53 protein-coding genes, 1 tRNA gene and 1 pseudogene (2 of these 55 only partly in view) are annotated in these 56,369 nt (G+C 72.9%); 26 read left to right on the top strand and 29 right to left on the bottom strand.

Annotation, left to right across the window (positions count from 1 at the left end; translation table 11 throughout):
- Positions 1-3,615, bottom strand: the 5' portion of a protein-coding gene (mobF, locus tag ACIQOW_RS01290) for a MobF family relaxase (protein ID WP_401078333.1). It extends 1,413 nt beyond the left edge of the window; only the first 3,615 of its 5,028 coding nucleotides appear in the window; it begins with the start codon at positions 3,613-3,615; its stop codon lies beyond the left edge, outside the window.
- A gap of 315 nt (positions 3,616-3,930) precedes the next feature.
- Between mobF and ACIQOW_RS01285 the strand changes: the two genes are divergently transcribed.
- The 3 genes from ACIQOW_RS01285 to ACIQOW_RS01275 all read left to right on the top strand — a co-directional run bounded on the left by ACIQOW_RS01285 (position 3,931) and on the right by ACIQOW_RS01275 (position 5,394).
- On the top strand, positions 3,931-4,392 hold the full coding sequence (locus ACIQOW_RS01285; protein ID WP_401078330.1) for a hypothetical protein: 462 nt from the start codon (positions 3,931-3,933) through the stop codon (positions 4,390-4,392).
- A 92-nt stretch (positions 4,393-4,484) separates the two neighbouring features.
- Positions 4,485-4,748, top strand: coding sequence for a hypothetical protein (locus ACIQOW_RS01280; RefSeq protein WP_401078327.1), 264 nt, complete (start codon positions 4,485-4,487; stop codon positions 4,746-4,748).
- Positions 4,749-4,809: 61 nt separating this feature from the next.
- A complete protein-coding gene (locus ACIQOW_RS01275) occupies positions 4,810-5,394 on the top strand; it encodes a hypothetical protein (RefSeq protein ID WP_401078324.1) in 585 nt (194 codons plus the stop codon).
- Between the two features lie 102 nt (positions 5,395-5,496).
- On the opposite strand, the gene ACIQOW_RS01270 is transcribed toward ACIQOW_RS01275, so the two are convergent.
- The 11 genes from ACIQOW_RS01270 to ACIQOW_RS01220 all read right to left on the bottom strand — a co-directional run bounded on the left by ACIQOW_RS01270 (position 5,497) and on the right by ACIQOW_RS01220 (position 14,446).
- Positions 5,497-7,887 (bottom strand): hypothetical protein, encoded by a 2,391-nt coding sequence (locus ACIQOW_RS01270; protein WP_401078321.1) that lies wholly within the window; start codon positions 7,885-7,887, stop codon positions 5,497-5,499.
- A complete protein-coding gene (locus ACIQOW_RS01265) occupies positions 7,884-8,732 on the bottom strand; it encodes a phosphoadenosine phosphosulfate reductase family protein (protein WP_401078318.1) in 849 nt (282 codons plus the stop codon). Before ACIQOW_RS01265 ends, ACIQOW_RS01270 begins: the two co-directional genes overlap by 4 nt.
- Positions 8,695-9,618, bottom strand: a complete 924-nt coding sequence (locus tag ACIQOW_RS01260; RefSeq protein WP_401078316.1) for a DUF2637 domain-containing protein — start codon at positions 9,616-9,618, stop codon at positions 8,695-8,697. Before ACIQOW_RS01260 ends, ACIQOW_RS01265 begins: the two co-directional genes overlap by 38 nt.
- An 87-nt stretch (positions 9,619-9,705) precedes the next feature.
- On the bottom strand, positions 9,706-10,185 hold the full coding sequence (locus ACIQOW_RS01255; protein ID WP_401078313.1) for a hypothetical protein: 480 nt from the start codon (positions 10,183-10,185) through the stop codon (positions 9,706-9,708).
- Positions 10,186-10,277: 92 nt separating this feature from the next.
- Positions 10,278-10,769, bottom strand: coding sequence for a hypothetical protein (locus ACIQOW_RS01250; protein ID WP_401078310.1), 492 nt, complete (start codon positions 10,767-10,769; stop codon positions 10,278-10,280).
- Between the two features lie 34 nt (positions 10,770-10,803).
- Complete coding sequence (locus ACIQOW_RS01245) at positions 10,804-11,319, bottom strand: hypothetical protein (RefSeq protein WP_401078307.1); 516 nt, start codon at positions 11,317-11,319, stop codon at positions 10,804-10,806.
- Positions 11,320-11,593: 274 nt separating this feature from the next.
- Positions 11,594-11,866: a hypothetical protein gene (locus ACIQOW_RS01240; protein ID WP_401078304.1), complete on the bottom strand. Its 273-nt coding sequence runs from the start codon at positions 11,864-11,866 to the stop codon at positions 11,594-11,596.
- 83 nt (positions 11,867-11,949) lie between these two features.
- On the bottom strand, positions 11,950-13,098 hold the full coding sequence (locus tag ACIQOW_RS01235; protein WP_401078301.1) for a DUF932 domain-containing protein: 1,149 nt from the start codon (positions 13,096-13,098) through the stop codon (positions 11,950-11,952).
- Positions 13,099-13,120: 22 nt separating this feature from the next.
- Entirely contained in the window at positions 13,121-13,645 is a 525-nt protein-coding gene (locus ACIQOW_RS01230) for a hypothetical protein (RefSeq protein ID WP_401078298.1), read from the bottom strand.
- A gap of 67 nt (positions 13,646-13,712) precedes the next feature.
- Positions 13,713-14,141 carry a hypothetical protein gene (locus ACIQOW_RS01225; RefSeq protein ID WP_401078295.1) on the bottom strand — a complete coding sequence of 143 codons (429 nt, stop codon included), beginning with the start codon at positions 14,139-14,141 and terminating at the stop codon, positions 13,713-13,715.
- A 74-nt stretch (positions 14,142-14,215) separates the two neighbouring features.
- Complete coding sequence (locus tag ACIQOW_RS01220; RefSeq protein ID WP_401078293.1) at positions 14,216-14,446, bottom strand: hypothetical protein; 231 nt, start codon at positions 14,444-14,446, stop codon at positions 14,216-14,218.
- Here ACIQOW_RS01220 and ACIQOW_RS01215 point away from each other — a divergent pair.
- Positions 14,408-14,491: pseudogene (locus tag ACIQOW_RS01215) on the top strand (hypothetical protein); the annotation flags it as partial. The gene ACIQOW_RS01220 and the pseudogene ACIQOW_RS01215 sit on opposite strands and share 39 nt — an antisense overlap.
- A 9-nt stretch (positions 14,492-14,500) precedes the next feature.
- The gene (locus tag ACIQOW_RS01210) at positions 14,501-14,713 is read left to right on the top strand and encodes a hypothetical protein (protein ID WP_401078290.1); all 213 of its coding nucleotides are present in this window, start codon (positions 14,501-14,503) and stop codon (positions 14,711-14,713) included.
- Positions 14,714-14,792: 79 nt separating this feature from the next.
- Here ACIQOW_RS01210 and ACIQOW_RS01205 read toward each other — a convergent pair.
- Positions 14,793-14,864 (bottom strand) — tRNA-Val (locus ACIQOW_RS01205).
- A gap of 259 nt (positions 14,865-15,123) precedes the next feature.
- Between ACIQOW_RS01205 and ACIQOW_RS01200 the strand changes: the two genes are divergently transcribed.
- Together ACIQOW_RS01200 and ACIQOW_RS01195 are read left to right on the top strand one after the other, a co-directional pair.
- On the top strand, positions 15,124-16,419 hold the full coding sequence (locus tag ACIQOW_RS01200; protein WP_401078287.1) for a hypothetical protein: 1,296 nt from the start codon (positions 15,124-15,126) through the stop codon (positions 16,417-16,419).
- 89 nt (positions 16,420-16,508) lie between these two features.
- Positions 16,509-16,724 carry a zinc ribbon domain-containing protein gene (locus tag ACIQOW_RS01195; protein WP_401078285.1) on the top strand — a complete coding sequence of 72 codons (216 nt, stop codon included), beginning with the start codon at positions 16,509-16,511 and terminating at the stop codon, positions 16,722-16,724.
- A gap of 15 nt (positions 16,725-16,739) precedes the next feature.
- Here the strand turns inward: ACIQOW_RS01195 and ACIQOW_RS01190 are convergent, their stop codons facing one another.
- From ACIQOW_RS01190 to ACIQOW_RS01180, 3 genes are all read right to left on the bottom strand, one after another.
- On the bottom strand, positions 16,740-17,573 hold the full coding sequence (locus ACIQOW_RS01190) for an HAD family hydrolase (RefSeq protein ID WP_401078282.1): 834 nt from the start codon (positions 17,571-17,573) through the stop codon (positions 16,740-16,742).
- On the bottom strand, positions 17,573-20,149 hold the full coding sequence (locus ACIQOW_RS01185) for a phosphoribosyltransferase (RefSeq protein ID WP_401078279.1): 2,577 nt from the start codon (positions 20,147-20,149) through the stop codon (positions 17,573-17,575). Before ACIQOW_RS01185 ends, ACIQOW_RS01190 begins: the two co-directional genes overlap by 1 nt.
- 217 nt (positions 20,150-20,366) lie before the next feature.
- Positions 20,367-21,575, bottom strand: coding sequence for an HpcH/HpaI aldolase/citrate lyase family protein (locus ACIQOW_RS01180; protein ID WP_401078276.1), 1,209 nt, complete (start codon positions 21,573-21,575; stop codon positions 20,367-20,369).
- Positions 21,576-21,933: 358 nt separating this feature from the next.
- On the opposite strand from ACIQOW_RS01180, the gene ACIQOW_RS01175 reads away from it, so the two are divergent.
- The gene (locus tag ACIQOW_RS01175) at positions 21,934-23,088 is read left to right on the top strand and encodes a TerD family protein (protein ID WP_401078273.1); all 1,155 of its coding nucleotides are present in this window, start codon (positions 21,934-21,936) and stop codon (positions 23,086-23,088) included.
- 99 nt (positions 23,089-23,187) lie between these two features.
- Here the strand turns inward: ACIQOW_RS01175 and ACIQOW_RS01170 are convergent, their stop codons facing one another.
- Positions 23,188-23,925: a Tellurium resistance gene (locus ACIQOW_RS01170; RefSeq protein ID WP_401078270.1), complete on the bottom strand. Its 738-nt coding sequence runs from the start codon at positions 23,923-23,925 to the stop codon at positions 23,188-23,190.
- A gap of 338 nt (positions 23,926-24,263) precedes the next feature.
- Between ACIQOW_RS01170 and ACIQOW_RS01165 the strand changes: the two genes are divergently transcribed.
- Positions 24,264-25,418 (top strand): DUF2637 domain-containing protein, encoded by a 1,155-nt coding sequence (locus tag ACIQOW_RS01165; protein WP_401078267.1) that lies wholly within the window; start codon positions 24,264-24,266, stop codon positions 25,416-25,418.
- A gap of 189 nt (positions 25,419-25,607) precedes the next feature.
- On the opposite strand, the gene ACIQOW_RS01160 is transcribed toward ACIQOW_RS01165, so the two are convergent.
- The 5 genes from ACIQOW_RS01160 to ACIQOW_RS01140 form a co-directional block, all read right to left on the bottom strand.
- A complete protein-coding gene (locus ACIQOW_RS01160; protein WP_401078264.1) occupies positions 25,608-26,705 on the bottom strand; it encodes a DUF475 domain-containing protein in 1,098 nt (365 codons plus the stop codon).
- Between the two features lie 147 nt (positions 26,706-26,852).
- On the bottom strand, positions 26,853-27,431 hold the full coding sequence (locus ACIQOW_RS01155) for a TerD family protein (RefSeq protein ID WP_401078261.1): 579 nt from the start codon (positions 27,429-27,431) through the stop codon (positions 26,853-26,855).
- A gap of 285 nt (positions 27,432-27,716) precedes the next feature.
- Positions 27,717-28,292, bottom strand: a complete 576-nt coding sequence (locus tag ACIQOW_RS01150; protein WP_188296500.1) for a TerD family protein — start codon at positions 28,290-28,292, stop codon at positions 27,717-27,719.
- 222 nt (positions 28,293-28,514) lie between these two features.
- Positions 28,515-28,973 carry a peroxiredoxin gene (locus tag ACIQOW_RS01145; RefSeq protein WP_401078257.1) on the bottom strand — a complete coding sequence of 153 codons (459 nt, stop codon included), beginning with the start codon at positions 28,971-28,973 and terminating at the stop codon, positions 28,515-28,517.
- A gap of 299 nt (positions 28,974-29,272) precedes the next feature.
- Positions 29,273-29,716, bottom strand: coding sequence for a DUF3052 domain-containing protein (locus ACIQOW_RS01140; RefSeq protein WP_401078255.1), 444 nt, complete (start codon positions 29,714-29,716; stop codon positions 29,273-29,275).
- 516 nt (positions 29,717-30,232) lie between these two features.
- Between ACIQOW_RS01140 and aceE the strand changes: the two genes are divergently transcribed.
- Entirely contained in the window at positions 30,233-32,983 is a 2,751-nt protein-coding gene (gene aceE / locus ACIQOW_RS01135; RefSeq protein WP_401078252.1) for a pyruvate dehydrogenase (acetyl-transferring), homodimeric type, read from the top strand.
- Between the two features lie 229 nt (positions 32,984-33,212).
- Here aceE and ACIQOW_RS01130 read toward each other — a convergent pair whose 3' ends face one another.
- Positions 33,213-34,817 carry an MFS transporter gene (locus tag ACIQOW_RS01130; protein WP_401078249.1) on the bottom strand — a complete coding sequence of 535 codons (1,605 nt, stop codon included), beginning with the start codon at positions 34,815-34,817 and terminating at the stop codon, positions 33,213-33,215.
- A gap of 218 nt (positions 34,818-35,035) precedes the next feature.
- On the opposite strand from ACIQOW_RS01130, the gene ACIQOW_RS01125 reads away from it, so the two are divergent.
- The 7 genes from ACIQOW_RS01125 to ACIQOW_RS01095 all read left to right on the top strand — a co-directional run bounded on the left by ACIQOW_RS01125 (position 35,036) and on the right by ACIQOW_RS01095 (position 42,206).
- Complete coding sequence (locus tag ACIQOW_RS01125) at positions 35,036-35,722, top strand: TetR/AcrR family transcriptional regulator (RefSeq protein WP_188296495.1); 687 nt, start codon at positions 35,036-35,038, stop codon at positions 35,720-35,722.
- Between the two features lie 115 nt (positions 35,723-35,837).
- Complete coding sequence (locus ACIQOW_RS01120; protein WP_401078246.1) at positions 35,838-37,151, top strand: sensor histidine kinase; 1,314 nt, start codon at positions 35,838-35,840, stop codon at positions 37,149-37,151.
- Complete coding sequence (locus ACIQOW_RS01115; protein WP_188296493.1) at positions 37,148-37,822, top strand: response regulator transcription factor; 675 nt, start codon at positions 37,148-37,150, stop codon at positions 37,820-37,822. Before ACIQOW_RS01120 ends, ACIQOW_RS01115 begins: the two co-directional genes overlap by 4 nt.
- 143 nt (positions 37,823-37,965) lie before the next feature.
- Positions 37,966-39,093 carry an alpha/beta hydrolase gene (locus ACIQOW_RS01110; protein WP_401078242.1) on the top strand — a complete coding sequence of 376 codons (1,128 nt, stop codon included), beginning with the start codon at positions 37,966-37,968 and terminating at the stop codon, positions 39,091-39,093.
- Positions 39,094-39,119: 26 nt separating this feature from the next.
- Positions 39,120-40,349 carry an acyltransferase gene (locus ACIQOW_RS01105; protein WP_401078240.1) on the top strand — a complete coding sequence of 410 codons (1,230 nt, stop codon included), beginning with the start codon at positions 39,120-39,122 and terminating at the stop codon, positions 40,347-40,349.
- A 109-nt stretch (positions 40,350-40,458) separates the two neighbouring features.
- Positions 40,459-40,806, top strand: coding sequence for an MmcQ/YjbR family DNA-binding protein (locus tag ACIQOW_RS01100; protein ID WP_188296490.1), 348 nt, complete (start codon positions 40,459-40,461; stop codon positions 40,804-40,806).
- 185 nt (positions 40,807-40,991) lie between these two features.
- Positions 40,992-42,206, top strand: a complete 1,215-nt coding sequence (locus tag ACIQOW_RS01095) for an alpha/beta hydrolase (RefSeq protein ID WP_317620048.1) — start codon at positions 40,992-40,994, stop codon at positions 42,204-42,206.
- A 38-nt stretch (positions 42,207-42,244) separates the two neighbouring features.
- Here the strand turns inward: ACIQOW_RS01095 and ACIQOW_RS01090 are convergent, their stop codons facing one another.
- Positions 42,245-43,231, bottom strand: a complete 987-nt coding sequence (locus ACIQOW_RS01090; RefSeq protein ID WP_401078235.1) for a helix-turn-helix transcriptional regulator — start codon at positions 43,229-43,231, stop codon at positions 42,245-42,247.
- 101 nt (positions 43,232-43,332) lie between these two features.
- Here ACIQOW_RS01090 and ACIQOW_RS01085 point away from each other — a divergent pair, with 101 nt between their 5' ends.
- Positions 43,333-43,911, top strand: a complete 579-nt coding sequence (locus ACIQOW_RS01085) for a TIGR03086 family metal-binding protein (protein WP_401078232.1) — start codon at positions 43,333-43,335, stop codon at positions 43,909-43,911.
- Positions 43,912-43,965: 54 nt separating this feature from the next.
- Here ACIQOW_RS01085 and ACIQOW_RS01080 read toward each other — a convergent pair whose 3' ends face one another.
- Positions 43,966-44,979 (bottom strand): aldo/keto reductase, encoded by a 1,014-nt coding sequence (locus tag ACIQOW_RS01080; protein WP_401078230.1) that lies wholly within the window; start codon positions 44,977-44,979, stop codon positions 43,966-43,968.
- Positions 44,976-45,491 carry a MerR family transcriptional regulator gene (locus ACIQOW_RS01075; protein ID WP_401078227.1) on the bottom strand — a complete coding sequence of 172 codons (516 nt, stop codon included), beginning with the start codon at positions 45,489-45,491 and terminating at the stop codon, positions 44,976-44,978. The genes ACIQOW_RS01080 and ACIQOW_RS01075 overlap by 4 nt, the downstream gene beginning before the upstream one ends.
- A gap of 191 nt (positions 45,492-45,682) precedes the next feature.
- Between ACIQOW_RS01075 and ACIQOW_RS01070 the strand changes: the two genes are divergently transcribed.
- Positions 45,683-46,513: a serine hydrolase domain-containing protein gene (locus ACIQOW_RS01070; protein ID WP_401078225.1), complete on the top strand. Its 831-nt coding sequence runs from the start codon at positions 45,683-45,685 to the stop codon at positions 46,511-46,513.
- Positions 46,514-46,526: 13 nt separating this feature from the next.
- Here ACIQOW_RS01070 and ACIQOW_RS01065 read toward each other — a convergent pair whose 3' ends face one another.
- Entirely contained in the window at positions 46,527-47,303 is a 777-nt protein-coding gene (locus tag ACIQOW_RS01065; protein ID WP_401078222.1) for a pirin family protein, read from the bottom strand.
- 217 nt (positions 47,304-47,520) lie between these two features.
- Here ACIQOW_RS01065 and ACIQOW_RS01060 point away from each other — a divergent pair, with 217 nt between their 5' ends.
- From ACIQOW_RS01060 to fabF, 5 genes are all read left to right on the top strand, one after another.
- The gene (locus tag ACIQOW_RS01060) at positions 47,521-48,717 is read left to right on the top strand and encodes a CdaR family transcriptional regulator (RefSeq protein WP_188296505.1); all 1,197 of its coding nucleotides are present in this window, start codon (positions 47,521-47,523) and stop codon (positions 48,715-48,717) included.
- 91 nt (positions 48,718-48,808) lie between these two features.
- Positions 48,809-49,759, top strand: a complete 951-nt coding sequence (locus ACIQOW_RS01055) for an ACP S-malonyltransferase (protein WP_188296482.1) — start codon at positions 48,809-48,811, stop codon at positions 49,757-49,759.
- Entirely contained in the window at positions 49,756-50,787 is a 1,032-nt protein-coding gene (locus ACIQOW_RS01050; protein WP_188296481.1) for a beta-ketoacyl-ACP synthase III, read from the top strand. The genes ACIQOW_RS01055 and ACIQOW_RS01050 overlap by 4 nt, the downstream gene beginning before the upstream one ends.
- A gap of 77 nt (positions 50,788-50,864) precedes the next feature.
- On the top strand, positions 50,865-51,107 hold the full coding sequence (locus ACIQOW_RS01045; protein ID WP_401078217.1) for an acyl carrier protein: 243 nt from the start codon (positions 50,865-50,867) through the stop codon (positions 51,105-51,107).
- A gap of 186 nt (positions 51,108-51,293) precedes the next feature.
- Complete coding sequence (fabF, locus tag ACIQOW_RS01040; protein ID WP_188296479.1) at positions 51,294-52,559, top strand: beta-ketoacyl-ACP synthase II; 1,266 nt, start codon at positions 51,294-51,296, stop codon at positions 52,557-52,559.
- A gap of 78 nt (positions 52,560-52,637) precedes the next feature.
- Here the strand turns inward: fabF and ACIQOW_RS01035 are convergent, their stop codons facing one another.
- Entirely contained in the window at positions 52,638-53,132 is a 495-nt protein-coding gene (locus ACIQOW_RS01035; protein WP_188296478.1) for a DUF3145 domain-containing protein, read from the bottom strand.
- A gap of 376 nt (positions 53,133-53,508) precedes the next feature.
- On the bottom strand, positions 53,509-54,534 hold the full coding sequence (locus ACIQOW_RS01030) for an NADP-dependent oxidoreductase (RefSeq protein ID WP_401078213.1): 1,026 nt from the start codon (positions 54,532-54,534) through the stop codon (positions 53,509-53,511).
- A 143-nt stretch (positions 54,535-54,677) separates the two neighbouring features.
- On the opposite strand from ACIQOW_RS01030, the gene ACIQOW_RS01025 reads away from it, so the two are divergent.
- Together ACIQOW_RS01025 and ACIQOW_RS01020 are read left to right on the top strand one after the other, a co-directional pair.
- Positions 54,678-55,142 carry a MarR family winged helix-turn-helix transcriptional regulator gene (locus ACIQOW_RS01025; protein ID WP_188296476.1) on the top strand — a complete coding sequence of 155 codons (465 nt, stop codon included), beginning with the start codon at positions 54,678-54,680 and terminating at the stop codon, positions 55,140-55,142.
- A gap of 118 nt (positions 55,143-55,260) precedes the next feature.
- On the top strand, positions 55,261-56,369 hold the 5' portion of the coding sequence (locus ACIQOW_RS01020; protein ID WP_401078210.1) for an LCP family protein. 421 nt of this gene lie beyond the right edge of the window; 1,109 of the gene's 1,530 nt are visible here — the first part of the coding sequence; it begins with the start codon at positions 55,261-55,263; its stop codon lies beyond the right edge, outside the window.

Here is a 56,369-nt window from a genome sequence, read left to right as displayed (position 1 = left end):
CGTGCCGGTGGTGTGGGTGGCGGCGGTGGTGAGCAGGGTGGTGGTGTCGCGGCCGGTGCGTTCGGCGGCAGCGAGGGCTCCGGCGAGGTGGGGCCACTGCGGGTGGGTGGTGACCTTGTCGGTGGCCGTGTTGAGCGCGGTTGCGGCGGTGGCGGCGTAGCGGTTGAGGGTGTCGGCGGAGACGTGCGGGTGCGCGTCGGCGGCCTGGGTGGCGGCGGGCGCGATGCTCAGGGCGGCCGGTTCGGTGGTCGCGGCCTCGGGGTCGAAGCGGTGGACGGGCAGGCCGGTGTGCGCCGCCAACAGGGCGGCGTAGCGGGTGGTGTCGGCGGTGGTGGGTGCGTTGAGGTGGGCGGGGGCGGGGCGGTCGTCGGTGATGGTGTTCAGGCGCCAGGCGAGGGCCTGGGCCGGGGAGTCGGCGGTGGTCAGGTCACCACGCCAGGTGGCGGCGGCGAGCAGGCGCTCGGGTTGCCAGCCGCCGGCTTCGGCGTTGCGCAGGGCGCGGGTGACGGCGGTCATCGCGTCGTCGGTGGTGATCTGTTCGGCGAGGGCGGGGCCGAGGAGTCGGTGGATCAGCTGGTGGTAGTAGGGGGTGGTCAGGGTCTCGACGGCGTGCTGGTGGCGGGGCGCGAGCGTGGCCAGGGAGACGGCGTCCTCCTGGGCGTTGCGGATCGTCTCGGTGGCGGAGAGCTGGGCGCCCTCACGGCTCAGGACGCGCTCCAGGACTTCGCGGGCGGCGAAGGAGTCGGGGTCGTTCTTCGGCTGGTCGAGCTGCTCGTCGGTGTCGAAGGGGAGGAGTTCGTGGGTGGCGGTGTAGAGGGTGGTCGTGTGGCGGGCGCGGGTGAGCTGGACGTACAGCTCCTCGCGGGTGGTGTCGTCGGTGACCAGGGGGTGGGCGGTGTCGACGGTGCCGCCCTGGGAGCGGGTGATGGTGGAGGCGTAGAGCAGCTGGACGTTGGCGGCGACGTACTCGGCGGGCAGGGTGAGGCGTCCGCGGTGCTCCATGTGGCGGACCTTGAGGGAGCCGTCCTGGTGGCGCTGGAGGATCTCCCAGGCGTCGCCGTTCTTGAGGAAGTCGCGGCCCCGGTTGGTGGTGAGCTTGCGGTCGTTCTTGCGGGTGACGATCCAGTCGCCGCGTCCCGCGCGGTTGCCGTCGCGCAGCAGGACGCCGTCGGCCTCGACCTGGCCGGCGGCCACGCGGTCGTCGCGGGCGCGGGCGGACAGGGCGGTGACGTCGGTGCCGGTACGGGCGCTGATCAGGGTGGTGCGGCCCGCGAGCATGTCGGTCTTCCAGCCTTCGTAGGCGGCTTCGACCATCGCGGTGCGCGAGCCGCTGACCACCCGCTGGTTGTTGAAGTAGAAGTCCAGCGCGGCGGTGTCGCCGGTGCGGATCTTGAGGGTGGCGGCGGCTTCGGCCTTGTCGCTGAACCGGTGGAGCGTGGTGAGCTCGACGGCGCCGGCCTCGGCGGCGATGAGCCGCAGCGCGCCGCCCGCTTCGACGCTGCTGAGCTGGCGGTAGTCACCGAGCAGGCGCACGGTCGCGCCGCGCTGGGCGGCGATCTTGACGAGGTTGTCCAGGTTGAGGGTGCCCGCCATCCCGGCTTCGTCCACCAGGACGACGTCGCCCGGGTTCAGGACGAAGCCGGCCCGGCTCTTGGGCACCTTCTGGCCGCTGAGCAGCTCGCCCATGTACTTGCCGCCGGTGTACTCCCAGAGGAACTTGTGGAGGTTCTCGGCGGGCTGCTTGAGGTCCTTGGCGAGGACGGCGGCGGAGGCGGCGGAGGTGGCGAGCGGGACGACGCGCTGGCCGGCCTGGTTGGCGACGTGGACGTACGCCTGCATCGCGGTGGTCTTGCCGGAGCCGGCCGGGCCGAGGCCGAGGGAGACCAACCGGGGGTCCGTGACGAACGCGGTGACGAGGGCGCGCTGGCCCTCGTCGAGTGCACGGTTTCGGGCCTCGAAGCCGTCCAGGGCGGCGCCGACGAAGGCCGGGTTCGGGCCCTCGGTGACAGGGGTGAGGGCGGCGGTGACCAGGCGGCGCTCGGCGTCCAGGATGGCGGTGCTGGTGTAGCGGGTGGAAGCGTGCTGGACGAACACGGAGTCGCCGTTGGCGCGGCGCAGTTCCTCGGGCTCGGTAAGCAGCGCGGGGGCGTCGATGCGGACGCTGTGCGCCGGGGAGATGGCCTCGGTGACGATCGCCTCGACCAGCTGCCGGTGCTCGGTGGTGCTGGTGGTGGGGTGCTCGGAGCGGGCCAGGCGCTCGGCGTGGGCGCGCAGGTTCCACACCGTCCACACCGCGCGCTCCTCACCGACAGCGGAGATCACGGCGGCGGCGAGAGTGGGGATCTCGACCGGCTTCGGCTCCTCCTGCTGGGTGGTGGCCGGGGTGCTTTCAGGCGCGGGGACGGCCGCCATCACGCGGTGGACGATGTCCTGGCCGTGGGCGGTGGTGACGGTGTGGGTCCAGTCGGCGCGCATCTCTTCGAGGGAGCGGGCGGCCTTCTTGCCCTCGCGGGTGTCCAGGTTCGCCTGGCGGGCGAGCTGGTGGGTCATGCCGCGGGAGGGGTCGTGCCCGTGCTCGCGCCGGTACTCTCGAAGGAGTTGCTCGTAGCGAGCTTCGATCTCGGTCCGGCGGGAGGAGAAGTGGGTGATCGCCTCGACGGGGACGCCGACGATCTCGCGCACCGGCTGGCGCTTGGTGGCGGAGTCCTCGCGGGCCTCGAAGGTGACGCCGAGACGGGCGGTCAGCTCGGTCTCGAACCGCGAGTTGTAGAACTCGGAGGTGGCCACGGTCATCGCCAGCAGGCCGCGGGCGTCGAGCGAACGCCACTTCCCGTCGACGCCCTGGATCTTGTTGGCGACGACAAGGTGCGTGTGCAGGTTGGGGTCGCCGGCCCGGCTGTCGTAGTGGTCGAAGGCGACGGCGACCAGGCCCTTGGTGTCGATCTGGGCCTGGCCGGTGCTGCCGGTGCGGGTGTACGCGGCGTGCTCCTCCAGCAGCTCCAGCGCGGCGTCGCGGGCGGCCTCGTGGGCCTCGCGGACGGCGGCGCGGACCTCGGGGCGCTCGTCCAGTGCCCACAGGACCGCGGCGGACTTGACCGGGGCGAAGACCAGGTCGAACCCGGCGACGGCGGCGCGCTGACGACGGGACTCCTCGTGCTGGACCTTCTTGATCTCGGCACTCGTGGGCGCCCGCCGGGCTTCCTTCTCGATGACGGCCAGGCGCCTGTCGACGCGCTCGGCGAACGGGTCCAGCGGCTCGTACTCGGGGTACTTGCGGCCGAGGGTCGCGGCCTTGATCGCTGCGGCGCGAACGGCCTGGAGCTGGTCGTCGTCCATGTCGGCGCGCACGTTGGCGGCCAGGTGCTCGTCGATGATGCCCTGGGCGTCGGGGTGCTGGCCGAGGCCGAACAGGTGCTTCATCTGCTGCTCGGTGACGGTGGTCCCGTCGAGTTCGAGCAGGGGGGCGCCGCGGCCGAGCCAGACGCCCGCCGGGTTGCCCTTCTGGGTGTAGTACTCCTCGGCGGACTGACCCCGCTGACGCTGTACGTCGCCGCCCGCGACCTGGCGCGTCAGGTAGGTGTAGCCGTTGCCGGCGGTGAGCTTGTGGATGGTCATCAACGCGACCACCCCCAGCTTTCCGGAACCTGGATGAGGGTAAGTGCGACGGCTATTCCAGCCGCCGATTCACCTGCCTCATCAAATGCCATGCGAGTACTTTAGCCCCGCGCAGCGGACCATGCTCAGAATATCTGCAAGAGGCGTCTGGATGGCTTGGTGATCCTGGCATATGAGCAGGTCAGGGCAGTCGAAGCGCTGGATATGTGACGTGCGACTCGGATTCTCTATCGACTTTTCTCAACGTTTATCGAAGGTTATCGAGAGAGATTCAAAGAGGTTTGCAGCCTAGGCTTTATCGGCTATGTTCGGTGCATGAGCGGAAGAATTTCGACGTCGCGGGCCAATGCGGTTCGGGCGGCGCAGCAGGCGAAGGCAGCACGGGACGCGGAGCGTCTTCGGCGCGAGCGGCAGGTGGAGGCAGCGCTGGCCGACTTCTACGAGCAGACGGGGAGGGCGGAGCAGCTGCGGGCGACCGCGCGTTCTCGGGCGGAGAAGCTCCTGGCGGACGCGGAGGCTGCGGCGTTGGAACCGGAGCGGCTGGCGCGGGAGGCGGTGGCGGCGCTCGCCGATATGGGTGAGCCGCGTGATCAGATCGCGGAGCTGACGGGGCTGTCGCTGCCGGAGGTCCGGGCGATCCTGGCGGACATCGCCGGGGCCGGGAAGCCGCGCGGCGACAGCCGTGGTGCCGCAGCGGTCGTGGCAGTGGCGCCCGGGTCTGGTGGCGCGGCGGCCGGCTCCGGCTCCACGGTGAACGGCGACGTCGCGCAGGGGTGACCGGCGGAGGCCGGGTGCCGTTCGTCACTGCTTCGGCTGCCGACGAATGAGACGATGTACCGCATTCGAACTACCCCGAGGACGTACCGGAAGTGAACCAGGACCTTGAGCAGTGGGCTCAGTGGGCTCAGTGGGCTGCGCTGTTCGGCGGCGCCCTGGTGGCCCTGGGCGCGCTGGTCCGCTCTGCCTGGTACGGCTTGGCGGGGCGGCACGGCGGCTCCCCGGTCGGCGGGATCATTGCCGGAGCGGTCATCCCCGCGTTTCCGTGGCTGACGTTCAAGGTGCTCCCCACGGTCTGGGGCTCGGTGGCGGACGCGGCACCCGCCGAGTCGGCGCCGGCTGACGGCGGCGGCTGACGGCGGCGGCTTCGCGGTGCCGTGGGGCGCTATCGGGCTGGCGGGGGGCGCGGTCGCGGCGGTGGCCGGTGTGGCGGTGGTGGCTGCGGCCGTGAAGAAGCGCCGGACGGACGACCGGGCCGCGCGGCTGCGGTTGCGCCGTGTCGAGGATCGGCACGATGCCGTGCTGGAGCAGTACGGGGAGTTCACCGGCGACATCCTGGCGGTGTTGGAGCGTCCGTTGCTGGCGGATGTCGCTGTGCGGGAGACGGCCGATCTGGTGCACGCGCTCGCGGGGGCGGCCGACGCCCGGTCCGTGGCCGGCTCCGACGGCGCGGCAGCGTACGGGCGGGCCGTGACCGCGTTGGAGATCGCTTGGCAGGTCGCTGACCGCCATGCTCGCAGGGTCGGCACGGCTCAGATGCCGGAGCGGGAGCGCGCGGCGGTGGCGCAGGCTCAGCGGCTGCTGCGCACCGTGTTGGGTGATGGGGCGTCCGACGCCGAGCGTCAGACCGCCTACCGCCGGGCGGTTCGGCTGCTGGACGGCATCGTGGTGGTCCCCCGGGAAGCGACGGCGGCGATCGAGGGCAGGGCCCGGCACCACATGCTCCTCAAGTCCCACCCGAAGGCCGCCCGTACTGGAGACACCGAGCCTGTGAGGCGGTAGGCGGGGGTACCGCCTGTGCCGTTCGGACACGGCGGGAGACGGAACGGCGGCGGCGCTGGCGACCTGGTTGGTCGGCAGCGCCGTCGTGGTGTTCAGCGGCTGCTACTCGGCGGCCGGGGGGTTCCAGAAGGCGTCGAAGGCCCGTGGGTCGTATCGCTTGCCGTCCTCGGTGTCGATCGGGTGCGGAACGGGCTGGCCGGCTTCCTGGGCACGGGCGATGCGCTTACTGATCGCGCTGAGGCTCACCCCGTAGTGCTTGGACAGCTCGGTCGCGGTTCGGAGCGGTCCGGCGAGCCACGCACGGTGCTCGGGGCTCCCCTTCTCGTCGTAGCCGAATGCGCGCAGCACGGCGATCTGCTCGGCGCTCGGTTTCCCCGTCGCGGGCAGGTAGCCGAGTTCGACCAGGACGGCGGTCGGTTCGGCTCCGAGCGGGCCGGACTCCGGCAGGTAGCCGAGGTTCCAGAGCAGCGGCAGCAGGGTGGCCGCCGGCCACACCCGGAGGCGGCCGACCTTGCCGGAGCTGAGTTCGGCGATCTCGGGACGGCGGACCAGAGTCTTCACTGCCTCCTTCCCCTTTCCGGTGAGCCGCTCGATCATCGCGGTGGTGAGCACGTCGAGCACTGGCGGTGTGGTCGGCGCCTGGGTGGGGGCGGGCGGCTGGGTGGCGCCGCGGGGGCCGGTGCGGCCGGCCCGTCGGCCGAGCCATGCCTTGACCTCGCCCCAGTTGTAGGTGCCGAGCGGGTCGGCGGCGGGGAACGGGTCGCTGCTGTTCTTGTACGTGGAGGGCAGTCGGCTGACGGTCTCGCGCTTGCTTCCGGTCCGGCTCGCGATCTCGGTGAGGGTGACGCGGTCGCTGTCGGCCCCCGGCAGTTCCTCCGCGTTGATGCGTGCGGCCTGGTTGTCGCGCATCCACGCGGCTACCGGTTCACGCGGGTACCGCTGCTCGCGGTGGTCGCCGGGCTCCTCGGGCTCGGGCCACTCCGGGTCCTTGGCGAGGCGGCGGACGGTGGACTCGGACAGCCCGGTCGCGTTGCTGATGTCGGCGACGCTGAGGCTGTCGGAGGCGGCGGCGTCCAGCCGCTCGGCGAGTGTCGGGGCGGGGGCCATCGGCTGGGCTCCTTGGGGTGGGGGTTCAGGGGGAGGTGCCCTCCCCGGCTCGACATGCACTAATCTACCCGCGCGAGGTAGCGGTCTTTCGGGATCGGGCTTCGTGGGAGGGGGCCAGCGGCTTGCCCAGCCGATCCTTGAGGTCGGCACGGCTTCGGCCGTGCTGCTGGCCCCCGTTTTCGGCTCCGCTCGCGCGGCGAGCGTGACCGGGAGCGCGAGTTCGCTCTGGTGGTGCAGACGTTCCCACCATGCCCCGAATGCCGGTCTCTCCTTGTCGATGACCCCGGCCGGTGCGAGGGCGAGCGTCATCTCGATCGCGGGATATCCGCTGGTTCGGGGGATGATCTCGGCCCGGGTGATCCCGTACTGGTCGGTGCGGGCTCGGCCGTCGGTAACGGCCGTCAACATGGCGGCGGCGTCGGCCCGGCTGCCGGTGAACCTGCTCCGTACGCTGCGCCAGGCGGCGCCCTTCGCCGTCGGGTCGTCGCGGCGTGGGTGGATGATCCGCCGGACCTCGTAGACGCTCCAGCGCTGGCGCCGGAGGTGTTCCTCGAACGCGCCGAGGGCGTCGGCCAGCCCGTGGGTGCGGGCGAGGTCCTGGGCGGCAACGGTGCCGTACAGCTTGGAGCGCGGGTTGAGGGCCATCGCGGTGTACTCCAGGGCGAGCGCCTGGGCGCCGACCGCCGGCTCCGCGCGCCACCGCTCGATCAGCTCGGCGCGCCCGCGCTGTCCCGCCGAGAAGGGGCAGTAGCCGCACGCGGACCTGGACCACGGCTCGCCGAAGAGGTCGAGTAGGTACTGCTCGCACTGCTGGCGGTCCCATCCCCAGTCATCGATCAGCGGGTACTCGGGGATGCGGCCGAGGGCGGTGTAGCTCTCGTCTCGCTCCGCCCGGCGGAGTTCCTCGCTGGCGAAGCCGAGGACGTGCCGGAAGGGTCCGTCGAACTCGTCGCCCAGCCACCCGTCGAGCACTTCGCCCTTCGCGTGCTGGCTGCACAGCCGACGTTTGGCCGCGATCTGCGGGACGGTGCCGCTGGCCCGGAGTTCGTCGGACAGCCGCCACGGCCCCCGTGTGATCAGCCGGCGCGGGGAGCGGGAGTCGTCCAGCACGGTGTAGCCGCCGCGCTGGTTGGTCCGGCTGATCTGGACGAACCTCGTGCCGGTGTCGCGCAGCAGCGGCAGCAGGTGCTGTTCGACCAGACGCCGGGTGATGTCTGGCTCATCGCCCGTCATCGCGGTCAGCACCGTCAGCCGGTCGAGCGGAAACCTTCGGCTGGCCGGCTCGGTGAGCCAGCGGGCGGCAATGGCGGCACTGTCCACGCCCATGCCGAAACTGAACACCACCGGCAGGTCGGTGTGGGTCGGTGCGGGGTTGGTACGGATCACGCGGCGCACACCCCCGTACGGCTCGGAAGTGTACGGGGGGCGGCCCCGTACGGGTGTAGGGGCCGTACGGAACCGGTGTCCTCACGCTCGGCGGCTTCGATGATCCGGGCCATCGACAGGTCACGGCGGAACGGCTGGCCGATCTCTTCTTCGACCAGGGCGTAGTCGAGTGCGGTGTCCGGTGCCATCCGTGCCGCGGTGATGAGGGCGCGGCGTCCGGCGAACGGGCACAGACGGCAGCTCAGGCGGTCGAGGTGTTGGTAGATGGGGTGGGGCGGTATGCCGCTGGCCCGTATGGTCTTCCACACGTCGTCGGTGCTGAGGTTGTGTACGGGCAGCCAGGTGGTGATCTGGCGCCGGCCGGAGCTCGCCGCTCGGTCCGGGGCGACCGCGGGGCGGCGGGCCCGAACCGTGCTCTCGGCGGCGCGCAGCCCGAGCGCGGTGACGATGTGCGCGGGCCGACCGCTGATGCCGAGGCGGGTGGTCAGCTCGGTGTAGTACCTCCGGGCAACGTCCCGTTTCAGGTAACTGCGGCAGAAGGGGGTGCCGGGGCCGGGCCAGCGGCCCCGGGCGCGGACCAGGTCGAGCAGGCCGCCGCGCTCGCGGCGGCGCACTTCGAAGGGCAGCCCGTACGCGGCTGCCTGGTCTGCGGCGAGGGCGGGGGCTCCGTCCCATTCGGCGTCGCCGAGGTCCAGGTGGAGGACGACGGTGCGTTCCAGCATCTCGGGGGTCGCGGTGGTGGCCCACCGGTGGAGCATCGCGGCGGAGTCCTTGCCCGCGCTGTTGTTGATCACGTAGGCGTCCGCGTCACGCAGCTGCGGCGGTATGTGGCGGGTGGTGCTCATGTGCGGGTTCCTCGTACGGGTTCGGTGCGGGTCGGGAGGTGGGCGGGAGGGGCTGGTCGTCGGCGTCCCGGGGCGTGTGGCTCGGGCTGAGGGGCTGCGGGCCAACCGTGTGGTCGGGGTACTCCTGGGTGTGGCCGGGTTCCGTACGGCGGAGGAGCGTGCGGGCGTCGGCCACCCGCTTCTCGCACCACGACCGGCTGTAGCCGGTGCCGGTGGTCAGCGCGGCGTAGTCGGGGCGCCAGTCGGGGTCGGCCCGCATCGCGGCGAGCAGCTCGGTGATGACGCGTAGGCTGCTCGGCCGCTCCGTCGGCGGTTCGGTGGCCGGCTGCTCGTCGGGCTCGTCGGCTTCGGTGTCGTCGGCCGGTTCGACCGGGTCTTCGGCCTGGTCCTGGTCCTGGTCGTCCGGCTGAGCTGGGATCGGGTCGGGTGGCGGAGGGTCGGCCGCGACGTCCTGGTACTCGTGGGTGTCTGCTTCGGCGGGCCGTGGCGGTGCGGGTTCGGCAGAGCGGCCGGAGGGGCGGGACTCGATGATTCCGGCGGCAGCGAGGAACGCCAGGCTCGGCCAGGCGGCCATCACGTATCCCCACGTGGCGGGTTGGGCGACGGCCAGGTTCGCGGCCAGGCTCATCGCGACGCCGAGGACCAGGACGCCGCGGGGCCAGCGGGCGGGTTGTCCGTGCCGTTTGCGTCGGCGGATCTCGGAGACGGAGCCGAGTGCCATCAGCTCGACGCTGACGGCGATGGCGTAGGCCACCCATCCGGTCTGGCCGGCTTCGGTGGCGGTCTGGACGACGTGGGTGAAGCTGACGGCGAACGCGCAGACGCCGAGGATGCCGACGGTGATGTCCGCGGTGAGCGCGTCCGTGTCGGGACGGGTCGGGGTCACGATCTTGTTCTCTCGGGTTTCGTGGGCGGGTGCGGTCCGGTTGCCCTCCGGGCCGCACCCGTTCGTCGGTCGGGGTGGAGCGTGGTGTCAGTGCGTGGTGCTCAGGTGCCGAAGGCGTTCGCCGTCCACGTAGCCCTTGCCGGGCGCTTGGGTCGACCACTGGCCGCAGGTGCACACGGCCTTGGAGTACACGCGGCCGGGGCAACCCTCAGCGAGGGGCCGGCCGCTGGTGGTGTGCCGGTGCTCGGGAGGGCACACGGTGCCGTCGGCGTGGTGGTCGGTGCGGGGCGCGCGGAACCGCGCGGGGGTGGGGTCCTGCGGTTGGCGGGCCCGGGGCAGCGCCGGGCGGGCGGTGTTGCTGGTGCGGGCGAGGCTCTCCTGGTGGGCGTCCCACTCGGCCGCGGTGTGGGCGTCGCCGACGCACAGCGGCTCGGTGTGGTCGTACCAGGTCTTCCGGTCGCTGGCGACGATGCGTTCGGCCTCGTCCTTGGCCGCGTCGGCGGTGGGTGCGAGGACGGGGACCACGTGCACGGTGATGACGTCGATCGGGACGATGTACTGGGGCATGTTGCTGACTCCTGCGGTGCTCGGGGTGGGGCCCTGCGGTCTGGCCTGGCCTCGGTGCGGTCCGGCGGGTCTCCGGGCCGCACCGGGGCCGGTCAGGCCACCAGCGCGGTGCGGTGGCTGTGCGGACCGGGCCGGTGGTCCGTGAGGCGAGCGGGGAGCATCTTCACGTCGTCGCCTTCGCGGGCCCAGTCGGAGCTGTTGCCGGAACCGGTGCGGTGGATGACGAACAGGTCTCCGCCGTCGGCGGGGACGACCACTCGGGCTCCGTGCGCGCTCCACGCGGCTCCGGTCTCCGAGGGCGGGGCCTCGCTGGCGATGCCGTAGCGGACGCGGCCGTCCGGCTCGGTCCAGCGCTGCCAGCCCTTGCCTCGGCACCGGGTCATGCTGGGTGTCGGGACGCGTCGGGGGTCAGGCCCGATGGTCACCGTCCGGCCGGGGCCGGTGGCCCGGAACCTGCCCAAGGCGAACTGCACGACCTTGGTGTGCTTGGTCTGCGCCCCGGCCTGGAGCGGGGTGCAGACGGTGACGGGGTGCTTCTCGCCGGGCAGGCGGAGCGTGGTGGTGAGGGTGACGGGGATGTGCACTGGAGGCTCCTGGGGCTGGCCGGGTGGTGGGAGGTCAGGCCGCGGAGGTGCCGGCCAGGTGCTCCCAGTGGGTGCCGGTCCAGAACTGGGTCGCGGCGCCCGGGGTGAGCGGCAGGCCGAGGGCTTCACGCGCGCGTCGGCGGTCGTCCGCGGTGGCGGGCAGCGGGATGGTGCCGCTGATGGTGACGGTGCGGTTCGGGGCGACCTCGCGGAGCAGGGTGCGGCCCTGGATCGCCTGCGCACGCAGGGAGCGGGCGACGTTGAACTCTTCGATCAGAAGGTCCAGCAGCAGGGAGAGGCAGATCGGCTGGTCGTCCAGTCGGCAGGCGTCGGCGAAGCGGGCGAAGTCGGCCACCTTGAAGTCGCCGTGGGGCACGAACTCCGTGGCGTCTCCGTCGCCGTAGTTCTGGGCGGTGCCGATCTTGCGGCCTGCATGGCTGAGGGTGGCCAGGAACGGGGTCGCCCGGAGCAGCGCCAGCTCGTGGCAGCTGGTGACCTCGTAGGTGGGCTGGTCGGGGGTCTGGAGCCCGGTGTGGGGCAGGGTGGGCACGCGCTTCTCCTGGTGGTGGTTGAGGGGTGAAGGTGGGCAGCGGGGGACACCGCGCGGGGTTGGGCCGGGGTGCGGGGTCGATCCCCGCAGCTCGGCGCTCCCGGCCGGGGGCCGCCCGGTTGCGGGCGGCAGGGGCCGGCGGGCGGTGCGGCGGGTTGGTGCTGCGGTGGGTGAGGTGCGGGAGGGGTTGGGCCGGGGTGCGGGGTCGATCCCCGCAGCTCGGCGCTCCCGGCCGGGGGCCGCCCAGCTTCGCGCTGGGCGGCTGGTGGTTAGGTCAGCCGGGCTGGTCCGCCTCGGCGACCGTGTCCGTCAGCTCGCGGGCGACGGCTTCGATGCTGATGGTCACCCGGTGGAGCTGGTCGCGGGCCTGGGCCTCGCGGTCGGCGCAGAGCGTGTAGTAGCTCTCTTCGTCGGCGGGGTCGACGGGGAAGTCCTCGCGGTTGGGGTCGTAGGACGGCAGATCCTTGCGGAACTTGTCCTCCCACTCCTCTTCGAAGGTGGTGACCTCGGCAACGAGGTTGCGAAGGCGTTCAGCGACGGTGTTCAAGGGGCGTTCCGGTTCTCGCGGTGGGCTGGTGGTAGCGGCCTGTGCCGGGCCGCCCGGCCACGGTGGGCCGGGCGGCGGGTCGGTCACAGGGAGGCGGCCAGCTCCATGGCGCGGATGCCGAGCGCTTCGACCTCGTGGGCGTCGTCGGCGTCGGGGAGGGTCTGGGCGACGGAGGTGACGGCGTGCATCACGCCACCGGCGGAGAGGTCTCCGCCCTGGATGAAGTGGGCGAAGATGTCGGCCCGGCGCTCCTCGGTGAACTTGAGCCGCTGGGCGACGGTGGTGATGGTGGCTTCCGGGTTCTTGACCCGGGTCGCGGCGGTCTCCTGGATGGACCGCAGCTGTCGGACGACGTAGTCGTGATCAAGGAAGGTGCTGACGGCGTCGGCGGTCTGGGAGGTGACCAGATCGAGCGTGCGGGACTGGGTGGTGTTGCTCCACCGGATCACCCCGTCCTGCTGCTTGCCGCCGATGTGCACGGACCGCATGACGTCCTTGGTGATCACCATCCCGTTGTCGCAGACCTGGACGACCAGCCGGGGCACGATGGTGAACGCCCCGCATCCGGTTTCGGAGTTGGAGATCTCGAACCCGGCGAAGACAGTCGGGTTGTCCGCCCCACGCGCGCCGCTGAACGGGCTCCGGTAGTCCTTCAACAGCTCGGGGGCGTAGGCGCTGACCTGCGGGGCGGTGATCTTGACGTACATCTTCCGGTCGGTGAGGTCGCACTTGTCCAGCCGGACCTCGACACCGGCTTCCCGCACACCCTGCAACGCGGCGGTCAGGATGTCCAGATTGTCGATGATCCGGTAGCTGGGGCTGAGGAAGGCGCGGGCGGTGCCGGTGTCCTCGCCCTGGGCCGGGGTCAGCGTGCGGACCATGAACGACTTGTCGGCACGGCTCTCGTGGCTGAGCCACCCGTTCACGTTGGCGTCCCACAGGTCGGGGGCCTCGATCCGGACCTTGCGCAGGTAGCCGACAGGGATGCCGAGCTTTTCCGCCACGCCGGATTCCGCCACGTCGGTGAGCCGGAACTCCCCGGCCTTGCGGGTGACTCCGTCCGGGGTGATGTCGTGGTCCGCCCCGGCGACGATCAGCCGGCCGCCCTGGGCGTGGATGTTCTGTACCGGGGCGATGACGTCGGTCTTGCGGGGGTGTTCGTCCTTGAGAATGCCCACGATCTCGTGGAGGGTCGCGTTGCGGGTGGAGGTCCTGGCCAGGGTGATGGTCATGTCAACTCTATGGGCATGATCGTCAGGTCGCGGCGTTCACCTCGTCCGACATCGCGCGGAAGTGGGACACCGTGGCGGCAGCGGCCCAGCGTCGGGCACGGGCGGAGGCGGCCCCGGCGGACGCCCTCCATGCGGCTGCGGCGGGCAGGCCGGGCCGGACCGGCAGATCGGGGCTGATGACGTAGTGCGCGCCGGGCAGGTAGGCATCCCGCCACGCATCGCCGATCGTGTGAAGTGCCAGCACGAACGACCAGCACAGTTGCCGGTGCGGGGTGTATCCACCCCCAAAGGGGGCGGAGGCCACTCGGGAGCTGGCGGCGACCAGGAAGAGGTCGAGGTCGACAAGCGCGCGGCATGCCCGCCCCCAGTCGGGGACGGCGAGCACGGGGGTGGGTGGCAGCTCCGCCAACTCGGCGGGGGCGACCTCCCGGACCACTGCGGCGGCAGCGTCGAACCGCTCGCCGATGACGGAGAGGACCGAGAGCACTTCCCGCGAGCGGGCCGGGCGCGCCACGTCGGCATCGTGCTGAACGTCGATGATCTTCAAAGGTGAGGTCTCCCTGGAGGATTGGGACGGGGCCCGGCCCGGCGGTCCGCCGGGCCGGGCGGCAGGCTCAGCGGAGGCCGGCTGCCCAGAGCAGGCCCGCGAAGCCACGGGCGACGGTGGAGAGGTCGTCCCGGCCCCGGGTCCATGTCGGCGCCTGATCATTGCGGACCTGGGCGTCGGGGTCCGCCCACATCTGGCCACGGAACAGGGCACACTCCTCACCCGGGGCAGGGATGCGCAGCTCCCACGTGCCGAGCTCCTCGCACATGACCTGGACGGCGTAGGTGCGGGCCTCGCGGACGATCACGACCGTCCGGGGCGCGCGGGGGATGCCCAGTTCGGTGAGCCGGTGGTCAAGGTCCACGGCGGCGGCGAGACGCTCGGCATAGGGGAGTTCGGCGATGGCGTCGGCCGTGAGCCAGCACCAGGCGCAGCCCGACCCGCCACTGTGGCCGCACTCGGCCCGATTCGCCGCATTGATCTCCTGGAGCGGCAATCAAGGTAGGTCGCGTCAACCTCGCCGCCCGACGTGTGCGGATCGCCGAGACGTGGAGTCGAGACAAAAGCGGTCTATATCTCGACACTCCGAAGAACCATGAGCGGCGCTCTGTGCCGGTACCCGCATTCCTCCTCAAGGAACTCGAATTTCTGATGGTCGACCGCAAGCCGGACGACCTCCTTTTCACAGCCCCTGAGGGCGGAAAATTGATCGTCGGCAACTTCACGCGCCGGCGATTCAAAAAGGCCCTCTAGGCCGCCGGCCTGGCAGACCTCGGCATCACGCTTCACAAGCTTCGACACACTGCGGCGTCCCTGGCAATCGCCAGTGGCGCCGACGTCAAGGTGGTCCAGACCATGCTGGGGCACAAGACGGCCACCCTGACGCTGGACACGTACGGTCACCTCTGGCCGGATCGCCTGGACGAGGTATCGGACCGGCTCGACAGCCAGCGGTCGAAGGTGCTCAAGCTGGCAAAGAAGAAGGCCGAGAAGGCGCAGAAGAAGGCGGCCAAGCTCGCCGCCGAAGTCGCTGCCTTGGAGGCAGCTGCCGACGCCGCTGCGGCGTGATGTGTTCTAAATGTGTTTTGGGCCGTGGTGCCGGCTCTTCCGAGCTGGCACCACGGCCCTCTGACCTGCATGTTCGCTGTGGGCGCGGACGGTTTCGAACCGCCGACATCTGCTTTGTAAGAGCAGCGCTCTACCACTGAGCTACGCGCCCCCCGTCGTGGGCCGGTGGGCGCACGACGAGAGCCCAGGGTACCTGGTCCAGGGGGGTGGTGGGGGCCAGGTGCCCGGTGGGGCGGAGGCGGGGCGGGGCCGGTGGGGTGGGAGGGGGTGACGGGCCGGCGGGGGGATCGGGGAGAATGGAGGCCGGATCAGCGGGTCGGAGCAGGGAGCGCGCAGTGACGGTGGCCGGCGGGAGCGGGCGGGGGCGGCGTCGGGCGGGGAGTGCGCCGGCCGACGCGTTGGTGTTGCCGGTGGTGCTGGCCGGTGCGCTGGCGGCGGTCGGGCTGGCGTCGGCCGGGACCGGCGGCTGGTGGGGCCGGCGCGGCGGCGGTGAGGGCGGACGGACGCAGGCCCGGGAGGCCAGGGCGGCGGCCCAGGAGGCGTTCTACGAGCTGGAGGAGACCCAGCGCGAGGTGCAGCTCGCGGTGGAGACCGTCCGCGCGGCCGCGGACGGCCGGACGGCGCAGGGCGCGCTCACCGACCTGGCGGCGATCTCCGGCCGGGTCGATCAGGTCACCGTGAACTACCTCGCCGCCCTCGACGCCCACAACCTGGACAGCGAGACCCTGGACGCGGGCACCGCCGCGCAGGCCAAGCGCCAGCTGGAGGACGTCAAGGGACAGCTCGGCTCGGCCAAGGCGGAGCTGAACGACTTCCTGCGCCGACTGCAGCCGACCCTCCAGCACGCCGAGCAGCAGCTGATGCGGGTCACCCCGGCGGTCGAGCAGGCCAAGCGCGCGCTGCTCGCGGCCAGCAACGCGCTGGACGAGGTGCGCGGCGCCGGCCTGCGGGCGGACGACCTGGCGGCCCGGCTGGCGGAACTTGCGCCCGAGCTCGGCCGGCTGAACGAGGGCCCGGCCCGGCACGGCGTCGCGGACACCCTGCGGCGCGCGGACGACGTGAAGCAGCGCGCCGAGGCGATCGCCGCCGACGCCGGGCAGCTGCCGGAGCGGGCCCGGGAGATCGACCGGCGGGTGGCGAGCCTGCGGACCCGGATCCAGGCGCTGGAGACCAAGGCGGAGACGGTCGCGCCCGCCCTGAGCGAGCTGCGCCGCCGGTTCAGCACCTCCTGCTGGCAGGACCTCCAGCGGGTGCCCGACCAGGTCGCGGAGACCGGCCGCGCCGCCGAGCGCAAGCTCGCCGAGGCCGCCACGGCCCGGGACGAGCAGCGCTGGGCGGACGCCACCGGCGCGATCGGTACGGTCCGCGCGCTGCTGGAGACCGCCGACGGCTCGGTGCTGGCGGTGAACGACCGACTGCGGCAGCTGAACGAGGTGCAGCACGACCCCCACCAGGAGATCGAGCGCGCCCGCTTCGCCATCCGGGACGCCCAGCGGCTGGCGATGGCCGGGCGCAGCGCGCCGGATCCGCGGCACGCAGCGCCGCTGGACGAGGCGGTGGCCCGGCTCGACCGCGCGGTGGCCGCGCTGGAGGAGGCCGGCCGGCACCCCGACTACTGGCACTTCCTGACCGAGCTCGCGGCGGTACGGGACACCGCGGCGCAGGTGATCGGGCTGATCCGCGGGGACCTCGGCGGCCACCGGTAGCGACGGAGCAGACGGTAGTAAGACCGGACGACCGGACGACCGGACAGAACAGGCGGCCCGCGGACACCCCCACTGGGTACCCTGCCGGTATGCCACGCTACGACTTCCGCTGCCGCTCCTGCGGAGCCACCTTCGAGCTCCGCCGCCCGATGGCCCAGGCCAACGACCCCGCCGTCTGCCCGCAGGGGCACGAGGACACCGTGAAGCTGCTGTCCACCGTCGCCGTCACCGGCGCGGCCGGCGCCCAGCAGGCCCCCGCCGCCGGGGGCGGGGGCGGTTGCTGCGGCGGCGGCTGCTGCGGGTAGCCGTCGGGCCCCCGGTCAGACCCCGACCGGCAGGGCCGTCGCCCCCGCCAGGAACCGCCGGACGATCTCCTCCCCCGCCGTCACCCCCACCTCCGCCAGGGCGGTGACGCCGGGGGCCGTCCAGCCGCTGTCCGCGAGTTCGCCGTGCCCGGGGCGCCAGCCCGCGTCCGCCGCGAGCAGCAGGTCCGCGTCGAGCAGGGAGTCCCCGGCGGCCAGCACGGTGTCCGCACCGCTGCGCCGGACGACTTCGGCCAGGGCGGCGCTCTTGGTGAGCGGCGCCGGCACCGTGTACACCTTGCGGCCCTGCTGGGAGACCGCCCAGCCGCGCTCGGCGCACCAGCCGGTCAGGTCCGCCAGCCAGCCCTCGGGCAGCGCGGCGCGCTCGACCACCAGGTAGGCGAACAGCTCGTCGGCGACCCGCCGCTTGTGGGTCCACTCCGGGTCGGCGCACAGCGCGAGCCGCCGGACCACCTCCTCCAGCGGGGCCGAGCCGGCGGCTATCCGCCCGGTGATCTCGGCCCGCCAGTCGCCGTCCGGCACGCCGTCCACCAGCAGCTGTCCGCCGTTGGCGCAGATCGCGTACGCGGGGACCCAGTCCGGCGTCGGGCCCGGCAGGTTGACCCGCCCGTACTGCTCCGGCGTCCTGGTGGTGGCCGGGACGAAGCAGGCCTCCCGGGCGAGTTCGGCGAGCAGCCCGGCGGCCCGCTCGGTCATGAAGGACAGCGGGCGCCCCTGGTACAGCTCGACGCAGAGCAGCCGCGGCGCGAGCCGGTCGGGCACGCCCAGGGCCATGGCCCGCTCGGAGTAGATCAGCGTCCGGTCGAGGTCGCTGGCCACCAGAACACCCATCAGGAATCCCTCCCCGTAGTCTCGGTAACGGCCCGCTCATCGGCGACGGCCCGCCCGTCGGTCACGGCCGACCCGTCGGTCACGGCCCGCCCGTCTCCCCCGGTCGCCCCGCGGCTGTAGCGGGGGTGGATCAGCCCGACGCAGGTGTACGGCAGCCCGTCCACCTCCTCGACCCCGACGCCGCGCTGGGCGGCGAGCAGCCGGACGTGGTCCAGGTCCGCACCCGCGCCGCGCCGCGCGAGGATCCGCCAGGGGACGCGGCGCAGCAGCACCCGGGTGGTCTCGCCGACGCCCGGCTTGACCAGGTTGACGTTGTCGATGCCGTACTCGGCGCTGATCCGCTCCACGGCGGCCCAGCCGGCCCAGTCGGGCACCCGGTCCGGGTCGGCGGAGAGCCGGCCTGCGCCCTGGACGGCGGCGGCGCGGACCTCGCCGAAGCGGGCGGCCACCGCGTCCAGGAAGGCCGCGGAGACGTCGCTCCCGGCCAGTTCGGCGTAGTGCTTGGCGCCGTGGAAGTCGTCCGGACCGATCAGCCCGGCCCGCAGTACGGTGCGCGAAACCAGCCCGGAGACCGTGGAGTTGAGGCAGGCGGACGGGATCAGGAAGTCGTCCCTGGTGCCGTACGTCCGCACGCAGCGGCCCGGGTCGGCGAGCACCGCGAGGTCCGGGTCGAAGCCGGTGCCGGCCAGCGCGTCGGCGAGTTCGCGGGTGATCGCGCCCTTGCCCGTCCAGCCGTCCACGAACACCACGTCCTGCGGGCGGTGGTGGGCCGCCAGATACCGCAGCGCGACCGGGTCGATGCCGCGGCCGCGCACGATCGAGACCGCGTAGTGCGGCACGGACAGGCCGTGCGCGAAGGCCAGCCAGCGGCGGATCAGGATGCCGACGGGCGTCCCGGCCCTGGCCAGCGAGGCGAGCACCAGCCCGGGGCCGCGCTCGCGCAGCAGCGTCTCGGCGACGGTGCCGACGGCGAGCGCGATCCGGCCGGCGGAGCCGCGCAGCGCCTGGTGGAACAGGTCCTGGTAGGCGGGGCTGGGCTGGTACTCCACCGGCAGCGACTCGGCGTAGTGCGCGCCGCCGTTCTGGACGGCCTCCTCGCGCTCCTCGGTGGGGGCTTCGAGCGCGACCCCGGAGAGGTCCTTGAGCAGCCAGGCCACCTCCTCGGCCCGGTACGAGGAGAACGCCGGCCCGTACAGCGGCACGGGCAGCGAGGACCGCGCGGGCAGCACAGGCAGCACGGGCGACACGGGCGGCACGGGCAGGGAAGAAGGCACCGGCGGCGAGGCCGCCACGGCCACCGGCCGGTGCGAGGGCAGCACCGCGAGCACCACCCCGTCGGTCACCCCCCGCAACTGCCCGAGCAGCGCGCGCTCCCCCTCGTGCAGCGCCGGGGTGTCGGCCACGTCGTCCACCACCAGCACCACGGCGTCGAAGCGCCGCGCCGGGTCGCTGCCCGGCGCGACGTTGTACGCGTAGCGCTCGGCCGAGCCGCCGTCCCGCGGGTCGTCGTGGGCCGGGAAGGCGAGCCGGGTGCGGATGGCGTAGCCGGGGTCGTCCACCGCCAGGACGGGCGAGCGGGTGGTGGTGGAGAACCGGACGCGGTCGCCGCCGAGCCGCTCGGCGAGGGCGCCGGCCAGCCGCAGCGGCGCGTACATCAGCTCCTCGAAGCCGAGCACCAGCACCCGTCGCGCCCCGGCGGGCAGGGCCTCGGCCAGCTGCCCGGCCAACCGGGGCAGCGCGGCGTCCAACCGGGCCCGGTCGTGGGCGGTGAAGCCGTGCCGGCCGCCGTCCGGGAGCCCGGCGGGCCAGTCCAGCCCGACCCTGGTCAGCGGCGCGGGGGCGGCCGCCGGGGGCGCTTCGGCCGGCGCAGCCTCGGCGACCAGCCGCTCGGCCCGCGCCACGACGTCCTCGGGCAGTTCGACGGCCCCGCTCGCGGTGGCCACCAGGTCCAGCCGGACGCCGAGTTCGGCGGCGGCCCGGTCGAGCCGGCGCCGGTCGGCGGCGGAGCGCAGGTCGACCAGGGCGACCACCACGTAGTGGCCGCGCGGGTGGCTGGCGTGCAGGTCGCGGATGGTGTTGAGCACCGTCCTGCCGGTCGAGAACTCGTCGTCCACCAGCACCAGGGGGCCGTCCCCGGCGAGGAGTCCGGGGTCGGCGGGGAGCAGCAGGTGCGAGGTGGCGTGCGAGTGCTCCTCCTCGAAGCCGCCGACCGGGGCCAGGCCGGGCACCGGGCGGCGGGTGGAGTGCAGGTAGGGGGCGTCCAGGCCGTCGGCGACGCTGTGGCCGAGGCCGGTGGCGGTCTCCGCGTAGCCGAGCACGACGGCCCGCGCGGCGGCCCGCGCGCCGAGCAGTCCGCGGACCCGGCGGCCGAGTTCGAGCCCGGTGCCGTGGACCACCGAGGGCCGCTGCGGCACGTGCTTGCCGAGCACGTTGGAGACCAGCAGGTGGGCGCGCTTCGGGTTCCCCGCGCGCAGCGCCAGGCCGACGAGTTCGGGGAGGCGCTCGGAGCCGGTCAGCGCGATCCCGGCCCGGTCGGCGACCCAGCGGCCGGTCCACGTCTGCGGTGTTGCTGTCACTGCTGGTCCTGCCTTCGATGGTGCTATGGTGCGTTCGTCATATCCGTCCTACGGGAACCGGAGGGAACGGCCGGGCCTCGACGGCGCGAAGAATCGGTCGTACGGCGGTCGTCCGGGGAGCACGGGGAGTCCGGGGAGTACAGGGAGTCCGGGGAGCCGGCCCCACCGCAGCCCGCCCCACGACACCCGGCCGCACGGCAGCCACCCGCCCACGGGATCAGCCGCACAGGCAGGCCGACAGCAGTTCCGCGAAGCTCACGTCCTCCCTGGCCACCCCGAACACCTCCGCACGCAGCAGCACCCGCTCCGCCCAGGCCCGGTGCGGCCGGGCCTCGTTCATCTTGTTGGTGTACGCCGAGCGCAGCACCCCTCCGCCGTCCTGCTCCTGCCGGAGGATGTCGCGGGCGTCGCAGTACTCCTCGTGCGTGACCACGGAGAGCGCGTGCACGGCGGGCACGTGGCTGGGGTGGATGCAGGTCTTGCCGAGCAGGCCGTTGGCCCGGTCCAGCTCGACCTCCCTGATCAGCCCGTCCAGGTCGTGTTCGATGATCCGCCGGCGGACCTCCTCCCCGGAGGCCCTGGCCGCCCCGGCGGCGGCGCCGACCGCGGCCCCGGCGAACGGGGTGCGGCGCAGCTGCGGCTTGAACATCCGCTCCTGCACCGGGAAGTACTCCCAGACCGGCCCGGTGATGGTGTGCCCGGTGCCGTCCGCCCGGCCGAGCACGTTGACCACGTCCCCGATCACCGCCGCGACCAGCGCGACGTCGTACGCGGTGAGGTCGGGCGAGCGCCGCAGGCCGTACGCGGAGCAGAGGTCGGTGACCCCGAGCCGGACGGCGAGCACCCGCTCCCGGTGCCCGGCGAGCAGCTCGGCGAGACCGAACAGCTGCTCCCGCCTGGTCTCCAGGTGGGCGAGTTCGGGCGATTCCAGGACGGGCATGGCGAACAGCCGCCGCCCGGTCGCGGCCTCGGCGGCGGCCAGCGCGGCCAGGTACGCGCCACCGTTGGCGGGGGTGAACTTCGGCAGCACGAAGCCGCTGAGCAGCTCGACGGCCGGGCCGAGGCGTTCGGCCAGGTCGAGGATCTGGGCGGCGGTGCGGACCCGGATGAAGAGGAGGGGGTGACTCTGTGCACAGTCGGTGAAATCATTGACCAGGTCAGTCAGCTGCTCGACCAGGTTCCGTTCGCCCGCGTCCACCTCGTGGTCGGCGATCGCGTCCTCCAGGCAGAGCACCATCGACACCACGCCCCGACCAGCCTGTTTGCGGATGTCGGCCGCCAGGGCGGGCCTGGTGGCCGGGCTGTAGAGGGTGCCGCCGAGCGCGGTGGCGAGCACCGCCGGTTCACTGCGCGCGGTGAACGGGCGCGGCTGTTCCAGGAAGAGCCGGCCGCGTACGTCCTCGGCGAGGTGGCCGAAATGGCGCATGTGCTCTCCTCCAGGAAGTGGACCGACCGCCGGCCCGTTGCCGACGACACCCTGGTCAACCTGCCGACCGGGCGCCATGGTTCCCCGGACGCGCCTCCGCCGGACGCCCTGCCGCCGAACCCTCCGGGGACCCTTCGACCGCCCATCGTACGGACGGGATCAGGCCGCTCCCGGTTCCCCGGCACTGAACTCCCGGAACATCCCGGTCCACTTGGACGATCATGGGCGCGACGTCGGCGAACTTCGGAAACGACGGCGGCAAACCTCGGAAAGCGCAAGTCTTGGCAAAGTCCGACCCGGCGCGGACCGGTCCGGTCACGTTGTCCGAAGGGGTGGCGAACAGGCAGGATGGTCGGCTATGACGCACGTGATGGCCAAGGGCGCCAACATCGCACTGCCGGCGGCGGCGGTCCGCGCCGTGCTGCGCTGGAGCGCCACGCCCGGTGCGCCGGACGTGGACGCGTCCGCGCTGCTGCTCGGCGCCGGCGGCAAGGTCCGCTCGGACGCCGACTTCGTCTTCTACAACCAGCCCCGTCACCCGTCCGGCCTGGTCCGCCACCTGCCCAAGCAGCAGACCTCCGGCGGCTCCGAGATCATCGACACGGTCGAGGTCGAGCTGGGCAAGCTGCCCGCCGAGGTGGACCGCGTGGTGCTGGCCGGCTCCTCCGAGGGCGGACCGTTCCGGGCGGTGCCGGGGCTGCGTCTGCTGCTCTTCGACGCCACGGCGGGCGAGGGCGCGCCCGCGCTCGCCGAGTTCCGGATCGAGGACGCCGAGACCGTCACCGCGCTGGTCGCGGGCGAGCTGTACCGCCGGGCCGGGGGCTGGAAGTTCCGGGCGATCGGCCAGGGATACACCTCCGGGCTGATCGGGCTCGCCACCGACTTCGGCATCACCGTGGACGACGAGGCGGAGGCCGACCTGGCGGCGGCCTCCGAGTCCGGGTCCGCCGCCTCCCCGTCCGGCGCGCTCGACCCGCGCAGCACCCCGCTGCCGGACCCGCGCTCGACCACCCCCGAGCCGGGCACCTTCACCCTGGCCCCGGCCGTCCCGCAGCCGACGCCCGAGCCGGTCCGGCCCCAGGCGGCCGCCGCCGTGGGTGCTCCGCCCGCCGCGGCGCCCGCACCGGTGACCCCGCCGCCCGCCGCCCCGCCGACCATGCCCCCGCCGCCCACCGTGCCCCCCGGCCACCGGCCCGGCGCCGGCTACGGCTACCCCCAGCAGCAGCCCGGCACGGGGTACGGCTACCCCCAGCAGCAGCCGACCGGCGGCTACGGCTACCCGCAGCCCGGCCCCGGCCAGCAGCCCTACCAGCAGCAGCCGGGCGGTTACGGCTACCCCCAGCCCGACCGGCCCGCCCCGCCGCAGCGCCCCGCCGGCTACGGCTACCCGCAGCAGTCCGGCACCGGCCAGCAGCCGCCCGTCCCGCCGCAGTCGCCGACGGCCCAGCCCCCGGCGCTCGTCGGCGAGGAGTTCGCGCTGCCGCCGCAGGGCCCGCAGTTCCAGCCCCGCTGACGCCCCGGCGGGACCACCCGCCACCCCGACCCGGCCCGACCCAGCCGGGTCCGACGGCACCCCGCCCCCGCCGCGAGGACCGCCGGTCACCAACCGGCGTCAGTCCCCCTTGTACCCGCGCTGCCACTGCATCCCGAACCCGTACAGCCGGTCGATGTCCGCCTGGAACCCGTTGACGTACCGCACCTCGCGGCGCACCCTCAGCTGGTTGTCCCCCGCGTTCTCGATCAGCACCACCGCGCAGGACCGCGCCGCCCTGGCCCGTTCCTCCAGCTTGATCTCGATCCGCGGCCCGGTCTGCGGCACGATCGTGACCACCGCGTGCGACTGCTCGAAGGCCGGCGTGCCGTCGTAGATGTAGACGAAGATCAGCAGCCGCTTGAACTTGTCCTTCTTCTCCAGGTTGACGTACATCGTCTCGCCGGACGGCGCCCCGTACTGGTCGTCGCCGCTGAGCTTGATGTACGGCGCGCTCTGGAGGTCGCCGAAGAGCCCGCCGAGCGGCTGCACCACACCCGTGGAGCCGTCGGAGAGTTCGTACATGCAGGCCAGGTCGAGGTCGACGTTCATCGGCTCGGTGCCCTGCGCCGAGTCCGGCTCCTGCGGCCGCAGGATCCGCGGGCTGAAGAACCGCTTGAAGGAGTCCCCGGGACTCGGCCGGGCGCCACCGGAGCTCATCGTCCAGTGCAGGTTGACGTAGAGGTAGCCGGTGGTGGCGGCCGGCCCGGTGATCGCGTGCTGCGGGGACGATTTGGTGAGCGTGACCTTGTGCTGACCGCCGGGGTTGTCGAAGGTGTAGCTCCGGTCCCCGCGCAGGTACTCCCAGATCGAGACCATGCCGTCCTCTCCCCCTGCTCCCGCCAGGCGGTCTGACGGTCCGCCGACCAATGATCGGGCATCGGCCCGGCCGGGCGATACCCCGTCCGGCCCTTCCGCTACCCAGGTCGGCCGGACCGGCGGGTCGATTGGCCGGAGCCAGCCCCCTCCCGTAACATGCCGCCCTCTCGGACGCGATATCGTCTAGCCGCACAGGTGTCCCGTCCGCCCCTGCGCGGGCGCGGCGGCACGCCGTGCGGCGACGAACGAACCGTCAGGCCATGCCCGCCCGGCCGGTCCTGACCGCCTGTGTCTCGCTGTGTACCTGTCCCCTGCGGAAACCCGAGGCCCGACCCGCAATGAACCTGACCTCCATACAGCTGGTCTGGACCGTCGTCGGCGGCGCAGCCCTGCTGTTCGTCGCCGTCCTGATGGCGACGCTGCGTTTCAAGAGCTCGAAGAAGGACGAGTCCGGCGACTCCTGGGAGCGCAGCGAGGAGCGCCGCCGCCGCAAGGAGATGATCTACGGCATCTCCTCGTACACGCTGCTGTTCTGCTGCGCCGGTGTCGCCGCCGCCCTCTCCTTCCACGGCCTGGTCGGCTTCGGCAAGGAGAACCTGGGCCTGTCCGGCGGCTGGGAGTACCTGGTCCCGTTCGGCCTGGACGGCGCCGCGATGTTCTGCTCGGTGCTCGCCGTCCGCGAGGCCAGCCACGGTGACGCCGCCCTCGGCTCGCGCCTGCTGGTCTGGGTGTTCGCGATCGCCTCGGCCTGGTTCAACTGGGTGCACGCCCCGCGCGGCCTCTCGCACGACGGTGCCCCCGAGTTCTTCTCCGGCATGTCGATCTCGGCGGCGATCCTGTTCGACCGGGCGCTGAAGCAGACCCGCAAGGCCGCGCTGCGCGAGCAGGGCCTGGTGCCGCGTCCGCTGCCGCAGATCCGCATCGTCCGCTGGCTGCGCGCCCCGCGCGAGACCTACGCGGCCTGGTCGCTGATGCTGCTGGAGAACGTCCGCAGCCTGGACGAGGCGGTCGAGGAGGTCCGCGAGGAGCGCCAGTCGAAGCTGGACGCCAAGGCCCGCGCCCGTACCGCCGACCGCCGCGAGCGGGCCGAGCTGAAGGCCATCTCCCGCCAGGGCGGCATGCTCGCCCGGGCCCGCGGTGGCCGCCAGGTGCCCGCCCTCACGGCTGCCGGAGACGGCCCGAGCACTACGGAGCCTGCCCTAGCCGCGGAATCCGACGCCACCACCCCGTCCTCGTCCTACTCGGCCTCGCTCCGGTCCACCGACCCGCTCGAGCCGGCCGCCCTGGACGCCGGCCGCCGCCCCCGCGCCGCGGTCAGCTCCTCCTACTCGTCCTCCACCTACTCGTCCTCCTCGTACTCCTCGGCCTCCGGCACCGGGTCGTCCCGCAGCGGCTCGACCGTCGACCTGACCGCGGACGACGACACCCTGTCGATGCCGAAGCTGGACTCGCTGGAGCGCAAGCTGCGCGCGATCGAGCAGCAGCTCGGCTGACGTCCGCAGGAGCATCCCGGGGCGGCCGGCCCCGCCTCCGCAGCGGGGCGGCCGGCCCCGCCTCCGCAGCGGGGCGGCCGGTCCGCGCTCCGGACGGGCCGCACCGGACCGCGACCCGGCGGACCACGAACGCGCGACGGCCGCCCCGGGATTCCCGGGGCGGCCGTCGCGCGTGTGTCCGTCGGACGGTTACTTGCCGCTGCCGACCGGCTCCGGCTGCTCCTCGTCCGAGCCCTCGCGCCGGTTGCGCAGGATCGAGGAGCCGAGCGCCAGCCCGATGAAGGCGACGCCGATCAGGCCGGTGACGATCTCCGGGATGTGGTACTTGATCCCGACCAGCAGGATCGCCGCCAGCGCGCCGATCGCGTAGTGCGCGCCGTGCTCCAGGTAGACGTAGTCGTCCAGGGTGCCCTTGCGGACCAGGAAGACGGTCAGCGAGCGGATGTACATCGCGCCGATGCCGAGGCCCAGGGTGATCATGAAGATGTCACTGGAGATGGCGAACGCGCCGACCACGCCGTCGAAGGAGAACGAGGCGTCCAGGACCTCCAGGTAGAGGAAGAGGAAGAACGCCGCCTTGCCACCGACCTGGACGATCGACTTGCCGGACTTCTCCGCCGCCTCCTCGCGCTCCTCCTCGGCCTCCAGGCCCGACTCGAAGATCGACGAGAGGCCGTTGACGGTGAGGTAGGTGACCAGGCCGAGGACGCCGGCGAGCAGCACGGTCTCCGCGTGCTCCTCGGCGAAGAAGTTGGCGGCCAGCAGCAGGGAGACCAGGGCGACGACGCTGGAGAAGGCCTCCAGCTTGCCGACCTTCTCCAGCGGGCGCTCGATCCAGGCCAGCCAGTTGTGGTCCTTCTCCTCGAAGAGGAAGTCGAGGAAGATCATCAGCAGGAAGACGCCGCCGAAGGCCGCGATGGCCGGGTTGGCCGCCTCCAGGTACTGGCCGTAGGTGAGGCCGTCGTGGGTCTTGTCGGAGTGCAGCGCGAGGTCGATGACCGTCGCGGGGTTGAGCTTCGCGGTGAGGCCGACGACCAGCAGCGGGAAGACCAGGCGCATGCCGAAGACCGCGATGAGCACACCGACGGTCAGGAAGATCTTCTGCCAGTACGGGTTCATCCGCTTCAACACCGTGGCGTTGACCACAGCGTTGTCGAACGACAGGGAGATCTCCAGGATGGAGAGGATCAGCACGATGCCGAAGCCTTGGGCTCCCCAGAGCAGTCCGGCTGCGACCAGACCGATGGCGGTGATCGCGAACGACCAGCCGAATGTGCGGAGGAACACGGGAGTTGGCTACCTTTCGGGTTTTGGCCGTGTCGGGGGCGGCCTCGTCCCCGAGACGCCCTGACCGGGCCCGGCCCGGTCAGGTCTCCCCCGCACTGCCCTCGGTTCTCATGATCGGGTCGGGTGCGACGAGTCCGATTTCCGCCCTTACTGTACGTTCACGCCGAAGTCGAGCGCGATGCCGCGCAGGCCGGAGGCGTACCCCTGGCCCACCGCGCGGAACTTCCACTCGCCCGCGTAGCGGTACAGCTCGCCGAAGATCATCGCGGTTTCGCTGGACGCGTCCTCGGACAGGTCGTAGCGGGCGATCTCCTGGCCGTCGAGCGAGTTGACGACCCGGATGTAGGCGTTGCGGACCTGACCGAAGTTCTGGAGCCGCGCCTCGGCCTCGTAGATCGAGACCGCGAAGACCACCTTGTCCGCCTGTGCCGGGACGAGGTCGAGGTTGACCACGACCACCTCGTCGTCACCCGTGTCGTCGCCGCCGGTGAGGTTGTCGCCCTGGTGCTCCACCGAGCCCTCGGGGCTCTTGAGGCTGTTGTAGAAGACGAAGTACTCGTCGCCGAGCACTCGCCCGCCACCGCAGATCAGGGCGCTCGCGTCGAGGTCGAACGGGGCGCCCGTGGTCGAACGGGCGGACCAGCCGAGGCCGATCTGGACCTGCGTCAGGTTCGGCGCGGCCTTGGTGAGCGAGACGTTGCCGCCCTTGGCGAGCGTGACCACCATGACGTTCTTCCTCCCATGCTTCTCCCGGGGCGCCATCCAGGTGTATCCCCCGCGGCCCCGGCCGACCGGCTCCGGTCGGCTGAACTTCCTGAACTCACATCCTCGCAGCGCGGCGCACCGGCGCGGCACCCGGTCGGGCGAACCGGTCCGCGGCCCGCCCCCGCCGGGGAACGCGGCCGGGAACGAGCCCGGCAACGCGGCCGGGGCGGCCTCGGGACCACGGAGGTCCGGGACCGCCCCGGGAGAACGGCGCGCGGGCCGCCGGCGAAGGCCGCCGACGAGGACTCAGACGTTGACGCCGAAGTCCTGCGCGATGCCGCGCAGGCCGGAGGCGTAGCCCTGGCCGATGGCGCGGAACTTCCACTCCGCGCCGTTGCGGTACAGCTCGCCGAAGACCATCGCGGTCTCGGTGGAGGCGTCCTCGGAGAGGTCGTACCGGGCCAGCTCCGTGTTGTCGGCCTGGTTCACCACCCGGATGAACGCGTTGCGCACCTGGCCGAAGTTCTGGCCGCGGGTCTCGGCGTCGTAGATCGACACCGGGAAGACGATCTTGTCCACGTCCGCCGGCACGCCGACCAGGCTGACCTTGATCGCCTCGTCGTCGCCCTCGCCCTCACCGGTGAGGTTGTCGCCGGTGTGCTCCACCGAGCCGTCCGGGCTCTTCAGGTTGTTGAAGAAGACGAAGTTGCCGTCCGACGCGACCTTGCCCTGGGCGTTGCACAGCAGGGCGCTGGCGTCCAGGTCGAAGTCCGCACCGGTGGTGGTCCTGACGTCCCAGCCCAGACCGACGAGCACGGCCGTGAGGCCGGGGGCCTCCTTGGTGAGCGAGACGTTTCCGCCCTTGCTGAGGCTGACTCCCACTAGTCCTCCAAGAATCGGGAGGCACGTCCAGTGGTGCCCCCGGTGGTGCGGTCCTGGGCGACGGGAGACGCATCGGCTCCCGCACCCCACCCCGCCAACGGCCCGAGCGTAGTACGCGGTTCCCGAGCGCACCCCTGATCAGCCCGGACACGGCCCCGCGGCACTCGGCCGGCGGGTGCCGCGCGGGCGCCCGGACCCCCGCCAGAGGCCCGGGCGGGGGCCTCAGAGCCCCGCGAGGACCTTCAGGTACTCCTGCTCGTCCCGGGCGTCCGGGAGGCCGTTGACGACGCTCCAGCGCACCCGGCCGGCGGTGTCGATCACGAAGGTGCCGCGCAGCGGGCAGCCCCGCTCCCCGTCGAGGACGCCGTAGGCGCGGGTGACCTCGCCGTGCGGCCAGAAGTCGGCGAGCAGCGGGAACTCCAGGCCCTCCCGGTCGGCGAAGACCCGCTGGGAGAACTGCGAGTCGCAGGAGACGCCGAGCACCTGGACGGTGTCGTTCTGGAAGCCCGCCAGCCCGCGCTGGACCGCGCCCAGCTCGCCGGTGCAGACGCCGGTGAAGGCGAACGGGTAGAAGAGCAGGACGACGTTCTTCGCGCCGCGGAAGTCGGAGAGCCGGACGGTCTCGCCGTGCTGGTTGCCGAGCTCGAAGTCCGGAGCCTGGGTGCCGACCTCGATGGCCATGTGCGGGACCTTTCTGACGCAGACCGCGCCGCGCGGCGGGCGCGGCGGGCCACATCCTCCCATTCGCTTACGGGCGTTCCGCCGAACGGATGAGCCGGGTCGCGGCGGCGGTCCCCGTTCGCCTTCCGCGAACGGCTCCGGCGGGGCGCCCGGGGTGCCCCTCCGGCGTTCCCCGACGCCCCCGGTGCCCGGGCCGGCCGCGCCGGGCACCGGGGCCCCCAGGGGCGCCGGGGGACGCGACGGGCCCCGCCGGAGGGGGTTCCTCCGGCGGGGCCCGGTGCGGGGGTTTCAGAGCCCGCTCAGCGCTTGCCGCCCGACTTCGCCGCGGTGGACTTGGTCGCGAGCCTGGTGGCCGCCCAGTCCTTGACGATGTTGATCGAGCTGGTCTGGGAGAGACCGGCGGTCTTGGCCGCGTCGTTGATGTCGGAGGCCTCGATGTGGCCGTCCCGCCCGGTCTTGGGCGTCATCAGCCAGATGAGACCGCCCTCGGCCAGGTACTCCAGCGCGTCGACGAGGGCGTCGGTGAGGTCCCCGTCGTCGTCGCGGTGCCACAGCAGAACGGCGTCGGCGACGTCGTCGTAGTCCTCGTCGACGAGATCCGTCCCGGTGAGCTCCTCGATGCGTTCGCGGAGCTCCTGGTCAGTGTCGTCGTCGTACCCCAGCTCCTGGATGATCTGGCCCTCTTCGAAGCCGAGACGGGTCACCGGGTTGGACTTGTCCGCGGGGTCCGCGGTCGCGCTCACGGGAATAACCTCCAGTATTCGGCCCGGCGTCCATGCCGAGGCTGTGGCCGTAGTCCACACGGGAGCGGCGGTTCGCGCAAGTACCCGACCCCCGATCCCCCCCAAAGGTTGACGTGGCACAGGGGGACACGCCGTTCCGCGTGTCGGGAATCACACCGATTTGCCCTTCTCTGCGTGGGACAAGGATGCTTCGGGTGGTCCCGGCCCACAGGGCGTACGCGTGCCCGAGATACGAACGGCATTCGGGTCCGCGCGTGCGCGGGCGTAGAGTCTCCTGTTGGCCCTCACCCCGGCCGCCCGCCATCGGGCGGACGGGACACCAGGTCGGACCACCTCTTTTCGTAACACCCGGGGGTGTGCGGAGCGGACGAAGACGCCCGCACCGCGCGCCGCCAGACCGGCCCGCCCACCAGGCGGACCGGTTACCGATCGGTAGAGATGACGGATCTCCGAGCGCGGTAGCACGATGGAGGCGGCGCGACACACCTCAGTTTCGACCGACAGTGAAGGAACAGCGTGGCTTCCGGATCCGATCGCAACCCGATCATCATTGGCGGCCTTCCGAGTCAGGTCCCGGACTTCGATCCCGAGGAGACCGCGGAATGGCTGGAGTCGCTCGATGCGGCCATCGACGAGCGGGGGCGTGAGCGTGCCCGTTACCTGATGCTGCGGCTGATCGAGCGCGCCCGCGAGAAGCGTGTCGCCGTGCCCGAGATGCGCAGCACGGACTACGTCAACACGATCGCCACCAAGGACGAACCGTTCTTCCCCGGCAACGAGGAGATCGAGCGGAAGATCCTCAACGCGACGCGTTGGAACGCGGCCGTCATGGTCTCCCGGGCGCAGCGCCCCGGTATCGGGGTGGGTGGCCACATCGCCACCTTCGCCTCCTCCGCGTCGCTCTACGACGTCGGCTTCAACTACTTCTTCCGGGGCAAGGACGCCGACGGCGAGTCCGGCGACCAGATCTTCTTCCAGGGTCACGCCTCCCCCGGCATCTACGCCCGGGCCTTCCTGCTGGACCGGCTCACCGAGCAGCAGCTCGACGCGTTCCGCCAGGAGAAGTCGAAGGCCCCCTACGGCCTGTCCAGCTACCCGCACCCGCGGCTGATGCCGGACTTCTGGGAGTTCCCGACCGTCTCGATGGGCCTCGGCCCGCTCGGCGCGATCTACCAGGCCCGGATGAACCGGTACCTGGAGCATCGGGGCATCAAGGACACCTCCGACTCGCAGGTCTACGCCTTCCTCGGCGACGGTGAGATGGACGAGCCCGAGTCGCTCGGCCAGCTCTCCCTGGCCGCCCGTGAGGGCCTGGACAACCTCACCTTCGTGGTCAACTGCAACCTGCAGCGCCTCGACGGCCCGGTCCGCGGCAACGGCAAGATCATCCAGGAGCTGGAGTCGCAGTTCCGCGGCGCCGGCTGGAACGTGATCAAGCTGGTCTGGGACCGCAGCTGGGACCCGCTGCTCGCGCAGGACCGCGACGGCGTCCTGGTGAACAAGCTGAACACCACGGTCGACGGCCAGTTCCAGACCTATGCGACCGAGACCGGCGCGTACATCCGCGAGAACTTCTTCGGCGGGGACCTGCGGCTGCGTAAGATGGTCGAGAACATGACCGACCAGCAGATCCAGCACCTGGGTCGCGGCGGCCACGACCACGCCAAGGTCTACGCGGCCTTCAAGGCGGCCCGCGAGCACAAGGGCCAGCCGACGGTCATCCTGGCCCAGACGGTCAAGGGCTGGACGCTGGGCCCCAACTTCGAGGGCCGCAACGCCACCCACCAGATGAAGAAGCTGACGGTCGAGGACCTGAAGCGCTTCCGCGACCGGCTGCACCTGCCGATCACCGACAAGCAGCTCGAGGACGGCCTCCCGCCGTACTACCACCCGGGCCGCGACTCGGAGGAGATCCAGTACATGCACGACCGCCGGGAGGAGCTCGGCGGCTACGTACCGACCCGCAAGGTCCGCCCGCGCAAGCTGGAACTGCCCGGCGACGACGCGTACAAGGCGGTCAAGAAGGGCTCCGGCAACCAGACCATCGCCACCACCATGGCGTTCGTCCGGGTGCTCAAGGACCTCATGCGGGACAAGGGCATCGGCAACCGCTTCGTGCCGATCGCGCCGGACGAGTACCGCACCTTCGGCATGGACTCGCTGTTCCCGTCGGCGAAGATCTACAACCCGCTGGGCCAGACCTACGAGTCGGTCGACCGTGACCTGCTGCTGGCCTACAAGGAGTCGCCGACCGGCCAGATGCTGCACGACGGCATCTCCGAGGCCGGCTGCACCGCCTCGCTGATCGCCGCCGGTTCGTCCTACGCGACCCACGGCGAGCCGCTGATCCCGGTGTACGTCTTCTACTCGATGTTCGGGTTCCAGCGCACCGGCGACCAGTTCTGGCAGATGGCCGACCAGCTGGCCCGCGGCTTCGTGATCGGCGCCACCGCCGGCCGCACCACGCTGACCGGTGAGGGCCTCCAGCACGCCGACGGCCACTCGCACCTGCTGGCCTCGACCAACCCCGGCGTCGTCGCGTACGACCCGGCGTACGGCTTCGAGATCGCGCACATCGTCCAGGACGGTCTGCGGCGGATGTACGGCTCCAGCGCCGAGCACCCGCACGGTGAAGACGTGTTCTACTACATGACCGTCTACAACGAGCCGATCAAGATGCCGGCCGAGCCCGAGAACGTGGACGTCGAGGGCATCCTCAAGGGTCTGCACAAGTACGCGCCGGGCACCGCGGGCCAGATCCCGGCCCAGATCCTCGCCTCCGGCGTGGCCGTGCCGTGGGCCCTGGAGGCCCAGCGCATCCTCGCCGAGGAGTGGAACGTCAAGGCCGACGTCTGGTCCGCGACCTCCTGGAACGAGCTGCGCCGCGACGCGGTGGAGGCCGAGGAGTTCAACCTGCTGCACCCCGAGGAGCAGCAGCGCGTGCCGTACGTCACCCAGAAGCTCCAGGGCTCCGAGGGCCCGGTCGTCGCGGTGTCCGACTGGATGCGCGCGGTGCCGGACCAGATCGCCCGCTGGGTGCCCGGCCAGTACCAGTCGCTGGGCGCCGACGGCTTCGGCTTCGCCGACACCCGTGGCGCGGCCCGTCGCTTCTTCCACATCGACGCGCAGTCGGTCGTCCTGGGTGTGCTCACCGAGCTCGCCAAGCAGGGCAAGATCGACCGCTCGGCGCTGAAGGACGCGATCGACCGCTACCAGCTGCTGAACGTGGCCGCGGCCGACCCGGGCGCCGCCGGCGGCGACGCCTGATCAGCCGCTGAGGCACTGAGGCGCTGAGGGCCGGACTCCCGACGGGGGTCCGGCCCTTCGCCTTCGCCGGGCCCGCGCAGCCCCGCCCGGGCGTGACCGGGTGTGCCCGACGGGGACGGCACGGCCCGGGCGACCCTCGGCCCGGGCGATCGCCCCGGCGACCACGACGGCCCCGGACTCCAGCGAGTCCGGGGCCGTGGCGCTGCCGGGCCGATCGCCCGGGATTCCGTCAGATGTGCACGGCCGGGCCCGCGTCGGTGGTGCCGCGGCGGGTGAGCAGACCGAGCAGGGCGGCGCCGAAGGCCACCACGGCGGCGACCGCGAAGGCGAGCGACATGCCGCTGACGAAGGACTCGTGGACGGCGCCGGCCATCGCGTCCAGCGCCTGCTGCGGGGTGCCCGCCGGGGCCGGCGGCGCGATGCCGAGCTGGGCGGCCTGCTTCAGGCCCTCGCCCGCCTCGCCCTCGACCGGCGGCAGGCCGGCCTTCGCCCAGTTGCCGGGCAGCACGTCGCCGACCTTGGCGGCCATCAGCGCGCCCAGCACCGCGGTGCCGAGGCTGCCGCCGACCTGCATCGCGGCCTGCTGGAGGCCGCCGGCCACGCCGGACAGCTCCAGCGGGGCGTTGCCGACGATCACCTCGGTGGCGCCGACCATGACGGGGCTGATGCCGAGGCCCATCAGGACGAACCAGAGCGACATCACGCCGTTGCCGGAGGCGGTGTCCAGGGTGGACATGCCGAACATCGCGGTGGTGGTGATCAGCATGCCCGCCACGATCGGGATACGGGGGCCCAGCTTGCCGATCGCCAGGCCGGCCAGCGGCGAGCCGACGATCATCATGCCGGTCATCGGCAGCAGGTGGACGCCGGCCTCGACCGGCTTCATCCCGTGCACGTTCTGGAGGTAGAAGGTCACGAAGAAGATCGCGCCGAAGAACGCGAAGGCCATCAGCGCCATCAGCAGCACGCCCGCCGACAGCGGCACCGAGCGGAACAGGCTGAGCGGGATCAGCGGTTCGCGGGCCTTGCCCTGCCAGAGCGCGAACAGCACCATCAGGACCACCGCGCCGATCAGGAACAGCAGCGTCTTCCCGTCGCCCCAGCCCCACTCGGGGGCCTTGATGATGCCGAAGACCAGCGCGAACATCCCGACCGAGAGCAGCGCGATGCCGGGCAGGTCGAAGGACTTGGCGGCGTTCTCGGCCCGGACGTCCCTGAGGATCCACAGGCCGAGCGCCACCGCGATCAGGCCGACCGGGATGTTGATGAAGAACACCGACTCCCAGTTGACGTGCTCGACCAGCAGGCCGCCGACGATCGGCCCGGCCGCGGTGGAGGCGCCGATCACGCCGCCCCAGATGCCGATCGCCATGTTGAGCTTCTCGGCCGGGAAGGCCCCGCGCAGCAGGCCGAGCGCGGCCGGCTGGAGCAGCGCGCCGAACAGGCCCTGGAGCACCCGGAAGGCGATCACGGTCTGGATGTTGCCGGCGAAGCCGATCGCGGCCGAGGTGACGGCGAAGCCCACGGCGCCGACCAGGAAGGTGTTCTTGTGGCCGAAGCGGTCACCGATCTTGCCCGCGGTGATCAGGAAGACCGCCAGGGCCAGCAGGTAGCCGCTGGTGACCCACTGGATCTCGGAGGGCGCCGCGTGCAGCTTCTCCTGGATCACCGGGTTGGCGATGGCGACGATCGTGCCGTCCAGCGCGACCATCATGACGCCGACCGCGACGGTCAGCAGGGTCAGCCAGGGGTGCCCCTTGAGGCCGCCCCCCGACCGCGGATTCGGCGGCGGCGGTGCGTCCGCCTCGGAGTTCTTGACGACGGACTGGCTCATCTGGGGCCCTCCGGGGGCATGGCTCGGTGCGGGACACGGCGGTGGCGCCCCGGCCCACCCGTCCCCACAGGTGCCCCGGCCCGACGGGCGCCACCTCGGCAGATTATGTCAGCTGCTGACATTCGGCAAACAGTGACTTCTGGCCATTACTGCCATTTGTCAGAGCGCTAAGGTTGTGCTCCCACCCGCCGCTCCCAGCGCTCCGGAAGGCCCCCGCCATGGCCGCTCACACCCCCCGCACCACCGACGCCCCGGACGCCCCCGGACGCACGCCGGGGCTGCGCGAGCGCAAGAAGCAGCAGACCAGGTACGCCCTGATCCAGGCCGCCCACCTGCTCTTCCTCCGGCAGGGCTTCGCCCACACGACCGTCGACGAGATCGCCTCCGCCGTCGACGTCTCCCAGCGCACCTTCTTCCGCTACTTCGCCAACAAGGACGAGGTCGCGCTCGCCGTGATGGCCGTGGCCGAGGACTACTTCATCGAGTGCCTGCGCCACCGCCCGGCCGAGGAGACCCCGCTCCAGGCCCTGCGCGCCTCGATCGTCAAGGCCTGGCGCGACCTCGGCAGCGCGGAGACCTCCGGCCCCCACTCGATCCACAGCGCCCTCGAACTCATGCGGATGATCGAGGAGACGCCCCCGCTGCTCGCCGCCCACCTGCGCCGGGTCACCGAGCAGGAGCGGCTGGTGGTCCAGGTGCTCGCCGAACGCGAGGGCCTGGACCCGGCCGGGGACCTGCGCCCCGCCGTGCTCGCCGCCGTCTTCGGCAGCCTGCTGCGGGCGGCCCACCTGTCCTGGAGCGCCGAACTCGAACCGGCCGGCCCCGAGGGCATGGTCACGGTGATCGAGCGTCACTTCGACCAGCTCGGACCGGCCCTGGCCGGCCACTGGCGCGACCCCGCGTAGTACCCGGCGGAACCGCCGTGTCATACCGGGGTATCACCCGATACCCCGGTGGCACCCGGAAGTTCGGGCCCCAGTGCGACGCCCGGGCGGCCCCGCCCTCCTAGGCTGGCCCGCGATGAAGAACCTCACCTCAGCCGACCTCCGCCGGTACGTCCGCCGCCTGCTGCGCACCTTCTGGCAGCACCTCACCGTTCCGGGCGACAACCACACCCCGCTGCTCGGGGAGTCGCCCCGGCCCTGGCTGCGCCGGCTGCCGTACGCCGTCGCCCTGGCCATGATGTCCTCGCTGATCCCCAGCGGGATCGGCGTCCTGGTCGGCTCCTTCGGCCTGGTGCTCCCGGTGGCCGGCGCGCTCACCGTCGCCCAGACCGTTCCGCTGCTGCTCGCCATCACCCGGCCGCTGGCCGCCTGGTGGATCAGCGCGGCCACCCTGGTCACCACCGCGACCGTCACCGCCCGGTACGAGCAGGACGGCGGCACCTGGCCGTGGACCGCGCCGATGATCCTCTCCTACGTCTTCCTGCTGGCAGCCCTCGCGCTGCGGGAGAGCCGGGCCACCCTGGTCTCGGTCTGGCTGGCCACCGTCGCGCTCACCGCGCTCACCACCACCCTGGGCCTGCCCCGCTCCGGCGACGGCACCACCATGCTGCTGATCGCGCTCAGCGGCGCCGCCCTGCTGCTCGGCTGGGCCGTCCGGGACCGCGCCGAGGCGCGCCGGCTGCTCACCGAGCAGGAGCACATCAGCGAGGTCGAGCGCGAACGCCGCACCCTGCTGGAGGAACGCGCCAGGATCGCAAGGGAGTTGCACGACGTGGTGGCCCACCACATGTCGGTCATCGCGGTGCAGGCGGCCAGCGCCCCGTACCGGATCACCGGCGTACCGGACGAGGCCTCCGAGGAGTTCACCGCGATAGCCGGCACCGCCCGCGAGTCACTGGCCGAGATGCGCCGGCTGCTCGGCGTGCTGCGCAGCGAGGAGTCCGGCGGGGAGAAGGCCCCGCAGCCCGGGGTCGGCCAACTCGCCCAGCTGGTCGAGACGGTGGGCCGGGCCGGGGTGCCGGCCGAACTGACCGTGGAGCCCGGCCTGGTGGACCTGGTGCCGCAGGCCGTCGGCCTGTCCGCGTACCGGATCGTGCAGGAGGCGCTGGCCAACGTGGTGCGGCACGCCCCCGGCGCGCGGACCTGGGTGTCGGTGGCCGAGGACGGCCCGGCGCTGCGGGTGACGGTGGTCAACGCGGCCCCGCCGGTGCGCACCGAGTCGCTGGAGGCCTCGGTCGAGGGCACCGGGCAGGGGCTGGTCGGAATGCGCGAACGCGTCCGGCTGGTCGATGGCAGGCTGGACACCGGCCCGCTGCCGGACGGCGGCTTCAAGGTGGCCGCCGTCCTGCCCCTCGACCGCCCCGACACCCCCCTGGAGACCACCGCATGACCATCCGCGTGATCATCGTCGACGACCAGGCCATGGTGCGCGCGGGCTTCGCGGCCCTCCTCAACGCCCAGAGCGACATCGACGTGGTGGGGGACGCGGCGGACGGCGCCCAGGCCCTGGAGGTCAACGGCCGCACCCACCCCGACCTGGTGCTGATGGACGTCCGCATGCCCGTCATGGACGGCCTGGAGGCGGCCAGGCGGCTGCTCGACCCGGCCGTACCCGGCGCCCACCGGCCCAAGGTGCTGATGCTCACCACCTTCGACGTGGACGACTACGTGTACGAGGCACTGCGCGCCGGAGCCAGCGGCTTCCTGCTCAAGGACGCCCCGCCGGCCGACCTGATCGCCGCGGTCCGGGTGGTCGCGGCCGGCGAGGCGCTGCTCGCCCCCTCGGTGACCCGCCGGCTGATCGAGGACTTCGCCCGCACCCGCCCGGCCAGGCGCCGCGACCCCAAGGTGCGGCTCAACGGCCTGACCCCGCGCGAGACCGAGGTGCTGGAGCTGATCGCCCGCGGCCTCTCCAACCAGGAGATAGCCGCCGGACTGGTGCTCGCCGAACAGACCGTCAAGACCCACATCGGGCGCATCCTCGCCAAGCTCGGCCTGCGCGACCGCGCCCAGGCGGTGGTGCTGGCCTACGAGTCCGGCCTGGTGACCCCCGGCCAGTAGGTGGGGACATCCCCCTGATACCCCGGTAGCACCCGGGAGTTGGCCCCGCGGTGTGACGTCCGCGGGGCCGTCGCATTCCTACCTTCCTCTCCGTCGGAAGCCGAACCGAGTCGGCTGCCGAACGGACAAGGGAGGGCAGGGACATGCGCAGGTTTCGGGCCAGGAGGGCGCTCGCCGCCACCGCGGTGGCGCTGGCGGCCGTACTCGGCGCGGGCGGCTGGGCCGCCGACACCCAGACCCCCGTCACCGGCCCGCCGCCCGGCAGCGCCGCCTGGACGGCCGACACCTCGCTCGGCCTGCGGCCGCCCGACCCCGCCGCCACCACCCCCGCCCACGTCGCGGCGTTCTTCGCCGGGCTGGGCCCGGCACAGCAGGACGCGCTGGCCGCCCGGCACCCGCTGGTGGTCGGCAACCTGGACGGCGCCCCGGTCGTCCTCAGGTACCGGGCCAACGCCCTGGCGCTCGCCGCCGAACGCGCCCGCGAACTCGCCCGGGCCGCCGACCCCGCCCTCACCCCGCAGGACCACGAGACCGCCCGCGAGCGCGCCGAGCGCTACCGCGCCCTGCTGGACGGCGGCCGGCGGATCCTCGCCTTCGACCCGCGCGGCCGCGGCCAGGTCGCCGAGGTCTACGGAGACCTCGCCACCGCCCGCCGCACCGCCGTGATCGTCCCCGGCTCGGACATCGACCTGCTCCGCTTCGACCGCGCCTCCGACCCGTACGGCACCCCCGCCGGCATGGCCCGCGCGCTCCTGGACGCCACCGGCCGGCAGACCGCCGTGATCGCCTGGGCCGGCTACACCACCCCGCTCGGCCTCGGCCCGGACGCCGCCACCGAGGACCTGGCCGAGGCCGGCGCCCCCCGGCTCACCCGGCTGCTCGACGGACTCGCCGTCAGCACCCGCCCGCAGGCCCCGCCCACACTGTTCTGCCACAGCTACGGCTCGGTGGTCTGCGGCCTGGCCCGCCCCACCCCCGCCCAGGCCTCCGGCGTCGTGGTGCTCGGCTCGCCCGGCATGGGCATCGGCTCGGCCGCCGACCTCGACCCGGACGTCCCGCTCTGGGCCACCGCCCGCAACGGCTCCGACTGGATCGGCGACGTGCCCAACGTCCGGCTGTTCGGCCTCGGCCACGGCGCCGACCCGACCGCCCCCGGCTTCGGCGCCCGCCCGCTGCCCGCCACCGGATCCCACGGCCACAACGGCTACTTCGCCCCCGGCACCGCCTCGCTCGCCGCCTACGCCGCCGTCGCCCTCGGCCGCGCCGCCTGACCTCCCGCACCGGAAGGAGCACCACCATGGCCAGCCCCCTCACCTCCCTGCGCCGCGCCGCCCACCAGGTCGACGCCAGGACCCCCGCCACCCGCGACCGCGCCCTGGACGGGCTGCGCGCCCTCGCCCTGCTCTCCGTGCCGGTCGGCCACTGGATGCTCGGCGGCCTGACCCTCTCCCCCGACGGCGCCCTGCACAACGCCAGCCCGCTCGCCACCCTCGGCTTCTTCGCCCCGCTCAGCTGGGTGCTCCAGATGCTCGGGGTGTTCTTCCTGGTCGGCGGCCACTCCTCGGTCAGCTCGCTGGAGCGGGCCAGGGCCAAGGGGGTCACCTTCGGCGGCTGGCTGCGGGCCCGTACCGTCCGGCTGCTGCGCCCGGTACTCGGGGTGGCGGCCGTCTGGGCGGCGCTGGTCCCGCTGCTGCCCGCGCTCGGCGTCCCCGCGGACACCCTGCGCACCGGCTCCACGCTGGTGGTGCAGCCGCTCTGGTACATCGGGATCTACCTGGGGCTGACCGCGCTCACCCCGCTCTGCGTGGCCGCCGGGCGCCGGCTGGGCGGCTGGTCGGCGGGCCTGCCGGCGCTCGCGGTCGCCGCCGTCGACCTGCTGCGGTACGGGCCGTGGGCCGGGGCGGTGCCGTCCTGGGTCGCCCTGCTGAACATCCTGCCGGGCTGGCTGTTCGGCTACCAGCTGGGCGTGCTCTGGGCGCAGGGCCGGCTCGGCCGCCCGGCGGCCCGGGTGCTGCTGCTCGGCGGCGGCGCGGTGTTCGCCGCCCTGCTGCTGGTCTTCCACTACCCGGCCAGCATGGTCGGCGTGCCCGGGGCGGCGCGGACCAACTCGCACCCGCCGTCCCTGCTGGTGCTCGCCCTGGCGGCGTTCCAGTGCGGTGCCGCGGTGCTGCTGCGGGAGCGGCTGGGCCGGCTGCTGACCCGCCGCCCGCTGCTCTGGCTGCCGGTCGTGCTGGTCAACCTGTCGGCGATGACGATCTTCTGCTGGCACCAGAGCGCGATGCTCGCGGTCGCGGTGCCGGGAGCGGCCGGCCTGGGCGCCGTCCCCGGGCTGACCACCGCGCCGGACTCGCTCGGCTGGGTGGCCGCCCGGCTGGCGCTGCTGCCGCTGTTCGGTGCCGCGCTGGTGGCGATCGGCTGGTTCACCCGCCGCTTCGACGGGCCGTGGACGTCCTTGTCCCGGGGTGGCAAGGCGGTGGCCGGGGCCGCGGCGGCACTGTTCGCGGCGTACGCGCTGGGCGTGGTGTGACGCGCGCCGTCGTCCACGGCACGTAGGGGGCGCGGACCGGTCGGTCCGCGCCCCTCGGCCGTTGCGCCCCGGGGCGCGCGATGTCGGTGCCCTGCCCTACCCTGCCGCCATGGTGACGTTCGACGAGTTCCGCGCGATGGCGCTGGCCCTGCCGGAGGCCGCCCAGGAGCCGACCTGGGACATCGAGACGCTGCGGGTCCGCGGCCGGATCTTCGCGATGGGCGCTCCCGACGGGGACCGCGTCACCGTCAAGGCCTCCCCCGAGGACCAGGCCGAACTGCTCGCCGCCGAGCCCGAGGTGTTCTCCTCCGCCCCGTACGTCGGCCGGCACGGCTGGGTGAGCGTCCGACTCGGACCGGTGGACCGGGACGAACTGAGCGACCTGGTCACCGAGGCCTGGCGGCGGACGGCGCCGAAGCGCCTGGTCCGCGAATTCGACGCCCGGAACTCCGGATAGGGCCGCCGAACCGGCCGCTCAGGGACGCCGGAAGGACACCCGCGGTTCATGTGATCCATCCCACAGTTTAGGCGTTCCCGTCACCCCGTCGGTCCCCCTAGGCTTGCGCAGGGAAGTCAGCAGAGCTATCGCACCCTCCGGGCACCGCCCGTGAAACGGTGACGGGCCCCAAGGGAGTTGGTGCGGTGCGCAACCGTCGGCGCTGGAAGCGGGTACTGATCGGGGCGTTCGCCGGCTGCGCGGTGCTCGCCGACGCCGGAGCCTCCGCCGCCGCGGCCGCGGTCTCCTCCGAACAGCTGGCGATCTCCACGCCTCCGGCCGGCAGCGCCGCCTGGGTCGAGGACCACTCCTTCGACCGCTCGCTGCCCGACCCGGCCACCACCACCCCGGCCGCCGCCGCGCAGTTCTTCGCCTCGCTCGCGCCCACCGAGCTGGACCGGCTGATCCAGGAGTACCCGCTGGTCGTCGGCAACTACGACGGCGCCCCGCCGGACCTGCGCTACCGCGCCAACCGGATCGCCCTGGCCGCCGAGCGCGACCGGGCCAGGGCACGCGCCGCCGACCGCGACCTGGACTCCGACACCCGCGCGCTGGCCGTCTCCCGCGCCAACGACGCCGAGAACCTGCTCGCCCCCGGCCGGCAGATCCTGGCCTTCGACCCGCGCGGCCGCGGCCTGGTCACCGAGGTCTGGGGCGACCTCGCCGACGCCGAGCGGATCTCCGTACTCGTCCCCGGCTCGGACGCCGACCTCGGCCACCACGACCAGACGGCCGAACCGCTGCGCTCCCCGGCCGGCATGGCCCGCGCCCTCTTCGCCGAGGAACGGCGCCAGGCGCCCGGCACCCGGACGGCCGTGATCTCCTGGACCGGCTACGTCACCCCCTCCGGCCTCGGCCCCGACGCGGCCACCTCCCGGCTCGCCGACGTCGCCGCGCCCCGGCTGGAGCGGCTGCTCGCCGGGCTCAGGGAGACCACCAGGCCGGACGCGCCGCCGTCGCTGCTCTGCCACTCCTACGGCTCGGTGGTCTGCGGCACCGCCGCCCCCGAGATCCCCCGCGCGGCCGCCTCGCCGTCCGACACCTCGGGCATCACCGACCTGGTGGTCTTCGGCAGCCCCGGCATGGGAGTGCAGGACACCACCGAACTGGGCACCGGCGTGCACGTCTGGGCGACCCGCAACCCCAGCGACTGGATCGGCAACGTGCCGTTCCTGGAGGTCGGCGGGCTCGGCCACGGCGCCGACCCGGCCGCGAGCGGCTTCGGCTCCGAGCAGATCTCCTCGGCGCGCGCGGCCGGCCACAACGGCTACTTCACCGAGGGCACCGACAGCCTGCGCAACTTCGCGGCGATCTCGCTCGGCCGCTACCAGGCCGTGATCCGGACCAGCCCCGGCTCCTGAAGTCCCGCACGCCGCAGGGCGGTTCCCCTGCGAGCGCCCTAGGAGAGCTCGTCCTGGTACAGCCGCAGGGCGTCCGCCGCCGCCCTGGCCAGCTCGCGCCGGGCGGCCGGCGGGGCCAGTACCTCGACGTCCGCGCCGAAGGTCAGCAACGCGCGGACGGCCGCCGGCGCCGGGAACGCCATCGCCACCTCGACCCACTCCTCGGCCGGCCCGGCACCCACCTCCGGCAGCGGGGCGGTGACCCGGCCGCCGTGGATGCGCAGGAACATGTCCAGCCTGGCGCGCCGCACCCGCGCCCGCACCGGCAGGTCCACAGGCAGCCGCTCCACCTGCTCGCGCAGCACCGCCCAGACGTCGCCGAGCCCGATCCCGGTCCGGCGCCGCACCGGCTCCTCCGCGGTCTCGGCGACCAGCACCCGGTCGGCCCTGAACAGCCGCGGCTCGCCGTGCAGGTCGGCCACCAGGTACCAGACCGCGGCCTTGCTCACCAGCCCGTACGGGTCGACGGTGTAGTCCACCGGCGCGGGCGCGCCGCCGTGCCGGTAGCGCAGCCGCAGCCGCCGGTCGGCGAAGACGGCGTACTGGAGCTCTCCGAGGTCGGGGCCGGCCACCGGGCCGGCCGGGGCCTGCATCCAGCGGGCCGGGTCGACCAGGATCCGCTCGCTGATCCGCTCGGCCGCCGGGCGGTGCGGGGCCGGCAGCGCCGCCATCACCTTGCGCAGCGCCGAACCGAGCGCGCCGTCCAGCCCGAGGTCGCTGTGCGCGCCCTGGGCGGAGAGCACGAACAGCGCCCTGGCCTCGTCCGCCGTCAGCCCGGTCACGTCGGTGCGGTAGCCCGGCAGCAGGCTGATGCCGCCGTGCCGGCCGCGCTCGGTGAACACCGGCACCCCCGCGGTGGAGAGCGCCTCCACGTCGCGGTAGACGGTGCGGACGGACACCTCCAGCCGCGCGGCGAGTTCGGTGGCGGGCACCCGGCCGCGGGTCTGGAGCAGCAGCAGGATCGAGAGCAGGCGGTCGGCCTTCATGGTCCAAGAATCCCAGTAATCCTGACGGCGGTTGTCAGGTTTTACCGGAAGATTGCGCTCCGAGCCGGAAAAGCCGTCCGCCACCGAGGAGTTGAGCACAGATGTCCGCCGTCCAGGATGCCCGCCCGCAGTACCTGACCGCGCTCGACCAGTTGGAGAAGCTGTTCGCCACGATCACCCCGGCCGACCTCGACCGGCCCACCCCGTGCACCGAGTTCACGCTGCGTCAGCTGCTGGACCACGTGGTCGGCGGCATCCACCGGTTCGCGTACATGGGTGAGGGCGGCCGCGCCCAGGACGTCCTGGCCGGCATCGAGGACCCGTCCGACGAGGGCTGGCCGGCCGCGCTGGGCCGGGCCCGCGCCCGGGTGACCGCCGCCTGGGCGGACGACGCCAGGCTCGGCCGCCCGGCCGTCGCCCCCTGGGGCGAGGTGCCCGGCGCGGCGGCGGTCGGCGGCTACCTGATGGAGGTGGCGACCCACTCCTGGGACATCGCCACCGCCCTCGGCAACGGCTTCGCCCTGGACGACGACCTGGCGCGGGCCGCGCTGGCCGTCGCCCGGTCCGTGATGCCGGCCGGACAGCGCCCGCCCGGCGCCCCGTTCGGTGACGCCCGCCCGGCCCCCGAGGACGCCGACGCCCAGACCGAGCTGGCCGCCTGGTTGGGCCGTACGGTCTGAGCCCGCGACGGCCCGGGGAGGGCTCACCCGCTCTCCCCCAGCCGTCGGTGCCCGCTACTCGCGCGCCGCCGAGGTGGAGCTCATGTCCGCGTAGCGGTTCCCCGCGACCCGGCCGGCCACCGGCTCCAGCAGCGCCAGCTCCTCGGCGGTCAGCCGCAGCGTCGCCGCCGCGGTGTTCTCGGCGAGCCTGCCGCGCTTGCGGGTGCCCGGGATCGGCACGACGGCCAGCCCGTGCACCTCGGCCTGCCCGTGCACCCAGGCCAGGGCGACCTGGGCGAGCGTCACGCCGCGGGCCGACGCGATCTCCCGCAGCGGGGCGAGCAGTTCGCCGTTGAAAGCCGCGTTGTCACCGCTGTAGCGCGGGTGGTTGCGGCGGTAGTCGTCCGCCGAGAGCTCCTTGGCGTCCTGGAAGGCGCCGGTCAGGAAGCCCCGGCCGAGCGGCGAGTACGGCACGAAGGCGACGCCCAGCTCCGCCGCGGCCGGCACCGCCGTGCGCTCGACGTCGCGGGCGAACACCGACCACTCGGACTGGAGCGCGGCGATCGGGTGGACGGCGTGCGCCTCGCGCAGCTCCGCCCCGGTCACCTCGGACAGGCCGAGGTGGCGCACCTTGCCCGCCTCGACCAGCTCGGCCATGGCGCCGACCGAGTCGGCCAGCGGCACCGCCGGGTCGCGGCGGTGCATGTAGTACAGGTCGATCACGTCCACGCCGAGGCGGCGCAGCGAGGCGTCCACCGCGGTCCGGATGTACGCCGGGTCGTTGCTGATGCCGCGGACGGACTCGTCCTCCGCCGAGCGCATGATGGCGAACTTGGTGGCCAGCACCACCTCGTCCCGGTGGGCCCGGACGAACGGGCCGATCAGCTCCTCGTTGTGGCCGGAACCGTACATGTCGGCGGTGTCGAAGAGGGTGACGCCGGCCTCCAGGGCGGCGTCCAGGGTGGCGAGTGCCTCGCCGGAGTCGGTGGGGCCGTAGAACTCGCTCATGCCCATGCAGCCGAGGCCCTGGGTGCCCACGAGCGGGCCGCCGGTGCCGAGTTCGACGGTGGGAAGGACGGTCTGAGTCATGCGCTCTGCTCTTCCTCTACACGGTTGTCCACGGGGTGGTCCTGCTGTCCGGCCGGGGTGCCGGCGATGCCGGCGGCCTTCCCGGCGTACAGGTCGATCTTGTGGTCGAGGACGGCGAGGGTGGCCTGGAGGTCGACGATCCGCTGCCGGACCTCCTCGCGCTGGGCCTCCAGGAGCCGCTGGCGCGCCGGGTACGTCTGCTCGCCCTGCCGGGCCATGTCCACGTACCTGAGCATGTCCGCCACCGACATGCCGGTCAGCCGCAGCCGGCCCAGGAAGGCCAGCCGGTGCAGATCGGCGTCGCGGTAGCGGCGCTGTCCGCCCGACGCCCGGCCGACCGGGTCCAGCAGGCCGATCCGCTCGTACCAGCGCAGGGTGTGGGCGGTCAGCCCGCTCGCCGCGGCGACCTCGCTGATGGTGTGCCTCGGCGTCCGGTCCGGGTCGCCGGTCGGGCGGCTGAACACCTCGGAGCAGCTGCGCAGGTCCGTCTCGATGCGTGCGGGTGCGGTCATCGCTCGTCTCCCCTGTCCTCGGCCGCCCTGTGCTCGGCGGCCTCGTCCTCGGCGCCCTGTCCTCGGTGCCCTGTCCTCGGCGACACGGACGACGCTACCTAGTTTGAGTGCACTCCAAGCAAGCCCGTCATCCGGGTGGCTCCACCACCACCTTCCCGTGGGGCGTTTCCCGGCGACTACAGTCGGACCCCATGGAGAGCCTGCGGATGATCGAGAACTGGCCGGTGCCCCACGCCGCGGCGGCGGTGGTCCGGGCGGACGGCGCGGTGCTGGGCACGCACGGGCCGCAGCAGCACCTGTTCCCGCTGGCCTCGGTGACCAAGCCGCTCACCTCCTACGCGGCGCTGGTCGCCGTCGAGGAAGGCGTGTTCGAGCTGGACGACCCGGCCGGGCCGCCCGGGGCGACCGTGCGCCACCTGCTCGCACACACCTCGGGCCTGGGCTTCGACGAGGACCGGGTGTTCGCCGAGCCCGGCAAGCGCCGGCTGTACTCCAACGCGGGCTTCGACGCGCTGGCGCGGGCGCTGTCCGAGGCCGCCGGGATCGAGTTCTCCCGCTACGCCGCCGAGGCGGTCTTCGAGCCGCTGGGCATGACCGACACCCTGATCAACACCGCGCACAAGTCCCCGGCCGGCGCGGGCGGCCTGTCCACCCTCGCCGACCTCACCCGGTTCGCCGCCGAGTTGCAGGCGCCCAAGCTGCTGGACCCGTCCACCGTCCGGCAGGCCACCCGCGAGGTCGCCTTCCCCGGCACCGGCGGCGTGCTGCCCGGCTACGGCCACCACCGCCCGAACGACTGGGGCCTCGGCTTCGAGATCCGCGACGGCAAGAGCCCGCACTGGACCGGCACCGCCAACTCCCCGGGTACCTTCGGGCACTTCGGCCAGTCCGGCACCTTCCTGTGGGTCGACCCTCAGGCCGGCGCGGCCTGCGTCGTGCTCACCGACCGGGACTTCGGGCCCTGGGCGATCGAGGCCTGGCCGGCCTTCTCGGACGCGGTGCTCGCCGAGCTGCGCGGCTGACCGGACCGTACGGCTAGCCGTACGAGACCGGCGAGTGCATCTCCCAGAGCAGGAGTTCGGCGCCGGCCTCGCCCGCGGTGGGGTCGGCGAAGGCCTCCCCGGTGATCCGCACGCTGTCGCCCGGGGCCATCGAGCGGCCGCCGCCCTTGGGCCCCGGGATCGTCCGGTAGCCCAGCGAGCCGGCCGTCAGGTGCGCGTACCGCCAGGGCGCCGCGGGCAGCTGCGGCAGCGGCTGCCACGGCCCCGCGGTGGCCAGCCAGAGCGCGGCGTCGCCGCGGCGCAGCCGCAGGGCGTCCGTCCCGGCGTCGCGCTCCAGCCCGGAGGCGAGCAGCGTCAACCCGCCGTCCGCCGGTTCCACCTTGCGCAGGCCGTACGCGGGGGGCGCGTCGAACTCGTCCGGCTGGAGCCACATCTGGACGAAGCGCACCGGCCCGGTGGCGCCGCCGACGTTGCGTTCGGTGTGGGTGACGCCGGAACCGGCGCTCAGGTACTGGACCATCCCGGGGCGGACCACCCCGCCGTGGCCGTGGGAGTCCCGGTGGGCCAGCGCGCCCTCCAGCACCCAGGTGAGGATCTCGGTGTCCCGGTGCTTGTGCTCGTCGAACCCCGCGCCGGGGGCGAGGAGTTCCTCGTTGCACGCGAGCAGCGCGCCGAAGTGGGTGTTCTTCGGGTCGTAGTGGCCCGCGAAGGAGAACGCGTGCCGGGTCTCGATGCCCTCGGCCGGGGCGGAGCGGTAGCGCTCGGCGGTGCGGCGCAGGTCGGCACGGGGGCGGTCGGCGGCTTCGGTCACGCCCCCACCGTAGTGGGTGGGCCCCGGGTGTGATCCTTGCCACCGCGCCGCTCCGCCGGGGGGTGTGCGCGAGCAGTCACTCGCGTGAGGCAGTCTTGTCCTTGTGTCAGCCGCTTCCGCGAACTCCAAGAGCGACCCCAGTCCCAGCCCCGCAGCCGCCGGGAAGAGCCCGGCCTCCCGGTCGGGCCGCGACCGCCCCGGCCGCGCGGCGCCCCGCCTGACCGCGCAGGAGCGCAGAAACGTCGCCGAGCGCGCCGAGCGCCGGGCCGCGACGCTCAAGCGGCTGGAGAAGTCCTCGGGCAAGCTGGCCACCGCCGCGATCTCGCGGATGGACGACCAGCTCGGCTGGTACCGGCGGATGCCGCCGGAGCACCGGTCCTGGATCGGCCTGGTCGCCCAGGCCGGCATCGCCGCCTTCACCGAGTGGTACCGCCACCCCGAGGCCGCGAAGGCGATCTCCACCGACGTCTTCGGCACCGCCCCGCGCGAGCTGACCAGGGCGATCACCCTGCGCCAGACCGTCGAGCTGATCCGCACCACGATCGAGGTGATGGAGGAGGCCATCGAGGAGGTGGCCGCCCCCGGCGACGAGGCGGACATGCGCGAGTCGGTGCTGGTCTACGCCCGGGAGATCGCCTTCGCGACCGCCCAGGTGTACGCCCAGGCGGCCGAGGCACGCGGCGCCTGGGACGCCCGGCTGGAGGCGCTGGTGGTCAACTCGCTGCTGTCCGGCGACGCCGACGAGGGCGTGCTCTCGCGCGCCGCGGCGCTCGGCTGGGGCCAGCCCAGCCAGATCCGGGTGGTGATGGGCAGCGCGCCGGACGGCGACAGCGAGCTGGTGGTGGAGGCGATCCGCCGGGCCGCCAGGTACGCCAAGCTGCACGTGCTGACCGGGGTGCTGGGCAAGCGCCTGGTGGTCGTGGTCGGCGGCGAGAAGGAGCCGGTGCAGGCGGCCCGGGCGCTGATCGGCCAGTTCGCGCCGGGCCCCGTGGTGGTCGGCCCGACGGTGCCCGACCTGCTCTCCGCGACCCGCTCGGCGCACGCCGCCGCGGCGGGCCTGCGGGCCTGCGCCGCCTGGCCGGACGCCCCCCGCCCGGTGCTGGCCGACGATCTGCTGCCGGAGCGGGCGCTGGCCGGTGACCAGGCCGCGCGCCGTCAGCTGGTGGAGGAGATCTACACACCGCTGGACGAGGCCGGCTCCGCCCTGCTGGAGACGCTGAGCGTCTACCTGGAGCAGGCATCCTCGCTGGAGGGAGCGGCCAGGATGCTCTTCGTCCATCCCAACACGGTGCGCTACCGGCTACGACGTGTGACTGATGTGACGGGGTACGCCCCCTCCGATGTACGTTCCGCGTTCACTCTGCGGATCGCCCTGGCCCTCGGCCGGCTGGACGCCGACAGCGAGCCCGGCTGAGCCGGAGTGTAGGGACCATACAATCCCGGATGGTTTTCTTCGTTACCGTCGCCTACCCGCCCCTGGGTGCCTGGCGAGAGAGGGTTGAACCGTGCTCGTAATCGTCGCCCCTGGACAGGGTGCCCAGTCCCCCGGTTTCCTCAGCCCCTGGTTGGAACTCGACGGTGTCGCCGACCGCCTGAGCGGCTGGTCGGACGTCGCCGGTCTCGACCTGGTGCACGCCGGCACCGAGGCGTCCGCCGAGGACATCAAGGACACCGCCGTCGCCCAGCCGCTGCTGGTCGCGGCCGGCCTGATGACCGCCCGGGAGCTGTTCCCGGACGAGGACCTCGCCCGCAAGGTGGTCGGCGCCGTGGCCGGCCACAGCGTCGGTGAGATCACCGCCGCCGCCGGCGCCGGGGTGCTCACCGCCCACGACGCGCTGACCTTCGTCCGTGAGCGCGGCCGGGCCATGGCCGAGGCCGCCGCCGTCACCGAGACCGGCATGCTCGCCGTGCTCGGCGGCGAGCCGGAGGAGGTCGCGGCGAAGCTGGCCGAACACGGCCTGACCCCGGCCAACAACAACGGCGGCGGCCAGATCGTCGCCGCCGGTACGCTGGCCCAGCTGGAGGCGCTGAAGGCGGACCCGCCGACCCGCGCCAAGCTGATCGCCCTCAAGGTGGCCGGTGCCTTCCACACCGAGCACATGGCCCCCGGTGTCGAGCGGCTGGCCAGGCTGGCCCCGACCCTGACGGCGGCCGACCCGCAGGTCCGCTACGTCTCCAACAAGGACGGCGCGGTGGTGGACTCCGGTGCCGAGGTGCTCGCGCGCCTGGTGTCGCAGGTCTCCAACCCGGTCCGCTGGGACCTCTGCATGGAGACCCTCGGGCGGCTGGGCGCGACGGCCGTGATCGAGCTGTCCCCGGCGGGCACCCTCACCGGACTGCTCAAGCGCAACCTCAAGGGTGTGGCCACGCTCGCCCTCAAGACCCCCGCCGACCTGGACCGGGCCCGCGAGCTCGTCGCGGAGCACGGCGGTCAGGAGCAGGAGACCCAGGCATGACCAAGCCCCAGATCCGTCCGGTGAGCGGCGCGCAGTACTCGCGCATCCTCGGCGTCGGCGGCTACCGCCCGGTCCGGGTGATCCCCAACTCCGAGGTCCTGGAGTGGATCGACTCGTCGGACGAGTGGATCCGCACCCGCAGCGGGATCGCCGAGCGCCGCTGGGCCGGCCCGGACGAGTCCGTCGCCGAGATGTCCCTCCAGGCCGCCGGCAAGGCCATCGCCCAGGCCGGGATCTCCGCCGCGCAGATCGGCGGTGTGATCGTCTCGACCGTCTCGCACCTCAAGCAGACCCCCGCGATCGCCACCGAGATCTCCGAGCGGCTCGGCTGCGGCACCGCCCCGGCCTTCGACATCTCGGCCGCCTGCGCCGGCTTCGGCTACGGCCTCGGCCTGGCCGACGGCATGATCCGCGGCGGCAACGCCGAGTACGTGCTGGTCATCGGCGTCGAGCGGCTCAGCGACCTGACCGACCAGTCGGACCGCTCCACCGCCTTCATCTTCGGCGACGGCGCCGGCGCCGCGGTCGTCGGTCCGTCCGACACGCCCGGCATCGGCAAGCTGATCTGGGGTTCGGACGGCTCGCAGGCCGACCTGATCACCCAGACCGAGGCCTGGGACACCGCCTTCGCCAAGTCCGACGCGATCAACGGCGCGGGCGAGGAGACCAGGTGGCCGGCCCTGCGGATGGACGGCCAGCCGGTCTTCCGCTGGGCGGTCTGGGAGATGGCCAAGGTGGCCCAGCAGGCGCTGGACGCCGCCGGGATCACCGCCGACCAGCTCGGTGCCTTCATCCCCCACCAGGCGAACATGCGCATCACGGATGCCATGATCAAGGCGCTCAAGCTGCCGGAGTCGGTGCCCGTCGCCCGCGACATCGCCGAGACCGGCAACACCTCCGCGGCCTCCATCCCGCTGGCGATGGAGCGCATGCTGGAGAGCGGTGAGGCCCACAGCGGAGACCTGGCCCTGATCATCGGGTTCGGGGCGGGTCTCGTCTACGCCGCAGCAGTCGTTACTCTCCCCTAGGCGCTTTCGCCCACATCCACAAGCCTGTGCCCGGCCGATCGGCCGGGTGCGTTCAACACCGAAGAGGAGCAGCCAGTATGGCTACCAAGGACGAGGTCCTGGAAGGTCTCGCCGAGATCGTCAACGAGATCGCCGGTATCCCGACCGAGGACGTCGCGCTCGACAAGTCCTTCACCGATGACCTGGACGTCGACTCGCTGTCCATGGTCGAGGTCGTCGTGGCCGCCGAGGAGCGCTTCGACGTCAAGATCCCGGACGACGAGGTCAAGAACCTGAAGACCGTCGGCGACGCGGTGGACTACATCCTCGCCAACGCCTGAGCGATCGAATCGTTCGACCCGGCCAGCCCGTCCGGCGTCCCGTACGCCGGCGAAGGCTGACCGGTCGGCCGGGCTCGGTCGAGTCAGGCCGACCCGCCGGCCGGGCGTCCCCACCCCGGGGGCGCCCGGCCGGGCCCATCCTCGGCACGCCGCCGACCCCCGCACACGTGAGAGAAGAAGAAACCAGTGACCGCTGAAATCCGCACCGTGGTCGTCACGGGTATCGGCGCCTTCACGCCGCTGGGCGCCGACGCCGCCAGCACCTGGGAGAACCTGGTCGCAGGCAAGTCCGGCGTGGCGGCCCTGACCGAGGAGTGGGCCGAGGAACTGCCGGTGAGGATCGCCGCGAAGACCGCCGTCGAGCCCGGCGAGATCCTGCCCCGCCCGCTGGCCCGCAAGCTGGACCGCTCGGCGCAGTTCGCGCTGATCGCCGCCCGCGAGGCCTGGGCCGACGCCGGCTACGAGACCCCCGCCACCGACGAGTCCTCCAAGCTCGTCCCCGAGCGCCTGGGCGCCGTCATCGCCTCCGGCATCGGGGGCGTGACCACCCTGCTCGACCAGTACGACGTGCTGAAGGCGAAGGGCGCCCGCAAGGTCTCCCCGCACACCGTCCCGATGCTGATGCCCAACTCCCCTGCGGCCAACGTCGGTCTGGAGGTCGGCGCCCGCGCCGGCGTGCACACCCCCGTCTCCGCCTGTGCCTCCGGCGCCGAGGCGATCGGCTACGCGATCGAGATGATCCGCACCGGCCGCGCCGACGTCGTGGTGGCCGGCGGCACCGAGGCCGCGATCCACCCGCTGCCGATCGCCGCGTTCGCCAACATGATGGCGATGTCCAAGAACAACGACGACCCCCAGCGCGCCTCCCGGCCGTACGACAAGGGCCGCGACGGCTTCGTGCTGGGCGAGGGCGCCGGCGTGGTCGTGCTGGAGTCGATCGAGCACGCCGAGGCGCGCGGTGCCCGGATCTACTGCGAGGCCGTGGGCCAGGGCCTGTCCTCGGACGCCCACCACATCGCCCAGCCCGAGCCGACCGGCGCCGGCGTGGCCCGCGCGCTGGCCGACCTGTTCGAGCGCAACGACCTGGACAAGGCCGAGATCGTGCACGTCAACGCGCACGCCACCTCGACCCCGCAGGGCGACACCGCCGAGCTGAAGGCGCTGCGCAAGGAGCTGGGCGACGACCTCGACCACATCGCCATCTCGGCCACCAAGTCGATGACCGGCCACCTGCTGGGCGGCGCCGGCGGCATCGAGACCGTCGCCACCGTGCTGGCCCTGCACCACCGGATCGCCCCGCCGACCATCAACGTGGACGAGCTGGACGACGACGTGGAGGCGGACATCGTCCGCGACGTGGCCCGCCCGCTGCCCGAGGGCCGGATCGCGGCGCTGAACAACTCGTTCGGCTTCGGCGGCCACAACGTGGTGCTGGCCTTCCGCAGCCGCTGACGCCCAGCACGAAGGGGCCGGCGCTCTCCGCGAGCGCCGGCCCCTTCGTGGTGCCCGTCGGACTTCTCCGGGCCGGCCTCAGACCACCTGGTGCAGCCAGCGCACCGGAGCGCCCTCGCCCGCGTACCGGAAGGGCTCCAGCTCGTCGTCCCAGGGCTTGCCGAGCAGCCTGGCGATCTCGGCCTCCAGGTCGGCCCCCTCGCTGCGGGCGCGCAGCAGGACGGCGCGCAGCCGGTCCTCGGGGATCAGGATGTCTCCGTGGATGCCGGTGACGGCGTGGAAGATGCCGAGCGAGGGCGTGCTGCTGTACCGCTCCCCCTCCGCCGTGGCGCAGGGCTCGCTGGTCACCTCGTACCGCATCAGCTGCCAGCCGCGCAGCGCGGAGGCGAGCTTCGAAGCCGTACCGGGCTCCCCCTGCCAGGAGAGCTCGGCACGCCAGTGCCCGGGTGCGGCCGGCTGGCGGATCCAGTCCAGGCTCACCCGTACACCGAGCACCCCCGCGACGGCCCACTCGACGTGCGGGCACAGCGCGCGGGGCGCGGAGTGGATGTACAGAACTCCACGTGTCGTCACCGGGACCTCCAGGCTGTGGACGAGGGTCGCCTTCCCCAGCTGCCTCGTGCCTACAGTTGATCCGCAGTTACCCACGTTAGCCGACATTAAGCTACTAAATTGAGCAAAACGGACAGGCTTTCGCTCAATGCTAGTCGAATCCTCAACGAGGTCCACCCCTCGGTCGGATCTCTCCCCCGAACGGCCCCATCGCCTGGCGGAACCACCGTACCGCGCGTCGCCACAGCGCGGATGACGCACTTTCGGATCGGGCCGGAATGCGGTAGTGCGCCCCGGACCCCCGCACCCGACCCCGGACCGCCGACGACGGACCGCCCCGCCGCCCGGTCGGGGCGGCGGGGCGGTCGGCGTTCCTGTGGGCGTTCCTGACGTGGCGTCAGTCGCCCAGGCGGACGACCATCTTGCCGGTGTTGACGCCGCGCAGCAGGTCGAGGAAGGCCTCGGCGGCGTTCTCGAAACCGTCCACCACGGTCTCCTCGGTGCGCAGTTCACCGGACGTCAGCCAGCCGGCCACCTCGGCGACGAACTGCGGCTGCAGCGCGGCGTGGTCGCGGACCAGCATGCCCTCCAGGCGCAGCCGCTTGCCGATGGCGAGCGCGAGGTTGCGCGGGGCGGCGGGCGCGGTGGTGTCGTTGTACTGGGCGATCGCGCCGCAGAGCACCGCGCGGCCGTGCACGTCCAGCGCTCCGATCGCGGCCTCCAGGTGGTCGCCGCCGACGTTGTCGAAGTAGAGGTCGATGCCCTCCGGGGCGGCCTCGGCGAGCTGCTGGGCGACCGGGGCGTCCTTGTAGTTGAAGGCCGCGTCGAAGCCGTACTCGTCCACCAGCTTGGCCACCTTCTCCGCCGAGCCGGCCGAACCGACCACCAGCGAGGCGCCCTTGAGCCTGGCGATCTGGCCGACCAGGGAGCCGACCGCGCCGGCCGCGCCGGAGACGAAGACCCGGTCGCCCTCCTTGAGGCCGCCGACGGCCAGCAGTCCGGCGTAGGCGGTCAGGCCCGGCATGCCGAGCACGCCGAGGTAGGCGGAGAGCGGGGCCGCGGCCGGGTCGACCCTGACCGCGTGCCCGGCGTCCAGGGTCGCGTACTCGCGCCAGCCGAGCCCGTGCAGCACCGCGTCGCCCGGGGCGAAGCCCTCGGCCCCGGAGGCGACGACGTAGCCGACGGCGCCGCCGTCCATGGCCCGGCCCAGCTGGAACGGCGGGGCGTACGACTTCACGTCGTTCATCCGGCCGCGCATGTACGGGTCCACCGAGAGGTAGGCGTTGCGGACCAGGATCTCGCCCGGGCCCGGGGCCAGGACCGGGGCCTCGACCAGGGCGAAGTCGGCCGGCACCGGCCAGCCCTGGGGGCGGGCGGCGAGGTGCCATTCGCGGGCGGTCACGGGGACGGTCTGCTCTGCCATCGGGCGCTCCTTGCGGTTCGGGTGCGGTGCGGTGCGGATGCGATGCGGTTCGGGTGCGGCTCGGCACATGAAAGGTTGAGCAACTTAAGTAACGATGGACATGAAAGGTTCACCTTGTCAACTTTTCAGGTAGACTTCGATCCATGGACACCGAGCCGATCCAGGACGCCACGTCGCAGCCCGACGAGATCACCCGCGAGGTCGTCGACCTGATGGCCAACCTGGTCGCGCTGTTCCACCGCGAGTACGAGGACGCCGCCGCCGCGCGCTCGCTCACCGGCGCCCAGGCCAAGGTGCTCGCCCTGCTGCGGCGCGGGCCGATGCCGATGCGCCAGATCGCCCAGACGCTCAGCTGCGAGCCGTCCAACATCACCGGCATCGTCGACCGGCTCGAATCCCGCGGCTTCGTCACCCGCGAGGCCGACCGGCAGGACCGCAGGGTCAAGCTGGTCGCGGCCACCGACACCGGCTCGGCCGCCTCCACGGAACTGCGCGAGTCGCTGAACTTCGCCCGCGAACCACTGGCCGCGCTCGACCCGGCCGAGCGGACCGCCCTGCGCGACCTGCTCCGGCGGATGCTCGCGGGCGCCTCGGGGCCCGGCGCGTGACCAGCATCACAGGCCCGGGGGGATATTCGTCCGTCCCGGGGAGGTAACCGAACCGCCTTCCGGAACGTCTAACGTTCGAACATCGAACGCGAGAGATCTGAAACGGGGGGCACGGAGGATGAGCAGCAGCACGCGCCGGCGCCGCTACCTGCGGACCGCCATCGGCCTGGCCGCCGTACTGGTGCTGTCGGTCGTGGGCGCGGGAGCCTGGTTCTACCACCGGCTGGACAACAACATCACCACCTTCGACGCGGGCGGCGTCGCCACCGAGCGCCCGCCGGCCCCCGTTCCGGCCACCCCGGGCGCCTCCGTCCCGGTCAACGTGCTGCTGCTCGGCTCGGACACCCGCGACGGCGGCAACGACGTCCTGGGCGGCGGCGACGAGGGCGTCGGCCACTCGGACACCGCGATCCTGGTGCACATCTACGCCGACCACAAGCACGCCGTCGGCGTCTCCATCCCCCGCGACACCCTGGTCACCATCCCGTCCTGCCGGCTGCCGAACGGCAACTGGACGACGGCGAAGACCGACCAGATGTTCAACTCCGCGTTCACCGTGGGCCTGGCGGCCCAGGGCAACCCGGCCTGCACCCAGAACACCGTCGAGAAGCTCACCGGGCTGAGGATCGACCACACCATGGTGGTCGACTTCAAGGGCGCGGCCGCGATGTCCGACGCGGTGGGCGGCGTCGAGGCCTGTGTGCCCAACGACGTCGACGAGTACGGCATACACCTCAAGAAGGGCCTCCAGAAGCTCTCCGGGCAGTCCGCGGTGGACTACCTGCGGGCCCGCCACGGCTTCGGCGACAACTCCGACATAGGCCGGATGATGCGCCAGCAGGCCTTCCTCTCCTCGATGATCAGGAAGGTGCAGAGCCAGGGCTTCTCGCTGCCCACCCTGCTGCCGCTGGCCGACGCCGCCACCAAGTCGCTCACCGTGGACGAGGGGCTGGGCACCGCGATGAAGCTGGTGGACTTCGCCCGGTCGGTGCAGGACATCAAGCTCTCCGACGTCTCCTTCGTCACCGCGCCCTGGCGCTACGCCGGCGACCGGGTGCGGCTGGTCCAGCCGGACGCCGACACCCTCTGGAAGCTGCTGCGCGAGGACCGCACCCTGGACGGCCAGAGCACCGCGGGGACCGGCCAGGTGACCTCCTCCCCCGGCGCCGACCCGAGCGGCGCGCCCGCGCCGGGCACCCCGCTCACCCCGGAGCAGACCGCGGCGCC

This window comes from Kitasatospora sp. NPDC091335 (genome assembly GCF_044757205.1).
GTDB lineage: Bacteria > Actinomycetota > Actinomycetes > Streptomycetales > Streptomycetaceae > Kitasatospora.
The sequence above is the reverse complement of the archived record's forward strand: the minus strand, read 5'-3'. Positions and strand labels throughout refer to the sequence as shown.

Bases quoted from the DNA above. Each gene is read 5' to 3' on its own strand.
- ACIQOW_RS01285 (WP_401078330.1), top strand. From the start codon at position 3,931: ATGAGCGGAAGAATTTCGACGTCGCGGGCCAATGCGGTTCGGGCGGCG.
- ACIQOW_RS01265 (WP_401078318.1), bottom strand. From the start codon at position 8,732: ATGAGCACCACCCGCCACATACCGCCGCAGCTGCGTGACGCGGACGCC.
- ACIQOW_RS01255 (WP_401078313.1), bottom strand. From the start codon at position 10,185: ATGCCCCAGTACATCGTCCCGATCGACGTCATCACCGTGCACGTGGTC.
- ACIQOW_RS01235 (WP_401078301.1), bottom strand. From the start codon at position 13,098: ATGACCATCACCCTGGCCAGGACCTCCACCCGCAACGCGACCCTCCAC.
- ACIQOW_RS01210 (WP_401078290.1), top strand. From the start codon at position 14,501: ATGCTGGGGCACAAGACGGCCACCCTGACGCTGGACACGTACGGTCAC.
- ACIQOW_RS01195 (WP_401078285.1), top strand. From the start codon at position 16,509: ATGCCACGCTACGACTTCCGCTGCCGCTCCTGCGGAGCCACCTTCGAG.
- ACIQOW_RS01190 (WP_401078282.1), bottom strand. From the start codon at position 17,573: ATGGGTGTTCTGGTGGCCAGCGACCTCGACCGGACGCTGATCTACTCC.
- ACIQOW_RS01180 (WP_401078276.1), bottom strand. From the start codon at position 21,575: ATGCGCCATTTCGGCCACCTCGCCGAGGACGTACGCGGCCGGCTCTTC.
- ACIQOW_RS01175 (WP_401078273.1), top strand. From the start codon at position 21,934: ATGACGCACGTGATGGCCAAGGGCGCCAACATCGCACTGCCGGCGGCG.
- ACIQOW_RS01170 (WP_401078270.1), bottom strand. From the start codon at position 23,925: ATGGTCTCGATCTGGGAGTACCTGCGCGGGGACCGGAGCTACACCTTC.
- ACIQOW_RS01165 (WP_401078267.1), top strand. From the start codon at position 24,264: ATGAACCTGACCTCCATACAGCTGGTCTGGACCGTCGTCGGCGGCGCA.
- ACIQOW_RS01155 (WP_401078261.1), bottom strand. From the start codon at position 27,431: ATGGTGGTCACGCTCGCCAAGGGCGGCAACGTCTCGCTCACCAAGGCC.
- ACIQOW_RS01145 (WP_401078257.1), bottom strand. From the start codon at position 28,973: ATGGCCATCGAGGTCGGCACCCAGGCTCCGGACTTCGAGCTCGGCAAC.
- ACIQOW_RS01130 (WP_401078249.1), bottom strand. From the start codon at position 34,817: ATGAGCCAGTCCGTCGTCAAGAACTCCGAGGCGGACGCACCGCCGCCG.
- ACIQOW_RS01125 (WP_188296495.1), top strand. From the start codon at position 35,036: ATGGCCGCTCACACCCCCCGCACCACCGACGCCCCGGACGCCCCCGGA.
- ACIQOW_RS01120 (WP_401078246.1), top strand. From the start codon at position 35,838: ATGAAGAACCTCACCTCAGCCGACCTCCGCCGGTACGTCCGCCGCCTG.
- ACIQOW_RS01115 (WP_188296493.1), top strand. From the start codon at position 37,148: ATGACCATCCGCGTGATCATCGTCGACGACCAGGCCATGGTGCGCGCG.
- ACIQOW_RS01110 (WP_401078242.1), top strand. From the start codon at position 37,966: ATGCGCAGGTTTCGGGCCAGGAGGGCGCTCGCCGCCACCGCGGTGGCG.
- ACIQOW_RS01105 (WP_401078240.1), top strand. From the start codon at position 39,120: ATGGCCAGCCCCCTCACCTCCCTGCGCCGCGCCGCCCACCAGGTCGAC.
- ACIQOW_RS01100 (WP_188296490.1), top strand. From the start codon at position 40,459: ATGGTGACGTTCGACGAGTTCCGCGCGATGGCGCTGGCCCTGCCGGAG.
- ACIQOW_RS01090 (WP_401078235.1), bottom strand. From the start codon at position 43,231: ATGAAGGCCGACCGCCTGCTCTCGATCCTGCTGCTGCTCCAGACCCGC.
- ACIQOW_RS01085 (WP_401078232.1), top strand. From the start codon at position 43,333: ATGTCCGCCGTCCAGGATGCCCGCCCGCAGTACCTGACCGCGCTCGAC.
- ACIQOW_RS01080 (WP_401078230.1), bottom strand. From the start codon at position 44,979: ATGACTCAGACCGTCCTTCCCACCGTCGAACTCGGCACCGGCGGCCCG.
- ACIQOW_RS01075 (WP_401078227.1), bottom strand. From the start codon at position 45,491: ATGACCGCACCCGCACGCATCGAGACGGACCTGCGCAGCTGCTCCGAG.
- ACIQOW_RS01070 (WP_401078225.1), top strand. From the start codon at position 45,683: ATGGAGAGCCTGCGGATGATCGAGAACTGGCCGGTGCCCCACGCCGCG.
- ACIQOW_RS01050 (WP_188296481.1), top strand. From the start codon at position 49,756: ATGACCAAGCCCCAGATCCGTCCGGTGAGCGGCGCGCAGTACTCGCGC.
- ACIQOW_RS01045 (WP_401078217.1), top strand. From the start codon at position 50,865: ATGGCTACCAAGGACGAGGTCCTGGAAGGTCTCGCCGAGATCGTCAAC.
- ACIQOW_RS01030 (WP_401078213.1), bottom strand. From the start codon at position 54,534: ATGGCAGAGCAGACCGTCCCCGTGACCGCCCGCGAATGGCACCTCGCC.
- ACIQOW_RS01025 (WP_188296476.1), top strand. From the start codon at position 54,678: ATGGACACCGAGCCGATCCAGGACGCCACGTCGCAGCCCGACGAGATC.